Raw genomic sequence first — 53451 nt, 5'->3', positions numbered from 1 at the left:
GGGTTCACTTTAATAGTTGCTTTTCACGCATATCCGGGGTACGATTTAATGTTCTCGCGAATGCCAACGAGAGACATTGGAGGAAATTATTGTGACGACGATTCGCTTTTTAAACGGTCTCAATACCATTGGTGGCAACATTGTCGAATTTGCCACCAAAACCAGCCGGGTCATCATGGATTTTGGGGTTGCAGCTGATTTAAGCCATGAAACGGTTGCCTCGGCCATTGATAACGGCAAACTACCGCATGTCCCGGAACTTTTTTTCGATCAACCGGATTCGTTTACCAATGAAGCCATCTTCATCTCGCACCTGCATATTGATCATATGGGTGCCTTACAATATTTGCAGAAAAACATTCCGATCTATCTTTCTGAACCATCCTATCGCCTCTATCAGGTGCTCATTCGCTTAGGCATCGAAAAACCGGTTGCCAATCTCCATTCCTTAGCCTTTGAAACGCCACTGGCAATTGGCGATTTGACAGTAACCGGATTTCACAGCGATCACGATGAACCCGGGGTGATGGCGCTGTTGATTGATGATGGTGCGCGCCGCTTTGCCCATTCCGGGGACGTTCGCCTCAATGGCCCGCATGCTGATCGTGTGCACGCCTGGGCTAGCCGTTTCAATGCTGAAAAGATCAGTCTCTTCATGCTTGAAGGCACTAGCTTTTCGTTTGATACACCGACACCGGTTGAAGATCAGGATCATCCAAGTGTGCCACTGACCGAAATGAGCCTGCAAACCAAATTCCGGCAATTGCTAACTGACAGCCCACAGCTGGTCGTCATCAACCCTTACAATCGCAATTATGAGCGGATGGCAGCCTTCCAAGCTTCAGCGCATGCAAGTGGGCGTCAGTTGGTGTGGGAGCCTAACGAAGCGGCAATTTTAACTGCAATGACCAACCAGCAGCCTGATGCGATTCTTGGCAAAACAATCCAGTTAACTGACCTTGCACAGGCGCCTCAACAATATGTTCTGCAAAATAGTTACGCGCACCTTGAGCGGTTGGCAGACTTACCAATCAGCGCTTATGTACACAGTAACGGTGAACCTTTGGGGGATTACGATCCGCGGTTTGCTCAGCTGAAGGATTGGTTGGCGGACCATCAAATTCCTTTGCAGTTTATGAATGCTTCCGGCCATGCAACTCGCGAAGACTTAATCACGTTGGCTAAAGAAGTGAACCCCCGGGTGATCGTGCCGTGGCATAGCTTTCACCCGGAACGTGAAGCTGAGGCGATTGACGCGGAAACAAATGCAGATGTTGTCTTACCCGAACGTGATCTTTATTATGACTTCGATGCGCTCGGAGAAGATGATGATTGATCTATCTAAAAAGCAGGCTATTCACGTTGTTGACGTGGACAGCCTGCTTTTAACTTTGAAAGAGATGATCAACGGTTGTCTGTAACTGCCTGGCTAACGCAAATGCTAAGGACAACGTGGGATCATACTTATTGTTTTCGATGGCATTGATCGTTTGCCGCGTAACATTGACTGCATCAGCTAATTCCTGTTGCGTCAGGTGCTGCTGGGTTCTAAGGGTGCGAATCTTATTTTCCATGACGCATCAAGGCGAGCACGCCAACAGCAAGAACAATCGCCACCCCTGCGATGGTCATGTACAAAACTCGTCCCGGCTCCTTGTCAGTTGAATCAGCTCGGTGTTTGAACCACTCATAGCTGGCAATTTGAACAACCGTCACCACGTTAACCACAAAGAAATCGAAATTCCACGCTCCTGTACGAATATGCTGAAAAACCGCACTTGACCATAACATTAGAAACATCATCATGTAAGCAATTCTTATCGAGTGATCGGCAAAATTCCGCTCCATTTCATCCATTTTCTTCATGGCTCTCACCCCTTAAATGTCAAATCCTTTTGACATGATTAGTATAACGCCAGCGAAAGAAATGTCAAAATGTTTTTACTTTTCAGCACATGATTTTTGACCTATCAATATCCGTATCAACTTAGCGTGACGTTGCTGATTACCGCGCATGATACCGCTCAAACGCCGCGACAATTTGATCGTAATCAAGCTGGGCTGTATTGCTAACCAAATAATCGGCCGCCGCCAATGCCGAAGCCTCCCCGATGCCGACTGCAAACTGGCCGGCTGCTTTAATCGCCGCGATGCCAACCGGTGCGTCTTCAAAACTAATGACCTCGTCGGCTTGCAACTTCAGCAATTCCTGCGCCGCGCGATAAATTTCCGGATCCGGTTTGCCATGGTGTAGACTTTGCGGATCGACAATCGCATCGAATTGCGCGAATAATCCCAACCGCCGTAAAATCAACGGAGCATTTTTGGACGCCGAGGCAATCGCCAATTTTAACCCCTGCTGCTTGGCATTTTTCAACAGTGATGGTATTCCCGGTAAAATATCCGCAGACGTCAGTGATTGAATGAACGTTTGGTAACGCTGATTCTTTTCTGCGGCTAAGGCGGCTTTTTGTGCCTCATCGTAGTCATTTTCTTGATGACCATAACGCAGGATCAGATTCAGCGAGTCCATCCGCGAGCGGCCGCGCAACGCCGTATCGGCTGCAGCTGGCAAGTGAATGCCGAGGCGCTGCGCCAGTTCGTGCCAAGCGGCCAGATGATAAGTGGCTGTGTCGGTTAAAACCCCATCCAAATCAAAAATGAATCCCTTAAGCATGGTCATCCTCCACCTCCAAGTGCTGCGTTTCGCCATTGATATCAAGATCGATCGGCGGGCCAGCAAGTAATGTGACCGTTACTTTTTGGCCAACGTCAACTGCTAACAGCCGACCACGATAAGTCAGCTTAAATTGATACCGCTGCCAATTTTTCGGCAATTGTGGCCGAAAGCGCAAACGGTCATGGTCATAGCGCATACCGGCAAATCCTTGAACAATCGCAAGCCAACTCCCGCTCATGGATGTAATATGCAACCCATCTTGAGTATCGTGATTATAATCATCCAGATCGAGCCGGGCCGTACGCGCATACAAGGCAACGGCCGTATCCATTTTGCCAAGTTCCGCCGCCAAAATAGCGTGAATGGACGGACTAAGTGAGCTTTCATGGACGGTTAAGGGCTCATAGAAATCAAAATTCCGTTCTTTTTCCGCGTGCGAAAACCGGTCGTTTAAAAAATACAATCCTTGTAAAACATCGGCCTGCTTAATAAACGGTGAACGCAAAATTCGATCCCATGACCAATGCTGATTAATCGGGCGCTGTGTTTCCGGAATCGTACTTGCCGGCCGTATATCCTTATCTAAAAAGCCGTCTTGTTGCACAAAAATTCCCAATTTCTTGTCAGTGGGATAATACATCTGGTCAATAATCGCCTGCCAATGCCGCTTTTCCTGATCTGTTACTGCCAATGCCGCCACAATATCAGGATCGCCTTTAGGTAACTGTGCCAGCGTATACTGCAACTCCCACACAGCCATGGTATTGGTGTACCAATTGTTATTGACGTTATTTTCGTACTCATTAGGGCCAGTGACCCCGTGAATCATATACTTTTGGGCGTGCTGGCTAAAGTGCACCCGATCAGCCCAAAAGCGGGCAATGCCGACCAATACTTCGAGCCCATCGTGGTTCACATAGCTTTCGTCGCCGGTATAAGCCGTATATTGATAAATTGCAAATGCAATCGCCGCATTTCGATGAATTTCTTCAAAAGTAATCTCCCATTCGTTGTGACATTCAATCCCGTTAAACGTCACCATGGGATATAACGCGCCGGCCAAGCCTTGCTGACGCGCATTGTGATAAGCACCCGGTAACTGATCATGCCGATACTGCAGCAGCGCGCGGGTCACTTCCGGCGGGGTCACGGCTAAATACATCGGCACGATAAAAGCTTCGGTGTCCCAATAAGTCGCACCGCCATATTTTTCACCGGTAAATCCCTTTGGCCCGATATTGAGGCGTTTATCTTCACCATAGTAGGTCATAAATAATTGCGCGATGTTAAACCGAATCCCTTGCTGCGCGGCCGGATCACCATCAATGACGACATCACTTTTAGCCCAGCGCTGAGCCCAACGTTGCGTGTGAGCTGCTAAATGGGTCTTGAAATCATCCTTGACGACTCGGTTCATCAGCTGGGTAGCTTTTGTGGCTTGATCGTCAGGGGCAATATCACGACTTGTCACGACCACCACATCTTTTTCCAGCTGATAGTGCTCGCCTGTTGTTAAATGCGTTGTGACCTGCTCCTGAAGCCACCCACTAGCAGTTGTGACTTTGCCGACAATTGCCTGCCCATTCACGCGTAATTGTTGCTTAAGTAATACGGTGAACTGCGGGACAGCGTATGGATTCGGTTTTGTTTGCAGTTGAATGCTTTTAGCCGTTGCATCCTCATGCTGCGCCACCCAAAACCGCTCATCATAGTTGCTGTCTTCATTTGTCACCCGCCCATCTAAGGTAGCGTCAAAAGTGATCGTGGCGGTTCCTTTTAAAACGGTTGCATTCACGGTGATCAAAGCCGCCTCTGGTATCGTCTGGCTTAAAAAGCGGGCAAACTCAAACTGAACTTCCACATCAGCGCCGATATAAACAAACCGCCGTGTCAACAGCCCTTGATGCAGATCCAATGCCAGATAAAAGTCGCGGTAATGGCTTTTGGCTAAGTCCACCTGTTGACCATTAACCGTTATCCCAATCCCCAGAAAACTAGGTGCATTAATCACCTTGCCAAAATACTCGGGATAACCGTTCTTCCACCAACCAACGCGCGTTTTATCCGGAAACCAGACGCCGCCTAAATACGTCCCCTGCAAACCATCGCCGCTGTAGCCTTCCTCAAAATTCCCGCGCAGGCCCATATAACCATTGCCTACCGCGGTGATACTCTCTTGCAGCCGGCGATCTGTCGTCTCTAAACGATGTGTTGCCACTAACCAAGGATCGACTTCGAATAATCGCTTCACTTTTAATCCCCCCACTAAAAGAAAATAAACGCTTACTGGCGCGAGTAGAAACCTGTACCGGTAAGCGCGTTATGGCACGTAGCCCTTTGCACAGGTAGGTCTCGTTTCATACACAAACCCTGATGCTCCTCACTGGTTACCCACTTGTACCATAAATCCTTTTGGCGACAACTTGCCATTCGTAAAACCTTGCGCCAAAACAGCACTGCCATCAACGGCTGCTCCATGATCCTGCGTATTAAAGTAAGCCGTCAACATTTCATCGCCATGGCGGGTCACTTTTATCAGGCCGGCCGCAGTCACCGACATCCTCGTACTGCCTTGGCCTAATGTCTGTGCGTGTTCCCGGCGAAAGTGTACCAGCTCCACCACCTTTTTCCAAATCGGGCTGCCAAGTTTGCTCCAGTCCATCGGCTTGCGGTCATCCGGATCATCGCCACCCGACATGCCCATCTCGGTACCATAATACAAGCATGGCGCACCAGTCTGCATAAAGGTAAACGTCAACGCCTGCAGTGCCAGGGCTTCATCACCATGCGCCAGCGTCAGGATGCGCGGTGTATCATGCGAATCCAGCATGTTCAACATGACCTGATTGGTTTGATCGCGATAGTACATGAGTTGATCGGTTAACAGCGCCACCATTTCTTCAGCGGTCAATGTTCGCTTGAAAAAGTGATCCTCAATCTGCTGCGTGAAGGGATAGTTCATGACCCCGGAAAATTCATCCCCGTTTAACCATGGCTGCGCGCGATGCCAGACTTCACCTAACACATAAAAGTCCGGCTTAATCGCGGTTACCGTGGCGTAAAACCTTTTCCAGAAATGATGATCGACTTCATTGGCAACATCTAACCGCCACGCATCAATATCAAATATCTTGATCCAGTAAGTGGCAACTGTTAATAAATATTCTTGAACTTCAGGATTGGCAGTGTTCAATTTAGGCATCTTTTCTTCAAATGCAAAGGTATCATACTGCGGTTGGCCGGCATTCTTGAGAGGATTGTGAAACGGTGTGACTGGTGTTTGATAGATGTGAAACCAAGACGCAAACCGCGATGCTTCTCCGTTGCGTAAAACATCTTGCCACTGCATACTGCCAAAGCCCATATGATTGAACACCGCGTCAAGCATGACTCGCATCCCGCGTTGGTGAGCCGCCTGAATCAATTTCGCGAACAAAAGTTTATCGCCAAACGCGGGGTCCACATTCAAATAATCAATCGTATCGTACTTGTGATTGGAAGCAGCCGTGAAAATCGGGCAAAAATACAGCCCATTGATACCAAGCGCCTGTAAATCGTCAAGGTGGTCCAATACCCCTTGTAAATCACCGCCGTAATAATCCTCGCGCCCGGGATGATCCGTTGGCCGCCACGGCTTGGTTCCAATCGGATCATTATCGGGATCCCCGTTGGCAAAGCGTTCTGGAAAAATCTGGTACCAAACTGTCTGTTTAACCCAATCAGGCGTTTTAACCCGATCAATTGCATGAAAATACGGCATCCGAAAATAGTTTTCCGCCTTATGTCGTGCTGCCGCGTGATTTTCTCGAACGCCGCGATCACCATACAACCACACAGCGCCATCTTGGCCGGTAACCTCAAATAAATATTGCAGGCGGTGATAAGGAGCTTCGAGTGTCACCTCCCAGTGATCCCTAGTTTGCCCGTGACCTATCAAATGCATCGACCGGCGCTGATAAATCAACTTATTAGTGCCATCTGCATCAGGCAGTTGCCAATAAGGATCGCCATACAGAACCGTCACCTTCGCAACATCGGCACGTGCCGTGTGAAATCGCACACGCATTGCCTCATCCGTATATAAAAAACAATCTTCACTTTCCGGGCGATGCAACAAAGCAGCTAAGTTCATAATCCGCCCTTCTTTCTTCATAAGTAACAAAATCCTGCCAAAAAACAGTATCTATACAGCGATCATACCGCCTTCATATCAGGCGCTCAAACAATTCGCATCAGCGTGTTTACCCTCCGCTTAACTGATCATCGTTTAATGTCATTTAGGCTACAATCACAAAAGTCTATTGGCGATTCATCATAGGGCATCATACAAGGTGTCAGGGCCCGATGACCTTGATCATTGAATGAGGCTGCCACGCTCAGGACAAAATAAATAGGCATCAGCGTCATCTCTGACCGCTAATGCCTATTTGTGTTACACCAACACTCATCTGCCAAACAGGCTTCATGCTGGCGCAAATTTTATTAATACCGAGCTTTTAATGCCCGCTGAACCTCACGCTCTTGATCCTTACGCTTCAAGGTTTCGCGCTTATCATAGTTGTGCTTACCTTCCGCAACGCCGATCAACACTTTGGCATAACCGTGTTTAAGATACATCCGCAACGGAACCAAAGTAACTCCTTGGCGCGCCGTCATTTGACCGAGCTTGCGAATTTCTTTTTTATGCAGCAACAGTTTACGGTTACGCATCGGATCAACGTTAAACAAATTGCCTTCTTTGTAAGGACTGATACGCACATTTTCAAGCCAAGCCTCGTTGTTGCGAATACGGGCAAAGCCATCACGCAAATTGAGCTTGCCATCGCGCACAGATTTAATCTCGGTACCTGTCAAAGCAATACCAGCCTCATAGGTATCAAGAATGTTGTAATCATGACCGGCCTTTTTATTCTGGGCGAGCAGGTTGTCAGGTTTTTGTCGATGTTTCTTCGCCATTGAACCATCCCCTCGTATATTTAAAAGTTGCCAGCGTTACTTAGTCCCGCGCTTGGCGTTATAATGTTTACCTTGATGAGGCGCACCTGCTGGCTTATGTGGTCGTTGATTATTGGGCTGATTACGATTGCCACCACGACCATTGTTACCGAAGCTCGGGCGACTGCCATTTGAGCGTCGATCACGGCGATCATCTTTTTTAACCAACTTGCCTAAATCGCTGGTTGGCGTTTTTTCGTCTGGAATCAGTGAAAAGTCAACTTGCCGCTGATCGATGTCCACATTGTCTAATTTCACCCGCAACGATTGCCCGATTCGATAAGTCCGCTTGGTACGTTCACCGACTAAGGCCATTTGACTTTCGACAAACGAATAGTAATCATCGCTCATTCGTGTGATGTGAACCAAGCCTTCAACAGTATTTGGCAGTGCCACAAACATACCGAAGCTCGTGACGCCACTGACAACGGCATCAAATTCTTCGCCAACCTTATCAGCCATGTATTCAGCTTTCTTCAGGTCATCAACGGCACGCTCGGCATCAATGCTGCGACGTTCGGCCATCGATGCTTGGGTCGCAATATCAGGCAGCTTCTTATTCCAAGACGTCTTCACGTCATCGGTAGTGCCTTCCAGCGCGTAATCCCGAATCAAGCGGTGCACAACCAAGTCAGGGTAACGCCGGATCGGGCTTGTGAAGTGACAATAGTATTTTGCCGCTAAGCCAAAATGCCCCAGCGGATCTGGTGAGTACCGGGCCTGTTTCAAGCTCCGCAATAATTTAACATTGACCATGGCTTCTTCTGGCGTGCCAGTTACATCGGTCACAACATCTTGCAGTTGTTTAGGAGTGATCTCTTTACCCTTTTTCATCGGTACCGTGATCCCGAAACTGGCAATGAACTCCATGAATTCCTTGACGCGATCTGCATCCGGGGTTTCATGTACTCGATAGAGAAATGGTAAATGCTGCTTGTTGTAGTGCTCAGCCACGGTTTCATTTGCTGCCAACATGAAGGATTCAATCATGCGTTCTGAAACGCCGCGTTCGCGCAACACAATGTCAGTTGGATGACCCATATCATCCACAATGATTTTGGCTTCGTTTTCTTCAAAATCAATGGCACCGCGAGCATGACGCATTTTATACAAGATCTGATGCAATTCAACCATGTCTTCAAACATGGGTACCAGTTCTTGATATTCGGCCATGACTTCCGGGTCGTAATCGGTCACGATTTTATTCACATTGTTGTAGGTCATCCGGGCATGACTCTTGATCACACTTTGATAAATCTCGTGGTTTACGACATGACCATCATGATCGATTTCCATATCACACGACATTGCCAATCGATCCACGCCTGGATTTAACGAACAAATGCCATTGGATAGTCGAAATGGCAGCATTGGAATGACGCGATCAACCAAGTACGTACTGGTACCACGATCAAATGCTTCTTGATCCAACGCAGAGCCTTCCGTCACATAATGCGAAACATCGGCAATGTGAACCCCAAGATGGAAGTTTCCATTTGGTAATTTCCAAACCACCACGGCATCGTCAAAGTCTTTACTGTCATCCCCGTCAATCGTGACAACAGCCTGATCGGTAATATCTTTGCGACCAACTCGTTCTTCTGGCGTAACATGATCGGGAATGGCATTGGTCTGATCCATCACTTCATCCGGAAATTCCGTTTTGATATGGTTTTGCATGACCAGTGACATAATATCAACGCCAGGATCATTCTTGTTGCCTAACGTCTCGACAACGATCCCATACATCAACTTGGGATGATATTCGGTTGGAAATTCAGTAATCTCCGTCACCGTCATATCGCCGAGTTGCGGAATATTACCGGTATCTTTAACATAAACCGGAAAATTCTTCAGTTTCTTTTCATGACTAACCACCATTCCGATAAATCCAGACTTAGCCCGATCTTTATCGGAAAATGGTTTGAATTCACCAACCAGTGTGGTTAAACTGCGCTGCACAATCTTAGTGATTTCGCCTTCAGGTCCGCGACTATCATTGGGACGGGCTTCACGAACGATCCGCACTTCAACGGTATCGCCATCAAGCGCAAAATCGGTGTTCATCGCCGGTACATAAACATCATTGTCCAAGCCCTCAACTGCCACGAAGCCAAAGCCTTTTTCGTTGCCGCGGAAAGTGCCGGTCAAGACTTTAGGCGCGCCGCCCAATGCATAACGTCCTTCGTGATTGGCGTGAATCAGGTTATCATTTTCCATACCGTTTAACGCCTGGACGAGTACTTTAAAATCGCCGCCTTCACTTAACTTAAGTGCGCGACTGAGTGTTTGAACCGAATAATCAATGTTCGGATTCTTACGAAATGTTGCTAATAGTTCATTACGAATATGGCCAACTGTGGTCATGCTATCCCTCGTTTTCTTGTTGCATAAATGCGATTACGTCTTCTTCTAATGCGTGATGGGCCGAGTTAACGGTAATGACATGCTTGGCATCATCATACCAATGAAAATCAACGCGTGCAGCATTGATTAAGGCATCGCGTAATTGATACGCTAATCGACCATCAACTAATTCATCCTGACCGGCTTGTCCAATAAAAGTCGGCTGTTTGACTAAATTTAAATCAGCAGCAACCGTCGTGGCAAACTGATCGATTGCGGCCAACTGTCCCGGCAAATATGCCAGAATCTGTGTGCTTTCATCTGATTTGCCTGCTAACCGATTCATATACTTGGCATACTTTAAAAAACCCGGTACTAAGTGATGTTTGCCCGGCAAAATCGGGGATGAAAAAACACCGCCTGCTGTAATCCCTGGCAAGGTTTCTAGCGCCTTCATCGCGAAAATACCTCCCAGTGATAAGCCAAAAACATACACCTTGGCGTATTTTGCGGTCATATGCGCAACCGCGGCACTACTTTCTGCCCACCAAATATCCGGGTTGCCTTTTGTCAAAATATCTAACGGCTCCACTGTCCCATGCCCGGAAAAAAGCGGAACATAAACCCCATAACCGGCTCGCTGCAAGGCCCGCGCCATAAAATTCATATCATTGGGGCTACCCGTGTATGCATGTAACAATACCACGCCAGTATCGGTACCTTCATATTCGAATGGTTGTGGTTTGCGGAAAATCATGATCAATCATCCTTCGTGACAATCGATTAGTAAGCAATCCTAAAAGACCGCCAACCGATAACTGCCTGTTGCCCTGCCCGACATAAAGAGCTTAAATTAAATGGTTATGTCAGCATACTGCAGATTTTATGTACTCTGCAAAAAAAGTCTCCTGAATGTTCCAGGAGACTTTGTTTTAGTGGGCTTCCAGATAAACCAGCGCGATGGCAAGCCCAAAGAAAATGACACCCAGTACGACGGTGACTTTCTCCATAAACGCTTCAAAACCGCGCGATTTCGTCTTCCCAAAAAGATCTGTTGCTCCACCGGACAATGCGCTTAACGCGTCCTGTTGTTTGCTTGGTTGCATTAAAGTTGCGATCACGATCAAAACCGAATCGATCACTAATAATGTGGTCAATAAACTTTGCAAGTTGCTGCCTCCCTTGCGAAAAATCTCACTTTAGTAGTTTAGCATAAAAGCAAGGCAAAGGCGAATTTTACCCGATTTTGTTCTTATAGCCGTCAGCCGGATATTTTAACCGCCATTTACACTTCAAACCTGACAAAATCATGTACACTGACGAAAGATTTAAGCGGCATCAGGACGTTGCTTAACCGTTCGATACAACATATATCCGCCAATAATCGCAACAAGAAAAGGAGCCAAATAACTCGCCTGATCAGCAAGCTGCAACGGTAATATCAGGTTCAGGCCAATGTTAATTCCCATCAAAGCCGGATACCCCAGATACCACCAGCGCATCTGCTTATCAACAATTAATCCTGCAATGACCAACGCAATCATGCCCCAATTAGCAACAAAGCCCAACAAAAATGGCACCAGAAAGCTCGCAACGCCACTACCAGATGACGTAAGCAAACCTAGTTCTCCGCCGATTGAATAAAACAGGCCTAAGAAAATACTGACAATTGCATATACAATGCGAAGTTTTTTCATACTAATCAAAACCTTTCTATTGCAAGTCGGTACGTCTTTGCTAGGTACAAGTATACGCCTGAAATGACTAAACCAACTTGAAAAAGCTCCGCCCTAATTGACTATGGTTCAGACTTATGCGCGGTTGCCAAGGCTGCTGAAAAAGCATCTATTCGGCGCTTTACTCGTGCTCGTTGTGCCTCATCCGTCAACAATACCAATGTATCGCCTTCACGGATCAACGTGTCCCCATGAGGAATAACTTCACGCTCGCCACGCCGAATGCCGATGAGCAAGGCTTCTTTTGGCCAAGGCATGTCACGAACCAGTTTGCCATTTAACGAACTACCAACGAATACCGGAATTTCCAAACGATCAGGCCGGTGCAGTTGAGCGACGGTTTTAGGAATCGTCATCTGTTCCAGCAAGGCTTCATAAATCGGTGCCCCACCAAGCAGATCAACCACCAGATACGCAGTCAGTGATAAAACAGCAAGGGGCATGAGATGCGTTAAGTTGCCCACCATCTCGGTTACTAACAAGATTGCCGTAAACGGCGCCTTCCCGATACCGGCAAAGTACCCGGCCATCGAGAAAATAATCAAATTCATGATATAAACATGCGGCAATAACCCTAGCTGATTCATCACCACGCCATAAACCGCGCCAATCACCGCCCCCAGTGACAAAATAGGTAGAAAAATACCGCCGGGTAACCCTGAACCGTAAGAAATCATGGAAAAGATAAAGCGAATCACAAAAATACCCAATAACACCAGAAGTGATGGCACATATTGGCCAAAACCAACAATCAAACTATTACCACCACCAAGAAGATTCGGTGTGAAGTAACCGACCGCCATTAAGAGCACAAATGGGACAACACCTTGGATTGCACGCGGCAAGTGTGTCAATCGCTGATACCAACGGGGCATGGCTAGTAACACTCGCTGATACAAATAACCCAGCAAACCTAACAAAATCCCTAATAAAATCAAATGCCAGTAACTCGTAACCGGTAAACTGCGCGAATAACTCAAATGCAAGACCGGCACTAGTCCAAACACATTTAACGAAATAAAGTCCGAACCAATCGCCCCGGCCAAGGCAGTCAGCCAAACCAGTGGCGAGAAGTTATGATAAACCTCTTCTAGCACAAACAAGGTACCGGCAATCGGTGCATTAAACGCCGCCGCCAAACCAGCAGCCGATCCAGATGCAATCAGCAACCGTCGATCAGTGCCGCGCAGTTTAAACCCGCCTGCCAAGCCTTGCCCGACTGATGCACCTAACTGAATCGAAGGCCCTTCACGTCCAAGAAACAAACCGGGAGCAAGCGCCAAAACCCCGCCGACAAACTTGCGCCAAAGAATCGACCACCAATTCATTTCCAACTCACCGGCAAGTTGTCCTTCTACCTGTGGGATCCCTGAGCCAGAAATATACGGTTCCTTTTTAAGCAGCCACGCAACAATACCAGCAAGCACTAGGTTAAAGCCGATTAACAACGCCCAATGCCACCAAACAAACGGTGTTACGCGCAAATAACCGTACACCTGACGACTGGCGCGTAAGCCAACTTCAATACAATAACGAAACGCACTGACAACTGTTCCGGTCATTAAACCTACAAGCAATCCCAGCAAGACAAACCGCAGCCGGGTGATATCAAATTTTTCTTTTTCTTTTACCGTTCGTGCCAAAATGCTTCCCTCCATGCCAACATTTATTTAGTATAACCCTTTGAGGGAAACGTGAAAAACATCATTTTTAGAGCGTGAGCAGGAGCGCTTAGCAATCGGAGTGTAAGTGGCCTCAAGCCTCAATGGCTGGGCTTTGGCCATTGAGGCTTGAGGTCCTTACACGTAGATTGCTGCGACTGCGAACGCGTTTTGGAAAGCCTGAACCAGCGCGCCTAGGGATCGGAGTGTAAGCGGCCTTGGGCGTGATGGCCGGGCTTTGGCCAATTGCGTTCGAGACCCTTACACGCAAGACTACTGCGCCGGTGAACGCGTTTTGGAAAGCGTGAACCAGCCCGGTTTCTACACCGACTTGTGCGTTACGCTCTGCTCACGCCAAGCAATCCACGCCATCAAACAACCGAGTATCAGCGTCAACATCGGAAAAGGATACGTAGCCCAGCGTTGCACCATGATTTTAGGGAAAGACCACGCTAACACGTTATAGATCAAGGTAACGACTAGTGTTACCACATACCACGGCCAATGTTGCCGATCAATAAACCACCCGACAAGCGCATAGATCAATAAGCCATATAGCAATACGATGCCAATTAAGACGATTAAGGCGCCGAAAAAAGGTCCTGTAGCTCGCAATCCAACATCAAAGGTCATCCACAGCATGGCTAGGCCTAAAATAATCTCAAGCCAAGCAAAAATTGCAAAAAACTTTCTCATCATTGCCTCCATTCGTTTTAGTAATGCTCAGACATAGGTACTTGCACCGGCACCACACAGTTCTCAGTCACAACGCGTGAGCAAGTTCATCTTTTGCTTAAGCTAAGAATAGAAAAAACACGCCACCATTTGAAGTGACGTGCTTTTCATGTTAACGTCAAGCGTTAATTAGTCAATTGCTTTAACGTTGTAGAAGGACTTGCGACCCTTGTATTGTGATTGAGCACCTAATTGATCTTCGATGCGCATCAACTGATTGTACTTGGCAATCCGGTCAGTCCGGCTCATTGAACCAGTCTTGATTTCACCGGCGTTAGTTGCAACAACCAAGTCAGCAATCGTGGTATCTTCGGTTTCACCGGAACGATGTGAAACAACAGCCGTGTAACCAGCTTCTTTGGCCATTTCGATTGCTTCGAAGGTTTCTGTCAATGTACCGATTTGGTTCAACTTGATCAGGATGGAGTTAGCAACACCCATGTCAATACCCTTCTTCAGGTAATCGGTGTTGGTAACAAACAGGTCATCACCAACGATTTGGACTTTGTCGCCCATCTTCTCGGTGAATGTCTGCCAACCTTCCCAGTCGTTTTCATCGATTGGATCTTCAACAGAAACGATCGGATACTTGTTAATGTAGCCGTCAATCATGTTGGTCCATTCTTCGGTTGTGTACTTCTTGTCTGGGTTGGACCACTTGGTTGTGTACGTCTTGGTATCAGCATCGTACATTTCTGAAGCAGCAACGTCGAAGGCTAAAGCAATGTCATCACCCGGCTTGTAGCCAGCTTTCTTGATCGCTTCAACAAGCAATTCGAAAGCTTCTTCGTTATCCTTCAAGTTAGGTGCAAAGCCGCCTTCATCACCAACAGCAGTGATGTCACCCTTGCTCTTGAGCAGTGCCTGCAATGCGTGGAAGGTTTCTGAACCCATCCGAACGGCTTCACGAACACTCTTGGCACCAACAGGCATGATCATGAATTCCTGGAAGTCAACGGTGTTAGTTGAATGTGCACCACCATTAAGAACGTTCATCATTGGCGTTGGCAAAACATGAGCATTCGGGCCGCCAAGATATTGATACAATGGCAGACCAACTTCATCAGCCGCAGCACGGGCAGCAGCCAAGGAAACACCCAAGATCGCATTGGCACCGAGCTTGCCTTTATTAGGCGTGCCATCAAGATCGATCATGGTTTGGTCAATCAAGCGTTGTTCGGTGACGTCAAGGCCAATCACAGCCTTAGCAATTTCATTGTTTACGTGGTCAACGGCCTTCAAAACACCCTTGCCGCCAAAACGATCCTTATCGCCATCACGCAATTCAACGGCTTCATGTTCACCGGTTGAAGCACCTGATGGAACTAATGCGCGGCCGAAACCGCCATCTTCGGTATACAATTCAACTTCAACAGTAGGGTTGCCACGTGAGTCTAAAACTTCGCGTGCCAATACATCAGTAATGATAGACATATATTCTTCTCCTTTTTGCCAGAAGGCTGTTTAATATTGAAACCAGATTAATCTTGGTAGTTAGCCAAGGCGATGAAACTGTCAGGATCCATCGAAGCGCCACCAACTAAGCCACCATCAATATCAGGCTTAGCCATTAATTCCTTGACGTTCGCTGGTTTAACAGAGCCGCCGTAAAGAATCCGAACAGCATCTGCCGTATCTTTATTATACAACTTCTCAACGGTTGCACGGATGTGAGCAACAACTTCTTGTGCTTGATCTGCAGTTGCTGTTTTACCAGTGCCGATAGCCCAGATTGGTTCGTAAGCCAAAACCGAAACCTTAACTTGGTCGGCACTTAAGCCTGCCAAAGCTGCTTCGATTTGAGAAGCAACCCAATCTTCGGTTTGACCGGCTTCACGCTGAGCCAAACTTTCACCACAGCAGATAATCGGCAAAAGATTGTTCTTAAAGATGGCCTTAGCCTTCTTGTTGATATCTTCGTCGGTTTCGTGGAAATAACCGCGACGTTCACTGTGACCGATAATGACGTAATCAACGCCCATTTCTTTTAAGGCTTTCGGGCTGGTTTCGCCGGTAAAAGCACCTTCGTCTTCAAAGTAGCAGTTTTCCGCCGCTGTCTTCAAAGGAGTACCTTCTGCACCGGCAACCAGCGTCGTTAGATCAATGGCAGGTGCGCCAATGACTGTTTCAACTTTGCTTGCATCAGGTAACTTACCCTTAACAGCATCTAAGAAGGCTTGCGTCTCCTTAGGATTCTTATTCATTTTCCAGTTACCAGCAATGAATGGTGTCCGCATGACATAGCTTCCTTTCATTATGTACCGACATGCATCTTGCATGTCGATAACGACTGTTAGATCAGCATCACTAACAATTACTTGTCAGAAATGGCTGCAATACCTGGTAAGGTCTTGCCTTCAAGGTATTCAAGGCTAGCACCGCCACCAGTGGAGATGTGGGTAATCTTAGGTGCAATGCCAAGTTGCTTAGCTGCAGCTGTTGAGTCGCCGCCACCGATGATCGTAGTTGCATCCTTCAAATCACCAAGAGCACGACCAACTTCAAGTGTACCTTCAGCATAGTTACTCATTTCAAAGACACCCATTGGGCCGTTCCAGACAACCGTCTTGGCACCCTTAAGTGCATCCTTGAATTCCTGAATCGTCTTAGGGCCAATATCCAACGCCATGTAGCCATCCGGAATGTCGCCTTCAACAACCTTATGCGGTGCATCGTTAGAAAATTCTGGGGCAACCACAGAATCAACAGGCAAAAGCAGCTTGTCACCGGCTTGGTCCATGATCTTCTTAGCTAAGTCGATCTTGTCCTTTTCAACCAGTGAATTACCGATGCTCATACCCTTGGCAGCATAGAAGGTATAAGTCATGCCGCCGCCGATGAGAATCTTGTCAGCTTTAGGAACCAGGTTTTCAATCACACCGATCTTATCGGAAACCTTAGCACCGCCCAAAATTGCGATGAATGGATGCTTTGGATTGTCCACAGCGTCACCCAAGAACTTGATTTCTTTTTCCATCAAGAAGCCGGCAGCAGTTTGTTTCATGTTGGAGGCAATACCAACGTTAGAAGCATGCTTACGGTGAGCGGTACCAAAGGCATCATTGACAAACAAGTCGCCTAAGCTTGCCCAGTACTTGCCGAGTTCAGGATCGTTGCCGGATTCTTTTTTACCGTCAAGATCTTCAAACCGCGTATTTTCCATCAAAAGTACGTCGCCGTCATTTAACTTTGCGATCGCGTCTTCCAATTCTTTACCACGGGTAGCTGGTACAAATGTCACTGGCTTCTTCAGCAATTCACTAAGGCGTTCTGCAACAGGCTTCAAGGTCAGCTTTGCCTTATCTTCTTCGGTCTTAACCCGGCCAAGGTGAGACAGCAGAATTGCCTTGCCGCCGTGATCAATGACATATTGGATGGTTGGCAATGCTGCCACGATCCGATTGTCATCACCGATAACGCCGTCTTTGATCGGCACGTTGAAGTCAACGCGAATCAAGACTTTTTTGTCTTTAACGTCTAAATCTGAAACGATTAATTTAGCCAAAAGATATGACCTCCTTCATTTTCCTAAAGATGATGCTTCAATTAAGCTTACAATCAACATCTCGTTTACAAAGGCCAAAGCGACACTGATAAAAGCACCTTTTAATGGTCTTTCCAAAAAAAGCGGAGGGAGTAAAGCTCCCTCCGCTTCGGATGTTGCGGTTAGAAAAGCGTTACTCCGGATTAGAGAGTAGCAAATTTCAGCAAGGTACGGATCATCTGGCAAGTAAAGCCATATTCGTTATCGTACCAAGCAACCGTCTTAACTAATTGATAGTCACCGGCAGTTGTAACTTCGGTCTGAGTAGGATCGAAGATTGAACCGTATGTCGTACCGATAACATCGGAAGATACGATTTCGTCTTCGTTCCAGCCAAAGCTAGGGTTGTTTTCGGTGTGCTTCTTGATAGCTTCGTTGACTTGGTCAGCCGTAACGTTCTTGGTCTTCAAGATGGAAACCAATTCGGTCAAGGAACCGTCAACAACAGAAACACGCTGTGCATGACCCTGTAACTTGCCGTTCAATTCTGGGATAACCAAACCGATAGCCTTAGCAGCACCAGTGCTGTGAGGAATCGTGTTAGCAGCTGCTGAACGTGCAGCACGCAGGTTGCCGCCACGAACTGGGCCGTCAAGCAACATCTGAGTTGAGGTGTAGGCATGAACGGTGGTCATGGTACCAACTTCAATGCCGAATTCCTGGTTCAGGAAGTAAGCCATTGGTGCCAAGCAGTTGGTCGTGCAAGAACCTGCAGAAACGATCTTGTCGTCTGCATTCAAGGTGTCATCATTAACGTTATAAACGATAGTCTTAATCTTGCCAGCTGGGGCAGAAATCAGAACACGCTTTGCGCCTGCATCCAAGTGAGCTTGTGACTTTTCAGCAGAAGTATAGAAGCCTGTGCATTCAAGAACGTAGTCAACGCCGTCGTTCTTAACCCAAGGAATGTTCTGGGCTTGCGGTTCTGCGTAGACACGGTATTCTTTACCGTCAACGACAATACCGTTATCGGTTGCACTAACTTCACCAGGGAAAGTACCGTGGGTTGAATCATACTTCAGCAAGTGAGCCAGCATGGTTGGGCTGGTCAAATCGTTGATCGCAACAACCTGGATGTCATTGCTCTTTGCACCCAATTCGTAAATACGACGGAATGCCAAACGACCGATACGGCCAAAACCATTAATACCAATCTTAACAGTCATGCTAAAATTTCCTCCTTTAGGAAATAAGGTTTTATTCTAACGGGTTGCCCCAGTTAAAATCGAGTTTGTGGCACCGACATCTGTTAACAGCCACGTCCGACTCGGTGCATGTTGCATGTACGCCGCAATTGCCTTGGCTTTACTTTTACCAGCCGCAACTGCGAAGACATACGGAATATGATCAAGATCCGCAAGTTGTAATCCGATTTGCGGTATCTTGTAAACGACCTTGCCCTCTGCATCATAGAAAACACCAAATGCTTCGGCAACGGCATGTTTGGCTTTCAACATGCGGATCGTATCAGGTGACATGCCACGGCGTTTCGCCATAACAAGTGCATCACCTACGCTATGAATCACGACTTGGGCTTTATCGATAAGTGTTAAAACCTCTTTTACCGATGGCTCTTTAATCAATGACTCGTAGGATTCCGAGCTGAGGTTTTCAGGAACATATAACGCTCGGTATTTGCTATCGGTTGCTTCTGCCATTGCAGCCGCAATCGAGTTGGCTTGAATCGTGACAGCCTCACCGAGACCGCCACGTGCGGGAACAAATGATAGTTCACGGCCGGCAGATAATTGAAACGTCAACTGCGAAGCCAAATGAGCCATCGTTGTACCGCCCATCACCGCAATTGTCAGGTGACCGGGCGGCAACAGCAATTGTAAGGTTGAATTCAGCGTTTTACCAAGTTCGTCTAAAACTCGGCTGCTTTGATCCGCATCTCCGGAAACGACCAGACAATGGTCAATCTCCAAATGAGTTGCGAGTCGTTTTTCATCATCCTTGATGCCCAGTAGTTGGTTCATCAGATGATCGAGACCATGAAAAGTTTCCAACCCCTTAGCTGTTAACACCATCCCGGACTTAGAGCTTTCCAAAAGCCCTTGTCCGCGTAAAAAATCCGTTTCCGTACGCAAAGCACGTTCCGAAATCTTCATCTGTTCGGCTAAAGTTCGTCGACCAACTGGTGCCATCCAGTTAATAAATTGAAGGACCTGATAGCGTTTAGTGACAACGCCCATCAGATCAGGCGCGATCGCTTTGAGCCACGCAAGTTCAGTATGCATAAGGCACGTCCTTCTTTAATGGGTCATTCCACGTCCCTCCGAGTCGTTTTCCGACCCAGCAAGCTGAAAAAAATTAGGAATCCAACATTTGCTGTTTTCCCTTACCAACAGAACCAATTGTAGCAGGGGTTCCGCTTTATCGCAAGTCTGATGCCTAAATCGACTTAAAGTAATCACAAAACCCGCTAAGTTTGAACATCTAATTCGAAAATTCTTCAAGTGTTCGGTTTTTAGCTTTCCCGATGACCCTGAATCGGCCTTTTGATAACGCAGGTTTCGGGTGGGTTCTAATGAAATTTTCATGCAGTTTCTGTGTGACTGTTTCAGGCTCCCGAATATACCTAACACGCGCTTCTTTCACCGAGACATGTTCTGTTTTGAGCAATTTTCACTTGTAAATTAAGTATTTGTTGGTCGGCTTTCATGAAGAACTATCTTGTTACTGACAAAGCCCGCTAAGCCTGTTTGTAATCGCATAACGGGTGCCACCAGATATTTCACTAAATTAAGGAGTCTTCCAGTCTTCCCACTCCATGTTTAATTCCAGCTCAAATTATTGAGTCAGCCGCAACCCATACGCTACCAATTAGGTTTTTAAATCACTGTGTCCGCCGTATTGCTTGTACCATAGTCGATTCAGCTATGTGTGTGCAATCATGTGCAATAACCAATTTTTTAGACGCTTTTTTAGGTCCATTGCACATAAAATTGCACATAAATTCGTTTTCCCTACTTTTCCGGCAAACAAAAAGCCCACCGTAGCGGGCTTTTACTGTTCCTAGCTTTTCCCATTTGACTGGGTTTCTGCGCAGCCCGGGAGTCGAACCCGGATTTCGAGAACCGGAATCTCACGTGCGATCCATTACACTAACCGCGCAAGTACTTAATTATATTACTCAATCAATCAGAACTTTGCAAGTCTTTTTTGGAATGAACGACTTTGGAGGCGATGCCAAGACTTAGGCCATTAGCATTCATACCTTTACATAGGTTGCTGCCTATAAACAAAGGAGTTGGCCTGAAAGCAATTCTGAACATGTCACAATTATACATAGAAACCCGACATCTCAATCTTACACCGTTAATGTACGTGCTCAACGTCCAAAAAGGCCCCTGCTGTCAAACCTACAAACGCTTTTATGCCAAACAAAAACCCACCGCCTAATGAAGGTCGGTGGGTTTAAACGCTTTAAACTTACTTTTGGTTGTTCTTATTGACCAAAATATCATCAATCAAGCCATAATCTTTGGCTTCCTGCGCGCTCATATAGTGATCACGTTCGGTGTCCTTCTTGATTTGCTCAACCGTTTGACCAGTTGCATCGGCCAAAATCTGGTTCATCTTCTTGCGAGTCTTCAAAATTTCTTCGGCCGCAATTTCAATTTCGGTTTGCTGACCTTGCGCACCACCTGAAGGCTGATGAATCAGAATGGTCGAGTTCGGTAATGCAAACCGCTTGCCTTTAGTGCCACCAGCCAATAAGACGGAGGCCATGGATGCCGCCATCCCAATTGCAATGGTCTGCACATCGGACTTGATGAAGTTCATCGTATCTAGCATTGCCAGACCGCTGGTGATCACGCCACCAGGACTATTGATGTATAGGTAGATATCCTTTTCAGAATCCTGAGCATCCAGAAAAAGCAGCTGTGCAATGACAGAGTTGGCCATTTGATCGTTCACTTCACCGGACAACATGATAATCCGGTCTTTTAATAGACGTGAGTAAATGTCGTAAGCGCGTTCGCCACGACTAGTTTGTTCAACGACGGTAGGTACTAGCATGTCCTAACCTCCTGAAAAAATCGTTTTTTAGCACTCTTTAAAGTACAGTGCTAAGTATACTGCTAAAGTCAAATAAGGTCAAAGATTTTCATCACAATCTTTGACCTTATTGGGAAGATTTATGCTTCGGGATAGGCATTATCAGCGATAGCACTCAAATGTTCGTCCACCCGCGCTACTTCGGATTTAATATGATCATATTCGGACTGCGGCAGATTCATTAGTTTCATGCACGAGCCAACATGTTCAAAAATCTGATCGCGGGCATCCAAAGCCTTTTTCGTCAGGCTCACATCAACTCGGCGCTCGTCTTCAGTTGAGCGTTTGCGATTGATCCAACCGTCTTTCTCCAGCCGTTTCATCAATGGCGTTAAGGTACCACTGTCCAGTTCAAGCGTTTGTCCGACTTGTTTAACCGACATCGTACCGTGTTCATATAAAGACAACAGGGTGATATATTGCGGATAAGTCAGCTTAAACGGTGCCAATGCCTGCGCGTAAAAATGGTTATATTGTTTTTGTGCCTTGTAAATTGCAAAACACAGTTGTTCATCTAATGTAATCGGTTTGACCATGATGTTTCCTCCTAAAAATTGAAGCAAAAACTATCAAACTTTGTCGCATCCAACATTCCGGATATCGTCGAAAATAATCGGCAATCGCTGCCATGCGTGAGTAAAGTTGCTTTGACAAAATGTGTGGCGTTATGTCCGTGAATTTAAACTAAACCGGCACATATTTTGCCTACAAAAACACACACCATAACGCTTGGTGTCGGTTACATTGTACACGATTATCTTGAGGAAACAAAGGTATTATTTTACCGGTCAATCGGGCATTAACGGTTTTATATGATCGATTCGGCTTAAGCATCTTCTGGTTGTTGATATCCCTCAGCAATTTGGTTCAACTTGCGCAACCGATGATTGACCCCCGACTTCGAAATCGTACCTCCAGGAACCATTGCCCCTAATTCTTGTAAGGACACATCCGGATGCGCCAACCGCAACACTGCAATTTCGCGTAATTTAGTTGGCAAATTATCTAAACCGACATGATCTTTAAGATAATTAATGTTCTCGATCTGTTTTTGAGCAGCATCAATGGTTTTGTTCATATTAGCCGTTTCGCAATTCACCAGCCGATTAACGGAATTCCGCATATCGCGCACGATGCGAATATCTTCAAATTTAAGCATCGCATTGGTAGCGCCAATGACCTGCAAAAAATCGGCAATCTTTTCCGCTTCTTTTAGATAAACGATATAGCCGCTGCGACGTTCAACGGTCCGCGCATTCAGATGAAAATGATTCATCATTTTTAAAATACCTGCGTTGTGATCGGCATATAATGAATAGATTTCCAGATGATAGCGCGATGTTTCCGGGTTATTCACCGAGCCACTTGCCAAAAAGGCGCCGCGCAAATACGAGCGCATGCGTTGTGGTTCCTTTAAAACGCTGGCTGGCACAGTCGTTGAAATGGCCATCGTGGTTGAATCCAAAATAGCCAGGTCAGACAGAATATCATTGACGCCTTCTGTCAATCGAACAATATATTGGTAATTCTTCTTAAGCTTCATTTTTCGATGAACGACCAAGTTGGCTTCGTGATGGTACACTTGGCGAATCAGACTATAAATACGCCGCGCAATGGCGGGATTCTCCGTTTGAATGTTCAACACAAACCGATGTGCCATCAACGTTAGACTGCCGTTCATTCGAATCAATGCCGACAGCTCCGCCTTAGCATGCTCAGGATGAACTTCCAGTTGCGTCAGTTCTTTTTTCACAATACTGGCAAAGCTTGCCATGCGCTCACCTCCGCGTTTTGGCACTTACTTGAAAGGCTAAGTTCAAAATCTCCTTGGCCACCTTATCACCATCATGGAAAACGCCACGATCGCGCAGTTTCAAAAAATCTTCTGAAATGACGCGACAGCCCATATCCCGTAGTCCCTGATAATTATGCTTCACCGGCGTCAAAATTTCGTTATATTTTTGGTGATCCAAATAATTATCCGGTACCGGCTCAATATTGACCAACACCGTATCAACAAAATTCTCCCCCATTTGCTCGTTTAAGACGCGAACATGATCGGCATCGGTAAAGTTTTGGGTTTCGCCTTTTTGCGTCATGATATTAACAATGTAGATCACTTCTGCCTTGGTCTTTTTCACCGCATCCCCAAGGTTACCAATCATCAAGTTGGGCAAGATACTGGTAAACAGACTGCCTGGTCCCAGCACGACCACATCCGCATCCATGATCGCATCAATCACTTCTTGGACGGCTTTGGGTTCACCATTAGCCGGATCAGTCTCGGACACGGAAATATGCTTAATGTTCTTCCCGGCTGCGGTTATTTCCGCCTCGCCGGACAACCTTGTACCGTCAGTAAACTCGGCATTCAAGGTCAGCGGCGTATTGCTGGCGGGATAGACATGCCCATCAACCTGCATCATCTCGCTTAACTGCTGCACAGCCGGAAAAATGCCGCCTTTCATCTCTGACAAAGCCGCAATAATCAAATTTCCAATCGCATGACCGGCAAAAAAAGCATCAGTCGTATTAAAGCGATATTGAAAAATGTCCAGATACAAACTCGGCAATTCCGATAAGGCAACCAAAACGTTGCGAATATCACCAGGCGGCACCACATTAATATAATTGCGAATCTTCCCTGACGAACCGCCATCATCGGCAACCGTCACAATCGCTGTCACATCGGCATCTTGCTCATGTAAACTATGCAAAATCACCGGTAAGCCAGTTCCTCCGCCAATCACGACAACTTTAGGACGCCGACCGCGAATAACCCGAATAAATTTAGTTTCACGACTCATGAACGATTCACCGTCTCCTTATGCTTCTTAATGTCCCGATGTGTGATGTCAACCGCATAAGCATCGGAAAAGGCTTTGCCAATACGTTCTGCAAACGCTACGCTGCGATGTTGTCCCCCGGTGCAGCCAATAGCAATGGTCACGCTGGTTTTCCCTTCAGCCTTATACTTAGGCATGATTTCGGCCAACAAAGCGTAAAACTTATTGTAAAAACTTTCCGCGTCTTCGTTGTCCATCACATAATCATAAACGTCCGGATCCAAGCCGGTTTTCGGGCGATAGGCCTTGATATAAAACGGATTAGGCAAGAACCGGACATCCATCACAATATCGGCATCAATCGGTAAGCCGTACTTAAAACCAAAGGACATGACTTCAATATGAAACGCCGGTTGGCTATTATTTTCTTTGAAGTTCAGGAAGATTTTTTCGCGTAACTGTCGCGGGCTTAAAGTGGTCGTATCAATGACCACTTGCGCACGATTACGCAGCTCGGTTAATAACACCCGTTCCTTTTTAATGCCATCCATCAACCGGCCTTCCATTGCCAGGGGATGGGAACGGCGGGTTTCTTTATAACGGGATACCAATTCTTCATCGGTAGCATCCAAAAATAAAATTCGGGAATGAACATATGCATTGTTATCTAAATTTGCCAGCATATCGATGATTTGATCGTAAAAAGCCCGACTGCGCAGATCCACGACAAGTGCAACTTTTGAGATCTTGCCAGATTCTTTCACCAATTCCCAAAACTTAGGCAATAGTGCAGGTGGCATATTATCAACGCAAAAGTACCCCAAATCCTCAAATGCTTGCATGGCGACAGTCTTACCTGCGCCAGACATTCCGGTAATAATAACAAGATCCAAACTTTCAGTCATAAACGGCTCCTTTGTGATCATATTCTATACAGTATAACATTCCGGGCGTGTCATTCATACTGCTTCATACTTTTCTCTTGCAGCGGTGCGATCCGTGAGTCGGTGGCTTTCACGCTCCATAACGCGCTCCCCGGCGCAGAAGTCTGCGTGTAAGGACCTTGGGCGCAATGGTCAAAGACCGGCCATCACACTTGAGGCCACTTATATTCTAGCTTACGCCCATAACGCGCTCCCCGGCGCAGGGATCTGCGTGTAAGGACCTCAGGCGCAATGGCCAAAGACTGGCCATCACGCCTGAGGCCGCTTATATTCTAGCTTACGCCCATAACGCGTTCGCCAGCCCAGAAACCTACGTGTAAGGACCTTGGACGCAATGGTCAAAGCCCGACCATCACGTCCAAGGCCGCTTACACTCCGGTTTCTAACCGGGCTGGCTCACGCTTACTAAAAAACCCAATGCCACGGTTTGATCACCACGTCATCAGGTTCTAATGAAACATTAAATATTCCGCCGGGCGAACGCAATCACGATACATTCGATTCCGAATAAGACGAAGAACATTGCCAACAGTGTGACTAAGGTGACTGCTGCAACAACCGGCTGCATGAATAACATCAGTGAAACAATCACTGCCAGAATGTCCAAGATCAAATATAAAATGAACCAGCCGGTACCGGCAATGCGCAGATGGCCGACGTTAAATAATGACCCGACAGAATCAACCAAGAACCAAATTGCAAACATCATGGTAATCGTTACCATTCCAAAGCCGGCATTTAACAGGAAAACCAACCCGATAACGAGATCAAAAATCCCCATCAGTAAGGAAATCCACGCTAACTTACCTGTAAACTGGCGCAAGGTGGAATAACCGGCAAGAATCGCAATGCCACGAATAATCGCCACGACCGCAAAAATAAAGGTAACGGTTTTTAAAGTGGCTAACGGATAGCGTAAAACCACAAAAGCAGCGATCAGGAATAAAATACCAGTGATAAACTGTCCCCAGTCAAAACCAAAACTCTTTCGATTTAACATTTAATTCCCTACTTTCTTAATCGTTTCAATCATACCATTTCAAAAAGCAATTTAAAAAGTGTCTAAGGTGGCTGTTTACTGACTTCCACCCCAAAGTTCCGGCTTGAAGTCGCGGTGGATAATTTTTCGTCAAACTCAAAGAAAGCCAAACGTTTGTTATGTACATAAATAGTCGCGCTTTTCACGCGACTATTTATGATGCTATTTCGTCGATGTTTTAGCCGCTTTTGCCTGCTTAGACGAACCGGCCGCGGCTTCTTTTGTCCGTTTGGTATCACGAATTAAAACCGGTTTAAGGTACTGGCCGGTGTAACTGTCAGCCACCTCGGCAACTTCTTCAGGTGTACCGGTAGCAATCACTTGACCACCGCCATCTCCGCCTTCCGGTCCTAGGTCAATGACCCAATCAGCCGTTTTAACGACATCCAGATTATGCTCGATCACCAAGACTGTGTTACCTTCATCCACCAGCCGTTCGAGGATCTCCAACAACCGCTTAATATCATCGGTGTGCAACCCCGTTGTTGGTTCATCGAGAATGTAGAAATTTTTACCCGTTGATAGTTTTTGCAATTCACTTGCCAACTTCATCCGCTGTGCTTCCCCGCCGGATAAAGTGGTGGCGCTCTGACCAAGCTTCACATAACCCAATCCGACGTCGACAATCGTCTGTAACTTACGGCGAATCTTAGGAATGTTTTTAAAGAATGCGGTTGCTTCTTCAACGGTCATATCCAGAACTTCAGCAATATTCTTGCCCTTGTAAGTGACTTCCAGGGTTTCGGAATTATATCGTTTGCCATGACAGACTTCACACGGAACATAAACATCAGGCAGGAAGTTCATTTCAATCTTGATGATGCCGTCGCCTTTACAATTCTCGCAGCGTCCGCCTTTAATATTGAAGCTGAACCGTCCCTTTTTATAACCCCGCAACTTGGCTTCATTGGTTTCCGCAAACAAACCGCGAATGTCATCAAAAACACTGGTATACGTTGCCGGATTACTCCGCGGTGTACGCCCAATCGGACTCTGGTCAATGTTGATGAGTTTCTCGATATTTTTATAGCCGAGAATCTTATCATATGGCCCGGGTTTTTCGGAATTGTGGTTTAACTTTTGCGCCAGTGCCCGCCGCAAAATCGAATTAACCAGCGTCGATTTACCTGATCCGGAGACGCCGGAAACAACAATGAACTTACCTAAAGGAAAATCGACATTGATATGCTTCAAGTTGTGATCAGACGCACCTTCCAGCCGAATCACTTTGCCATTGCCCGGCCGTCGTTTTAAGGGTACCGGGATAAACTTGCGACCCGATAAATATTGGCCGGTAATTGATTTACGCACGCGGGCGACTTGCTTGGGGGTTCCTGATGCCATGATTCGGCCACCATGCTCACCAGCGCCAGGACCTACATCAATTAGATAATCGGCTGCACGCATCGTGTCTTCATCGTGCTCCACAACGATTAGCGTGTTGCCTAAATCACGCATTTTTTTCAGCGAGGCAATTAAACGGTCGTTGTCGCGCTGATGCAACCCAATAGATGGCTCGTCAAGCACATACATCACACCACTTAGATTAGAACCGATTTGTGTGGCCAATCGAATTCGTTGCGCTTCACCGCCTGACAGCGTCCCCGCGCTTCGACTTAAGGTCAAATAGCCGAGGCCCACGTTGACAAGAAAAGTTAACCGATCCACCACTTCTTTGACAATTGGCTGAGCAATCACGGTCTCGGCTTCGCTCAAATGTATTTGCTTGAAAAACGGCAGCGCATCCTTAATGGCCAAGTCAGATACTTCAGCGATGTCACGTCCAGAGATCTTGACCGCGAGTGCCTGTCGATTGAGCCGTTTCCCATGACAAACCGGACAAGGCAAGGCCGTCATATAACTGCGCATCTGTTGCCGGGTGAAGTCACTATTTGTCTCGGCATAACGCCGGGAAATGTTGGTCAAAACGCCTTCAAACGGTACATCAACATCACGAACACCGCCGAAGTCATTTTCATAATGAAAGTGGAATGGCTTGCCATCGCTGCCATTGAGAACAACATTCCGTTCGCGCTTGGTTAGTTTTTTAAACGGTACATCCATTCGCACCTTAAAGGCAGTTGCCGCTTGTGCCAACAGTTCCGGGTAATATTGCGAACTAATCGGATTCCATGGGGCAATGGCACCTTGAGCTAAAGTCATACTTGGATCCGGTACAACCAGATCCATGTCAACAGTCAACTTCACACCCAGCCCGTCACATTCCGGGCACGCTCCAAATGGCGCATTAAACGAAAATAACCGCGGCTCCATTTCACCAATCGTAAACCCGCAAATCGGGCAGGCAAAATGTTCCGAAAAACGCAGTGTATCGCCACCAATGACGTCAACATTAGCGTATCCTTCCGAAAGCCGCAACGCCGCTTCAAAAGAGTCAAATAACCGACTGCGGGCTTCTGGCTTCACCACAATCCGATCAATCACGATATCAATATCATGGGCTTTGTTTTTGTCTAGTTCATAGTCCGCTGTGGCATCCATGACTTCACCGTCAACGCGCATCCGGACATACCCTTCACGCATAATTTTGGCAAAGACTTTCTTATGGCTGCCTTTTTTCCGCCGCACAATCGGTGACAGAATCTGAATGCGGCTCTTTTCCGGCAAAGCCAAGACGCGGTCCACCATTTGTTCAACACTTTGACTGGTAATCGGCGTCCCATCGTTAGGACAAATCGGATGACCGACCCGCGCCCACAACAGTCGCAAGTAGTCATTGATTTCAGTGACCGTTCCAACTGTCGAGCGTGGATTCTTGGAAGTCGTCTTTTGATCAATCGAAATTGCCGGACTGAGACCATCAATCGAATCAACATCCGGTTTCTCCATTTGACCAAGAAACTGGCGTGCATAAGCAGATAAGCTTTCGACATAACGGCGCTGGCCTTCTGCATATAACGTATCAAACGCCAGACTCGACTTACCGGAACCTGAAAGGCCCGTCATGACCACAAGCTTATTGCGCGGAATCGTCACATCAATATTCTTTAAGTTATGGGCCCGAGCCCCGTGGATTACAATTTTATCATTTGCCATTCACAAAAGATCTCCTCAATTAAAACATGCCGACAACTGGTAGCACTGGCGGATACAAACTAGAAATGCCTCAGCACTTATGCCTAATTCGAAAGCAAGAAAACAGCCATGATCGCCGGATCTGCTCATAGCAATCATGGCTGAGTTGGTGCCATCATGCAAGTCCTGTCCACCTCATTCTCAAGACATATCCGCTTGCAATTCCAAAATCGTATCGCGCAAAGAAGCTGCCTGCTCAAAGTCCAACTTTTTGGCCGCCGCCTGCATCTGTGAACGGAGGTTGGCAACCAGTTCTTTCTTATCTGCTTTACTCATATCTTCGTAATCAACTTCTGCAAAAGTCTTCTTGGCATCGGCTTTTTCGTCATCCGATTGCTCATAGGTTGAAATAGCCGCCCGGATCGGTTTAATAATCGTCTTGGGTTGGATGTGATGCTCTTCGTTAAACTTCTCTTGAATTGCCCGTCGCCGCCGAGTTTCATCAATCGCGGCTTTCATCGAATCCGTGACCTTGTCAGCGTACATAATGACTTTACCATGTTCATTACGCGATGCCCGGCCAATCGTCTGAATCAGCGAACGCTCTGCCCGCAAGAAGCCTTCCTTATCGGCATCCAGAATCGCAATTAATGATACTTCCGGTACATCAATCCCTTCACGCAAAAGGTTAATCCCGATCAATACATCAAACTTACCTAGCCGCAAATCACGAATAATCTGGGTTCGTTCAAGCGTCTTAATGTCACTATGCAAATAACGGACTTTAATTCCCATATCCTTAAGATAGTCGGTTAAATCTTCCGCCATTTTCTTGGTTAACGTTGTGATGAAGACTCGTTCATGCGCATCAATCCGCTTGTTGATCTCGCCAACCAGATCATCAATCTGGCCCATCACCGGACGCACTTCGATTTTAGGATCCAACAACCCGGTCGGCCGAATAATCTGTTCAGCAATATCTTCTTTAGGAACGCGACTCAGTTCATAAGGTCCTGGCGTTGCGCTCACATAAAGAATCCGTTTGACATGTTTTTCAAACTCATCAATCTTCAAAGGTCGATTGTCCAAGGCACTTGGCAGACGGAACCCATAATTAATCAACATCTGTTTCCGGGCCCGATCGCCATTATACATGCCTTTAACCTGTGGCATCGTAACGTGACTTTCATCAACCATAATCGTAAAGTCTTTCGGGAAAAAGTCGAGCAACGTATACGGCGGTTCTCCGGGTTTCCGACCATCCATGTGGCGCGAGTAATTTTCAATCCCACTGGTGAAGCCCATTTCGCGCATCATTTCAATATCATAATTAGTACGCTGCTCTAATCGTTGGGCTTCTAGAAGCTTATTTTCACCGCGCAAGACTTTTAAGCGATCCTCGAGTTCTGCAGAAATACTCTTAATTGCGCGTTCCATCTGTTCATCGCTCGTCATGAAATGAGTGGCCGGGAAAATGGCAACATGATCTCGCGTACCAATCACTTCACCCGTCAAAGCATCGACTTCGGTAATCCGATCAATTTCATCACCGAAAAATTCAACGCGGATGGCGTGATCATCACGACTGGCTGGGAAAATTTCCACCACATCTCCCCGTACCCGAAAACGACCGCGTTGAAAATCAATATCGTTACGATCAAACTGAATATCTACTAATTGCCGCAACAACGTATTTCGGTCAATGGTCATCCCAGTCCGCAACGATAACACATGGTTCTTATATTCATGCGGATCACCCAAACCAAAGATAGAAGATACCGAAGCAACGACAATCACGTCATTACGCTCAAGCAACGCACTGGTAGCGCTATGCCGCAATTTATCAATCTCATCATTAATGGCACTGTCTTTTTCAATATAAGTGTCCGTGCTAGGCACATAGGCTTCAGGTTGGTAATAATCGTAATAAGACACGAAGTACTCAACCGCGTTATGTGGGAAAAACTCCTTAAACTCACCATACAGCTGACCAGCCAACGTTTTATTATGCGATAAAATCAAAGTCGGTTTGTTCAAGTTGGCGATGATATTGCTCATCGTAAACGTCTTCCCGGTCCCGGTTGCACCTAACAGAATTTGCGCCTTTTTACCTTCTTCAAACCCCTTAGTCAGCTTAGCAATCGCCTGGGGCTGGTCCCCGGCTGGCTTATAAGGCGAAACCAAATCAAATTTACGATCAGCAATTCGTTCAATCATCGATGTACCTCCAAAGAAAAGTGAGCGTGAGCCAGCCCGGTTAGAAACCGGAGCATAAGCGGCCTTGGGCGTAATGACCGGTGTTTGGTCATTGCGACCAAGGTCCTTATGTGCAGGTTTCTGGCCCGGTGAACGCGTTATGGCGAGCGCTAACCGGCCAACGCAAAGCTCACAACCACACTAAAACCTTCTCATTAAAAAAGTTGGAACCGATAAGAAACGCATCCCAACTTTCATCCTGCATATTATAACATAGCGAACATACTTTCGCTACTTGCCAGTCTCATGTTCTGCCATGGTTTCTTTAGTCAATTTAGCCAGTTGATCCCGACTGGCGAACTTCTCATCCAGCATATCCGGTAATACTTCATCAAGAAAGTAGCGAACACTCGGACGATTCTTGAACTGCAAAATAGTACTTAAACTTTCCGAATAGATATCGAGAAAAACCTGCTCCGGATTGCCTTTTTCGATTTCCCCAAAACCTTCATACAGTAAATCAATCTTATCCGCAACGCTCAGGATCTGACCTTCGAGCGTTTCGTCTTTGCCTTCAGATAACCGCCGACGATAACGATCCTGAAAGTCGCGTGGAATTTCATTTTTGATGAAGTTTTCCGTCATGGTAGCCTCAACGTCAGCCAACATTTGCCGTAACGTTGGGGTTGCATATTTCACTGGCGTCTTAATATCACCGATGAAGCGCTCGGTATAATCATGATTGAGTGACTTCTCATAGAGCATCTGCCAATTAACCTTGTTTCCAGCTAACTCCTCAACATCGCCCAACATCTGCGCGATCTCCGCCACCTTGAAACTGTGAGCCGCCACCGAATGCTCCTGATACTTGAAAAAGCCCGGTGCCCGCCGCAGTGTTTCCAGATTGCTCAGTCCTTGGATAAATTGGTGCATGCCCATTTCGAAATGACCTCCTGATAGTTGTCGTGTCTGATCGTGAAATTTACTTAAATTGTTAAAAGACTACCACCATCAAGAAGCCATTGCAAGAAAATTCACAAAAAGAGAGCGTGAACCGGCGCTGTTAGAACCAATTAGAGCCCTGAAACATTTTCCACTCCAGGGTATCAGCCAATATCCCAAAAATGAATGCGAAGAACATTGATCAAAGCGCTAGACCAGCCACAACGACCCCCCCAGAAAAAGAAATCAGCAACGGAAACCGGAAACGCTCACTTTCCCGTATACTTCTAGCCCTGGCGCTATCTTTATTGTCACGGCTACTGCATTTAAGACAAATCAAAAATAGACCCCAAAGGCTTCCCTTTAGGATCGATCGGTTAAAATACACTTTTATCCGCGATTATCACATTGCATTCACTAGCACAACAGCAACCGCTGACCACGCGAATCGTTCATCTAAGCTTCCTTACGAAAAGCATCCAAAGCTTTCTCAAAGGCATCAAGCTTTTCTTGCGCCTTTGCATCCGTATCGGCTTTGGTGCCAACGTAGAACTTCACTTTCGGCTCTGTACCAGATGGCCGAATTGCAATCCAGGTACCATCAGCCAAAATATACTTCAGCACATTGCTGGATGGCATCGTCAGCTTTTCAACTGTGCCATCTGCAGACTTAGCTTCTTGGCTCAGGAAATCTTCAACTTTCGCGATCTTAACGCCAGCAAAATCATCTGGCTGTTCTTCACGGAATTTAGTCATCAGATTAGCCATCTGCTTAGGCCCATCAACGCCTTCAAAATCAACGCCAACGGTCTTTTCAGCGTAGTAGCCATACTTCTTGTACAGTTCCTGAACGCCATCCCAAAGTGTCTTTCCTTGTGACTGGTAGTAAGCAGCTACTTCGGCTAGCAAAACAGTTGACTGAATGGCATCCTTATCACGCACAAACGGTTTGATCAGGTAGCCATAGCTTTCTTCAAAGCCAAACAGGAATTCATGTTCGCCAGTCGCCTGGAAATGTTTGATCTGATCACCGATAAACTTGAAGCCGGTGAGCACATTGATCATGTCCACGCCATAATCTTTGGCAATAGCCGTTGCCAACTCAGTGGAAACAATCGACTTAACGACCGCACCGTTCTTTGGCAAGGTTCCGGCTTGTTTACGTGCTTCAAGAATATAATGCAATAGCACAGACGCAATTTGATTACCGGTCAACAACTGATAGTGATCGCCAACTTTAACCGCAGTTCCCAGCCGATCAGCATCGGGATCAGTGGCAATCAGGACATCGGCACCAATTTTCTTGCCGAGTTCAATTGGCAAATCAAAGACTTGGGCAAACTCAGGATTTGGGAATGGGGTTGTGGCAAATTCCGGATCAGCAACACTTTGTTTCGCAACCAACCGGAAGTTTTCAAATCCGGCATTACGCAAGACCATTTGTGCCGGAATCCGACCGGTACCATGTAACGGGCTATAAACCAGCGACATGTTCTTGCCAACCTTGTTGATCAAATCATGATTAATCGTAACCGTTGCGACTTCAGCATAATACGCTTCATCGACATCTTCACCAATTGGCTGCATCAAATCCTTAGCCCGCAACTCATGAACATTCAAGGCCTTGATGGCAAAAAGATCATCAGCCGACCGGGCATACTTGGTAATCTTGTCAGACTCTTCCGGTGGCATTTGACCGCCATCAGGGCCATAAATCTTATAGCCATTGTATTGTTTCGGGTTATGACTAGCCGTGATCATAATTCCGGCATATGTCTTCAGGTGACGGACAGCAAAACTCAGCTCCGGTGTTGGCCGCAGTTGATCAAAGACGTAACTCTTAATGCCATGAGCGCCGAGAACGCCTGCGCTTTGGTAGGCAAATTCCTGACTCATGTACCGAGAATCGTAACTAATAGCAACACCCCGAGCCTTAGTTTCGTCAGTCAAGGTATCCATAAACCGTGCCAAGCCTTCAGTCGCCTGCCGGACGGTATAAATATTCATGCGGCCGATCCCGGCACCAAGCACACCGCGCATGCCGGCAGTCCCAAATGCCATTGGTTCCGCAAACGCTTCTTCTTTGGTTGTTTCATCGTCTGCCATTTTCTTAAGGTCAGCTTTTAGCTCTGGATCAAGCGTTGGTTCATCTACCCATTGTTGATACGTATCACGATAACTCACGTGATCAGCTCCTATCTGTCTAAATTGATAATTTCGGGTACTACCCTTCCCTGTCCAATCATACTATAAGTGACCAACGCTGGGTTGAAAACGCGCTCAAATAAGAAAATTCTTTTACGATTTTTGCCATCATATTCGCAATAGCGTGGTATTTTTAAAAGCAAAAACGGTCCTAACAGATTTTCGTGTCTGCCAGAACCGTTCCTTGATCAAATTCAATTGGTGAATGGTCTTAAAAGACTCGTCAAAACTTAGGCTTTTACTTCAACACTGGTATCATTCAAACTCTGAATATAATTGAAGACGCCTTGGCCAGCGGTGCCGCCTTCTCCGACAGCAGTGGTAATCTGCCGTAAATCTTTGGCGCGAACATCGCCGATCGCAAAGATGCCAGGCACCTTGGTTCGCATGTGTTCATCCGTTGGAATCCAGCCATGATCGTCCAGAATTCCCAGATCCTGGAATGGCTCGGTCATTGGCATGATGCCGACGTAAATGAAGACACCGGCAACTGGCAAAACATGTTCCTCACCGGTTTCTTTATCACGATATTTGACGCCGGTAACTTTCATATCGTCGCCTTGGATTTCCTGAACCTGGGCATTCCAGACAAAATGCATCTTGTCGTTTGCAAAGGCTCGCTTTTGAATGATTTGTTGTGCCCGTAATTGGTCACGACGATGAATGACGGTGACCTTTTTGGCCATCTGCGTCAAATAAAGTCCTTCTTCAATGGCCGAGTCGCCGCCGCCAATGACTGCAAGTTCACGATCCTTAAAGAACGCACCATCGCAGACCGCGCAGTACGATACCCCTCGGCCACTGAAGGCTTCTTCGCCGGGTACACCGAGTTTTTTGTGTTCAGCGCCAGTCGCAATGACAATCGCTTTAGCTTCAAACTCGTCTTCATCGGTTTTGACCAACTTGGTAGCGCCGTGATTTTGGACACTGATCACGTTGCCGTACGCATATTCGGCACCAAATTGAGTTGCACCATCGTACATCTTCTGGCCAAGATCAGGCCCAAGGATAGACTTGTAACCCGGATAGTTTTCTACTTCGGCGGTATTGTTCATCTGACCGCCATAGACGCCGCGATCAAGCATTAACACTGATAAGTTGGCTCGGGAAGCATAAAGTGCTGCTGTCATGCCCCCTGGTCCGGCACCGATCACGATTACATCATATTTTTTTGCCATGGGCTGTCTCTCCTTTTGCCTTATTGCTTACAAATAGTAAGCTACATGTTCTAATATACAGGGTTTTATGGTTTTTGTAAACTGGCATTATCAAAATCAAATTCAGGTTTGCCGGTTCGCTTCATGAGATCGGTAATCACCGTTCGAATCGGCGCGTCTTCATACAAAACCTGATAAATCGCATCGGTGATCGGCATATCGACACCCAACTCACTTGCCATGTGGTGGGCAACTTTGGTGGTTGAAACACCTTCAACCACCATGCCCATATTTTTCAACACATCGGGAAGTTTCTCACCTTGGCCAAGGGCATTACCGGCACGCCAATTACGACTGTGAACCGATGTACAGGTGACGATCAAATCACCGACGCCGGATAAACCGATGAACGTCAACGGGTCTGCGCCTAACTTGACCCCAACCCGACTGATCTCTGCCAGGCCGCGAGTCATTAAAGCAGCTTTCGTATTATCGCCATATCCGAGACCATGCAACGCGCCAGCCCCGATTGCGATAACGTTTTTTAAAGCGGCTCCGATTTCAACTCCGATCACGTCAGTATTGGTGTACAACCGAAAATAGTCATTCATGAATAACCGCTGGACTTTTTTTGCCAGTGATAAGTCTGCCGATGCTGCTGTCAGCGTTGTGATATCATGAGTCGCTACATCTTCGGCATGACTTGGACCCGAAATCACCACGATGCCTTGAATGAGTTCTTTAGGAAGGACATCAGCTAAGACTTGTGAAATCCGCAGCTCACTGCCGCGTTCCAATCCCTTGGCTGCATGAACAATAATCGGCTGTTCACCACGACCACGATGAGCCTGCAGAATGGGTCTAATCTGTTCGGCAACACTGCGAATCGCATTGGTAGGCACAACGAAAAGAATCACATTGGCTTGATCTAATGCTTGGCCTAAATCAGCCGTGACATGCAGCGCATCATGTAAGGTAAATTCTGCACCTAAATAATGTTCATTTTTGCGGGTTTCTCGCATGGTCGCAACCTGTTTAGGATTATGACTCCATAAATCGACTTCGTGGCCATTTTCCGTTAACAAATTGGCTAACACGGTTCCCCATGAGCCCGCTCCTAAAACCGCTATTTTTGTCGGCACAAAATCACTCCTATTCAACCGCCTGCAGTGGATTACCGTCTAAGTACCACGCGACATCGCCACGCCGCCGTCGATACCAGATGAGCCCGGCCGCCACCACGAATAAAACAATCGACAAAAGCTGGGAAACACGCAAGCCTGGTATGACATATAACGAATCCGTCCGCATGCCTTCAACAAAGAACCGTCCAAAACTATACCACATGACATAACCCAAGACGATTTCCCCTTGCTTAAACCAGTGTTGGTGATGGCGAACCGTCATAATTAAAGCAAAACCAACGAGATTCCACATGCTTTCGTATAAGAAGGTTGGCTGGCGATAAGCACCACCGATATTCATTTGTTGAATAATGAATTCTGGCAGGTGCAAGCCACGCAAGTAAGCCAAACTGGTGATGGCACCATGGGCTTCTTGATTCATGAAATTACCCCACCGGCCAATTGCCTGGGCTAACATCACGGTTGGCGCCGCAATATCCAACACCAGCCAAACCGGCAGCCATTTGACGCGACAATAAATCGCAAAAACAATCACACTGGCAATCAAAGCGCCGTATATGGCAATCCCGCCATGCCAAATTGCGATGATTTCACTTGGATGAGCCGCGTAATAAGACCATTCAAAAGCAACGTAATAAAGGCGTGCACCGATTAACGCAAATGGCAACGCCCATAAAATCAGATTTAAAATATGATCTTCTTTAATACCGCGTTTTGGTGCTTCCTTCATTGCCAGATAAACCGCCAGTAAAACGGCACTGGCGATAATAATCCCGTACCAGTGAACTTCCAGCCCACCCAACTGAAAAGCAATTGGATTGAGTGTTAATAACAAGTTATTTTTCCTCCGAACTCTTCTGGTCGTTCGCTTCGTTATGTTCGATCAGATGATTTAAATTCTTTTCAAATGTTTTAGTGGCATCATAGCCCATCGATTTGGCGCGGAAATTCATCGCGGCCACTTCGATGATAATGGCTAAGTTACGACCAACCTTGACCGGAATCGTAATTTTGGGAACCGGCACGTCAAAGATCATTTGCGTCTGTTCGCCAGAGCCCAGGCGATCGAAGGTTTTGTCTGGTGTCCAATTCTCCAAGTGCACAATCAGCGAAATGGTGGTGTCTTCACGAACCGCACCGGCACCAAAGAGATTCATGACATCAATGATACCCAATCCGCGAATCTCCAACAAGTGGGATAAAATCGGCGGTGCAGCTCCGACAACCGTTTGTTCATCTTGCTGATAAACATCCACCCGATCATCAGCAATGAGCCGATGACCACGCTGAACCAATTCCAAGGCTGTTTCGGATTTTCCCACCCCGGAATCGCCAGTAATGAGCACGCCCAGACCGTAAATATCAACCAAGACGCCATGCATGCTGCGACGTTCAGCTAGTTGGCTGTCTAAGTATTCGGTGATCAAGCTTGACAGCCTGGTGGTCGGCAACCGTGATCCTAATACCGGAATATGTGCGGCAGTGGCTGCCGTGATCATTTCTGCCGGTGGCTGCAATCCTCGCGAAACCAGAAAAGCCGGTGTATCTTCTGTTGCCATCCGTTTCAGAATTAATAAACGCTCTTCTGAAGACATATTACGAGCAAATGAAATCTCCGTCCGCCCGAAAAGTTGAATCCGTTCATGTGGATAATAATTAAAGTAACCCGTTAACTCAAGGCCGGGACGCGAAATATCACTCAAAACGACTTGCCGGGCATCAAGATATTCCGAGCCGCTGTATACCTCAAGCTTTGTCGCTTTGACAAGTTGCCGTACTGTCACGCTGTCTGCCATGAAGTCCACCTTTCTTTCGCCGTATTTGCTTTATTTTACCATAACTCGCCAGCCCTCATAGCAGCTCGCCCCAAAACATTCGCCTAATTCTGAAACGATGGCGTTTAATATGTCAATGGTGAAAATGGGCATTTTCCACGCACTTATCCACTACCCAATCTTTTAGACAAAATAAAATCGACCTTAAAGACAGGAAACATCTTTAAGACCGATTTATTTTTACATAACGCTAATCTCGTGACGTACTCTTTTATCGTTAAACTGACTTAATGCTTGCCGACAAAGATCATATTCAAAACGGATATGATGATGGCAAGTACCATCGTTGACCCGAAACTGCTGAAAACAATTCCGGGAACGAACCATGTCATCATACTTAACATCAGCCCATTGAGCACAATCAGAAACAACCCTAGTGTCAAAATCGTAATCGGAATGGACAAAACGACCAGAATCGGCCGCAACAAGCCATTGAGAACCCCTAAAACGAGTGCCCCGACAACGGCAACACCAAAGCTCGCAACGAACAACTGACCAGGAAACACCTGCGCATAAATCAGGAAGACAGCTGTCGTTATAACTGCGCGTTTGATGAAGTTCATGATTAGAAATCGCTCCAATCATCATCACGTGATTCGGTCACATGCGTTGCGTTTTTTCGCGGACGAGACGTGCTCTGATCACGATAAGGGTGGCGCGGACCTTGCCGTTTCTCATGATCATGGCGTGAGAACAGCCAAACCGCTAACACCACTAACAAGGCGGGAACGATTAACAGTTTTAGCAAGAAAATACCGATTGCAAACACGGCCACCAGTACCAGGCCAACGATGAAGAACATAATTGGAATTATTAGAAAAGGCATAAGCGATCCCCTCAGTCATTTGAATCTTTTAATTGAATGTTGCCACTTGTTGTATTGAGTTTCAACTCGCTGTTGCCGGTTCCGGGCCGGTCTAACTCAAAACGCTTGAGTCCTTTGGCTGGCTCCGCAACGTTGCTAAGTCGGCTCTTAATGCTGCCAAAATGGGTACGGGCTTCACCTTTCAGTGCAATAGATGCCGGAACCGCCACTTTCACATTGCCATTCATGGAAGTCCCTTCAATTTTGGTAAAGTCCGTGTGATAAGTGGCTCGAACCGTCCCATTGACCGTCTTTAATGCTGCTGTTGCCGGATCGGCATCGACTGAAACATCACCGTTAACAGTCGTCAACAATAAGTCATGGGTATGGCTGCCTTGAACCTTAATCGATCCATTGACGCCTTCGCTTTCAATCATCACACCGTCCACATTGGTAAAATTCATTTGCCCATTGGTGCTCTTAACATAAAAGTCTTTACCATTCACACCGGTTAAATCCGCACTGCCATTCAACAAACGAACTGACACGTGGTCGTAAGTGCGCTTTGGCAACGAAATGACCAGATCAGCCTGGACGCGCTTATTTGGCACCTGGAAGCTAAAATGATCGTCGGTAACATCAATGCGGCTACGATCTTTAAAAGCTTCAAACGGTGAATCGGCATCCATCTTTCCGTATAACTTAATCGCTGCTTCGACTTGAATTCCCGGCTGATCCCAAGTCTTAAACTTCACATCACCGTTGGCCACTTTGACATCCAGAATCGTCGCCTGACTGTCTGGAAACTTGAAAACATGTTCAAATTTTTCAGTCGCCAACCCGGGAACCGTTACAGTAACATTCTTCCAGTCAACATTATCCAGGACATTGTTGACAGTGTCCTTAACGAAACCGCCTAGTTGTGACGTGGCATCCCCGATATTCTTGCCAAACTCCGAAAAGACATCACGAGCATCTTTTTGCCAGTCATCGTTGAAGATTTTGTCACTGATCTTTTGGCGTTCAAGATCATGCTTTTGACGCCGCAACGTTGCCAGGTTGGCCTTCATGGTTTCAACCTGTCCCTTTAGCTCGGCTAACTGATCGTTAAGTTTCTGATTCTCTTGCTTCAATTCCCCGCGCTTTTGATATTTTTCCGGGGAAAGTGCTTCGAGATCTTCCATTGTGTCTAAAACAATAATTTGTTCGTTATTCGCTTCAATTTGCTTACCGATGCTTGTCACTTGCGCCGTCGCAGCATCCAAGGCACCAGCGGCTTCGGCAATTTCGGTGTTAAGCTCTGTCAATGCAGCATCCGTATCTTTATTAGCTTCTTGTTGTTCCTGCGTTGATTGATCATCGGTTTCGGTCTGTTCCGAATGAGCTTCGGGAGCAGTATCATCGGCCGGGCTGCCGGCTTGCGTACCTTGCTGTTTTGCGAGGTTTTCCAAAAGCACCAGCGCCTCTTCGCTTGAAATGACGCCTTTTTTAACGAGGTCTAAAATTCTTTCGCGTTCATTCATGGGTTATCCCTCCAGGATTTGATTACATGATTAGTATGCACGGAATTTGGCCAAGGCGCATAGGTCCAAAGGTTGATTTTTAAACAGGTCGTAAGGCGGACACGCGCAACTTAGTGATCATCTCGACACCTCACTGCTTTCTAAAAAGGTGGAATGAACGAGGGTGTGACATCACTCCATTTCAGAATTCGCTACTCACCAAATTCGAATATCATCGCTAGAAAATAAGTCAAATAGTCCCGTGTCGCGCCAAACGCCGCAATCGTCAAGGCTCATTTGTACTCATATGAATAAGCCAAGGGACTGAGGCATAATTCTATCTCAGGATGTGATGCGCACTAAAATCCGAATACTATGACTGAGAAAGTAACTCAAGTAATTCCGGGCCGTGCCAAACTACGCAATCTCCGGCCAGATGGGGTGGCGACGCGAAGCTAGAGCGGAGACGGCGCTTGGAGCCTGCAAGCCCCGGCAGTCTCCAAGTCGCCTAACAACATCAGCGGGGTATACTCCTTCTAAGGTAGACAGGTAAATAATTAAAACCCGTTTACTTGGAAGGAGTTTTCTTATGGGCCGAAAAGGTTCACGTTACACATTGAAGGAGAAGCTCTTTTACATTGGTCTTGTTGCAGGAGGGATGACTGCTGGAGCAGTCCAAAAGAAGTATGGCATCGACCATGCTCAGATCACCCAATGGGTTGACAGATATGAAGCGGAGGGGGAAGCGGGCCTAAAGCCCAGAGATTCTCATACGCGCTACACGGAAGAGTTCAAGCTAGAAGTGATTAAGGCTTTTCTCGAAAGAAAAGCTTCATCCCCTGCTCTTGCACGACAGTACGGTATTCCTAACCATGGTGTGATTTATCAATGGGTTTCCCTGTATACTAGTGGTAAATCTTTAGCCACCACTAACAGGAGGGGTACACCCGTGAAAGACGGTCGGGACACAAGCCAAGCTGAACGCATTGAGATAGCCGAATGGACGATTGCCAACAATAAAAATTACATTGAAGCCACCAAACGCTTCAAGGTCTCTTATGGTCAGGTTTATTCGTGGGTCAAGAAATATGTACAGGGCGGACCAGACGCGTTGCTTGATCGCCGTGGTAAAGACAAGGAAGACAACGGACAGCTGACTGAAATGGAAAAGAAGGACCTAGAGATCAAACGACTCAAGGCCCGGCTTAAATACGTCTCAACGGAGGCCGCCATATTAAAAAAACTCCAGGAAATCGAAAGGATGGATGCCCAACAGAAGAAAAATATCGTACCGTGGAGGCGCTCGCCAAAGAAATAAATCTCGATACTAAGCAGCCTTATGGCATCAGCTTTGCCTGTCAATTTTTAGAGATTTCAAGAGCTGCTTTCTATAAATGGCGCAACCGTAAGCCATCGGTCCACGCCCAGGAAAACAAAGAAATTGCTCAGTATATCAAGTCTTTGGAAGAAGATAATCACTACATCTTTGGCGTCCGTCGATTAGTAATTTATATCAACCGCGAGACACGATTCCATGTCGGTGCGACCCGGGTCAGAAACATCATGCATAAAAATCATATCGTGGCCGCCATTCGTGTTGCTAAACGGGATCGAAAAGCCGAGAAAAAAGAATACTGCTTTGCCAATAAGTTACTGACTAACGATGCTGGTCATGACTTCTCTCCAGAGCGTCCGAACATGGTTTGGGTGACAGACTGTAGTGAGTTGACCTATGGTGATCGAATGCAGTATAGACTGCGTCTAAGTGCCGTTAAGGACTTGTTCGATCACAGTATCGTGGCTTGGCGCGTATCACCAACAGAAACGACTCTATTGGTCACCAATACGGTTGAGGCCGCACTGAAGAATACTGGTAGACTCAAACCCGATATACTGCACAGTGATCAAGGCTCTGCCTATACGTCACGGGGCTACAATATGAAATTGGTCGGGCTGGGGATCACCCACAGTATGTCTCGACCAGGCACCCCAGGTGACAATAGTCCAATGGAAAGCTTCTGGAGCCACATGAAGACAGAATTCTTCAGGTTCGAACATGCTCTGTCAGAGTTAGAGATGGTGCAATTGATTCAGCGCTGCGTTGATTGGTACAACAATAAACGACGTCAGGAAACACTAAACGGCATGACTCCGCTGGAATATCGGAATCATGCCGTGAAAGAAATCGCATAGCAATTTTAATTATTTGACTTGTCTACTTGACGCGAAGCAGCCCCGCGACAAAAACCGGTCGCTGTGTTGTTCCACGGCTGAGCCCCATCTAGCCTACGATTGCTCCGCTTTGGCACTGGAATCGTTAAAGCTCATTTATACTAATATGAAGAAGCCAAAAAGCGTACCATTTCTTAAAAAATCGAGAAATGGTACGCTTATATTTTGAAACAATGAATGATGCCCCAGCCTCGTTCAAAAAAGTCTCCAGGATCTAGAACTTGTCTTCAATTGCGTTTGAGTTTAATTCGGTAATCTTACCGGTCTTTAAGTAGACAATCCATTCACAAATGTTGGTTACATAGTCGCCGATTCGTTCAAGATAGGACGAAACCAGCATATAGTCCATTGATCCGACAACGGTTTCGGGGTTTTCCTGCATCTGGCGGATACACTCTTTGTAAATCCGCGATGAAAAGTCATTGATACCGTGATCTTCCAAGGCAATTTTACGTGCACGGGCTGAATCTTCCTTCACATAGGCATCCAGCACCTGTTCAACCATCTCTTTTACCGCGTCTGCCATCCCGGCAATATCAGCTTCGATTTGCGGTACCCGGGTTTCACCTTTAACTCGAATAGTAGACTTAGCAATTGAAACGGCATGATCCCCCATCCGCTCCAGATCGGAACTTGCCTTCATCACCGTGACAATCACCCGAAGATCGGTCGTCACCGGCTGCTGCAAGGCAATCAATTCGAAGCTGCGTTTTTCCAAATCAACTTCACGCTCGTTAATGTGTTTGTCTTCGTGGATCACTTCGCGGGCTAAAGCCTTGTCATGATTGATGAAGGCTTTCACGGACTTATAGATGGCCTCATTAACCATCATTCCCATTTCCGAAAAACGTACATGAAGATCGTTCAATTCGTCAACAAAAAGTCGTCGCATACTACCCCTCCTAGCCGAAGCGTCCAGTGATATAGTCTTCGGTTTCCTTTTCTTTTGGATTTAAAAACATTTGTTTCGTGTCAGCGAATTCGATCAGGTTGCCTGTCAGGAAAAAGGCGGTTTTATCGGAAATTCGGGATGCTTGATGCATGCTATGCGTCACCAGAATGATCGTGTATTGATCACGCAACTCGAGTAACATGTTTTCGATTTGCGTGCTGGAAATCGGATCCAAGGCACTCGTCGGCTCGTCTAACAAAACAACATCAGGTTTGACTGCCAATACCCGCGCGATGCAAACCCGCTGCTGTTGGCCACCTGAAAGCGATAATGCACTGTCATGCAGATGATCCTTCACTTCATCCCAGATGGCGGCCTGCTTGAGACTGGTTTCCACCGCTTCATCCAAAATGCTTTTATCTTTAACCCCTGCCAAACGCAATCCATAAATCACGTTTTCGTAAATGGAGAAAGGAAACGGATTGGGTTGTTGGAAGACCATGCCCACTTGCTTACGTAATTGAACCACATCTTCACTAGGCGCATAGATATTCTGACCGCGTAAACTGATGGTTCCTGTAATCGTCACTCCCGGAATCAGATCATTCATCCGATTCAACGTTCGTAAATACGTAGACTTACCACAGCCAGAAGGTCCGATTAAAGCTGTGATCTCATGTTCGTTAAAATCCAGATTAATCCCTTTTAGCGCTTCAAACTTACCATAAAAAAGATGAACATCTGAACTTGTAATGATTTTTTGTGCTTCAGCCATGGGAACCTCCTAGCCGAAATGTCCGGAAACATAATCGTTGGTTGCTTTAATCTTGGGACGCGTGAAGATTTTACGGGTTTCATCATACTCAAGCGCTGCTCCACTATAAAAGAACGCCGTGTAGTCACTAATCCGGGCCGCCTGTTGCATGTTATGCGTCACGATGATAATCGTATACTTATCTTTTAATGACAACAAGGTATCTTCAACTGCCGATGTCGAAATCGGATCCAAGGCACTGGCCGGCTCATCCAAAAGTAAAATATCCGGTTTCATGGCAATCGCCCGTGCAATGCATAACCGTTGTGCCTGGCCACCGGAAAGCGACATACCGCTTTGATTAAGATCGTCTTTAACTTGATCCCACAAGGCAGCCTGTTTCAAACTGGTTTCAACAATTTCGTCCAGTTTCTTTTTGTCCTTGATACCAAACCGACGCAGTGCAAAAGCAATATTGTCGTAAATCGACTTGGCAAATGGATTAGGCCGTTGAAATACCATTCCAATGTGTTTGCGCATCTCATAAACATCGACCGCATCACTATTGATGTCAATATTCCGGTACATGATTTTACCGGTGACTCGCGCACTTTCAATATTATCGTTCATTCGATTGAGTGAGCGCAAGTATGTCGACTTCCCGGAGCCACTTGAACCGATCAATGCAGTGATTTTATAGCGTTCAAACGGCAGCGAAACGCCATGAATGGCTTCATTATCACCATAAAAGACATGCAGATCTTCCGTTTCAAGCGCAATTTCCTGCTTTTCGCGATCAAATGGTCGAATATAAGTGTCATCTAATGAATACTTTTCCAGTTCTTGCATCCTCTGCCTCCACGTATTATCGCGATTATCATACCGGGTAAGCCTCATTGATACTAGAAGCCTAACCCGTTTAAGCCGCCGTCATCTTTTTAAATAGTCGATTGCCTAAATAGCGGGCGCCAACGTTGAAGACCAAAACGGCGATCACAAGTACGGCACTAGCTCCGGCAGAAACAGCAACGGCATCAGGTTGAATGCCTTCAGAGTTGATTTTCCAAATATGCACCGCCAACGTTTCGGCCGGTCGAAATGGATTTAAGGGACTCGCAATGTTAGCCGGATTCCAGTTGGTGAAATCCAGCGCCGGGGCACTTTGACCAGCAGTGTAAATTAGCGCCGCCGCCTCGCCAAAAACCCGTCCGGCACCTAGAATCATCCCGGTAATAATCCCCGGCAATGCCTCAGGGATGACAACATGTAAAACCGTCTCCCAGCGCGATAGGCCAAGCGCTAAGCCGGCCTCACGCTGTTCAAAGCCAACGCCGCGTAATGAATCTTCAACATTTCGCGTCAGCAACGGGAGGTTGAAGACGGTCAATGCCAAGGCCCCGGATAAAATCGAGAACCCGAATTTGAATTGTAAAACGAAAATCAGAAAACCGAACAGTCCAACAACCACAGACGGTAAGGAACTTAGAATTTCAATCGAAGTCCGAATAACATCCGTCAACCAATTCTTTTTGGCATACTCGCTGAGGTAAATGCCTGCCCCTAACGAAATCGGTGTTGAAATCAGCATCGCAAGGACTAAAAGATAAAACGAATTGAACAATTGAATACCAATGCCGCCTCCAGCTTCAAAGCTTTGTGCTGGACTCGTGAGAAAATGCCAGGAAATATGCGGTACCCCTTTAAAAAGAATGTACCCGAGGAGACTGGCCAAAATAACAATGATAATCCCTGAAACAATGTACAGAACCGTTGTGGCAATTTTATCAACAACTTTTGGATTCATTTGTTCAGCTCCCCTTTCTTCCCGATCCAACGAATCAACAGGTTAAAGGCTAATGACATCAGCAACAGCAGCAATGCCAAAGACCATAAAGCGTTATTTTCCAGCGAACCCATGACTGTATTACCAATCCCGCTCGTCAAAACAGAAGTCAACGTCGAAGCTGGCGAAACAAGGTTCTTTGGCAACAAAGCCGCATTCCCAATGACCATTTGAACCGCCAACGCTTCACCAAAAGCGCGCGCCATCCCAAAAACAATACCGGTCAAAATGCCGGGAATTGCCGCACGCAGCACCACGCGATAAGTCGTCTGCCACCGAGTAGCACCTAGCGCCAACGAAGCCTCGCGATAATGGCGCGGGACAGCTTTTAACGCATCGACGGTCATGGATGTTACAGTCGGCAGGATCATGACAAACAAAACAAAAGTCCCGGCTAAGATCCCAAAGCCAGTACCGCCAAAGATATGGCGAATGAAAGGTACAATGACGGACAAGCCGATGAAGCCATAAACCACAGATGGAATCCCGACGAGCAGCTCAATAACCGGCTGTAGCACTTTTTGCCCCCACTTGTGGGAAATCTCGGTCATGAAAATGCCTGCGCCAACTGCAAATGGCGTTGCAACGATTGCCGATAAAAAAGTCACGCCGAAAGACCCGACAATCATCGGTAAAGCGCCAACTTCCGGATTTCCATGGGCATCTTTAATTGATGGGTTCCACACACTCTTACTCAAAAACGACCATAAATTAATCTTATTTTGAAAGAATGTTGCTAATCCTTTTGAGGCGACAAAGAAAAATATTGCCACCACTACAAGTACAATCAGACTGATACAAATCAGACTGATCGTTTTGCCGCGTCGCTCTAACTTTGATGAGCGCGATTTTTTTAGCATCGCTTCTCGAATTGGATCCATCATAACCTCCTAAAACCTCACCGCAACTAGCCATCGTCCTGGCCGCATCTGCCTTCATTGATCTGCTAGGTTGCCTGAACCTAACTGCCCACACTGACTTGCTTCATCAATTCGTAAGCCGAAAAAGCTTTTAGACGCTGGACTCGTTTACGGACGACTAATCTGGCCACTGGCATTACGCACCACTTTCATTTTAGTCATCGGAATGTAGCCCATTTTTTGGACCAGTTTCTTCTGAATGGCCGGTGACATCATGTAAGTCAAAAATCGTTTGGTCAAACCACTTGGCCGACCTTTTGTATACATATGTTCGTACGACCAGATATGCCAGCGATTCGTTGCCACGTTACTATCAGTTGGTGCAACGCCGTCTACAGACAAGCTGCGGACGGTTTTATCAACGTAAGAAAAGGCAACGTAAGAAATTGCCCCTGGCGTACTGCCAACGATTTGTCGCACCATCCCGGTGGAATCCTGTTCCTGAGCGGCAATCGGTTGCTTGCCTTCAAGCGCCCATTTTTCAAAAGTCGCGCGGGTCCCCGAACCTTGTGCGCGGTTGACAAGGACAATCGGCACATTCTTGCCACCTAACTGTTTCCAGTTGGTGATCTGACCCAGAAAGATCTGTTGCAACTGCGTCATCGACACATTTTTCACACCGACTTTGGGATTAACAATCGGCGCAATCCCGACAACAGCCACTTTATGGTCCACCAAGGCGTTGGCTTTAATGCCCGGTTTTTCTTCAGCAAAAAGATCCGAATTACCGATATCAACCGCCCCTTGCTGGATCTGGCTTAATCCGGTACCGCTCCCGCCACCTTGGACGTTGATAAACACGCCGAGATGTTCCGTCTGATATTGTTCGCCCGCCGCTTCAACCAAAGGCTGCAAGGCACTTGATCCAACTGCGGTGATTGATTCACCCGACTGTTTCGAACTATGACTGCTGCCACATGCACTTGCTAACAGCGCCAAAAATACGATCGAAAACAGGGTCACAATTTTTTTCACACGAAATCCTCCATTTCAAGCTCCAATCATCTTAACAGTTGCGTGTAAATGTTCATGTCGTTGAATGTAAAGGTTCTGTAAATATCTCATCAATCTTGCTGCTGGCGCTTGCTGACCGGCAATGTCACGGTAAAGGTCGATCCAACCCCGACTTGACTCGAAACGGCAACCTGACCATCCATACTTTTCACCAGCTCACTAACGATTGCAAGACCCAAACCAGTACCGCCATTGTGACGACTGCGCGCTTTATCAACCCGATAGAAGCGTTCAAAAATCCGTGCCTGCTCTGTCTCGGGAATCCCAATACCGGTATCAGCGACCGCCAATGACAAGTGCCCTTCGACTACTTGGGCCGTGATCGTCACATGTCCGGCTAATCGATTATAAAACACGGCATTGTTCAAAAGATTCCGCACAATCTGAGTTAACTTGCGCTCATCGGTCACAACCTGTAAGTCTGGTGCAATTGCCACCTCCACCCGAATCTGCTTGTCTTTAATCACTTTAGCTAAATTACGCAATGCATCGTCGACTAACTTCTTAAGTGGTACTTGTGCCTGCACCGTTTGATTCGATTCGGGCCGGCTCAACGTTAGAATATCATTGATGAGCTGGGTCAGTCGCTTACTTTCATCGAAAATAATCTTCAAAAACTTATCTAGCGTCGCCGGATCATTTTTAGCCCCGCTTAATAGTGTCTCGGCAAACCCGGAAATAGCAGTCACCGGCGTCTTTAGCTCATGACTCACATTGCCAACAAAATCGAGCTGCATTTTCTCGACTTGGCGCAAATACGTGACATCGTACAAAATAACCAACACCTGGAGACGACTAGTTCCTTGGTTTAAAGGAATGACACTGGCATCAACCGACTTTTGGGTTGCCAGGACGGTCAACTCCTGATGATGAGTCTTTTCATGGCGAAAAGTGTGCTCAATCATCCGGGCCAACGCATAAGTCTTAACATCGTCCAGATAATTGTGCCGCGGCTGCGGAATCTGATGGCCCAAAAGCTGGGACATGGCATGATTATGCAAAATGACATCCTTATTGGTATCAATCAACATGACGCCTAGTGGCAAATTATCAATCAGACGATCAAAACTGGACTGCCGTACTGCGACTTTCTCACGTAAATGGGTTTGTTCCGCAGCTAAGGCATTAATTCGCCGTGCCACAGGCGTAAACGGCGACTGTGGCGGCAGAATCACAGGCTCGGGCTCTTTTTTCTGGCGAATCCGATCCAAGTTGTGGCTCATGACCCGAATGGCTTCTTGATACTGATGCTCCGAGCGAAAAAGCCAAGCCAGAATTAAAGCAATCAGGACCGCAAATGTCAGCGTCAAAATCCAAAATTGCTCAGGCGCCGTTGTCCAAACGCTGGACTTATAGCGACTAACGGCAACCCAGTGTCCCCGGTGACGAAACAGATATGCCTGTTCAGCTCGCCCAAGAACATTAACCGTTGTCACAAATGGTTCGCGATGATTGCCACGTAAGGCATCGGCCATCACTTTTTGTCGGGTGGTTTTGGGATTATCCGGAACAACCGTAATAAAAGCGGCTTCGGACTTTGCCAGCGCTTGCGGATCAACGCCATCCTTAGCAGAGGCTGCATAGGTTCTGGCTACGCGCCTCAAATCGCGTGCCTGCTGATGTACGATTTGTTGATTGACCGTCGTGACGAGTACAAAAAAGCCTGCTAACGAGAGCAGACTAATAACCAGTACACGGCGTAAAATCCGTTTATTCATGTGGCGCCTCCATTTGATAACCGAATCCCCGCACCGTCTTTAAGTAATCCGGATGTTTAGGATCTGTTTCGATTTTATCCCGCAAATGACTGACCTGAATATCGACCATCCGTGTTTCCGCCGGGTAATCGAAGCCCCAAACCCCATTGAGCAAAGCATCGCGTGATAGCGTTTTGCCAACTCGTTGAGCAAAATAAACCAATAGTTCAAATTCCTTAGGGGTCAATTGGAGTCGGTGTCCGGCTTTGCTAGCTTTATAATTTTCAGGATCAATCGTAATTTGACCGACCGTAATTTGATTGGCATTACCAGGAAGTGGCGCTTGTGGTTGACTTTGACTACGCCGTTCGATGGCTTTAATTCGGGCAATAATTTCCCGCGGCGAAAACGGTTTGGTCACATAATCATCCGCACCAAGTTCAAGTCCGACGATCTTATCGGTTTCGTTGTCTTTGGCCGTCAGAATCATGATTGGCGTTTGAATCTTTTCTTCACGAATCTTACGGGTGACATCCAGTCCACTCAAACTCGGCAACATGAGATCGAGAATAATAAAGTCAAACGGCTCGCTACGTACTTTGTCTAAAGCCTCCTGACCATCCGTTGCCGTTTCAACCTGATAGTGTTCAGCCTCTAAATTGTATTGCAGCAAGGTTAAGATGGCTGGTTCATCATCAACAATCAAGATCTTCTTCATGCTGTCTCCTCCGGGAATAAAATCATACCAAGTTCATGGGGTGCACCGGCAAAAATTGCGGTTTCGGCTAGCCGTATCTCGCCATCTGCCTGTTGAAGCCGTAAGCGGCAATAAGTGGGTTCCTTTTGAATTGCGTTATAAAGTTCAGCGGCATTGTTGACGGCAATATGATTGCAGGTCAAGACCCGATCACCCGGCTGCAAATCCATTTGTGCGGCTGGTGTCTGTGGGACAACCCCGATGACAACCACCCCGTGATTGGTTTGTGTCACGTTTAAATGTACTTGATGTGCTTGCCAAACTAAGCCGGCACCGAGTATCAAACTCACCAACACAGGTACTAAGGCAATTGTCATCGCAGGCATGGTAAGGATCCGACCCACCAGTCCAAAGACGATCAAACCGCCACCGGCAACTGCAAACCATGGCCAACTTCGGCGCAAATACGGTTGAACACGATCACGCTGCGTGGTAAATGCCGCGCCTAAGACCAGTGGAAGTCCAACCGCAACAAAAGTATCCGTTGCGATTGATAAGAGCGGCAATCCCGCAACTTGATCAACACTCACCGGTAAGAACAAAGGCACCCAGTAAAACTGTCGCAATCGAAACGCAACCTGTTGACGTTGACGTCGATCCTGCAAAATAACCGGGGACTCAATTTGAGCGCCCCGATTTAACCGCGCGATCAAAGCTTGTGCTAACCACAGCACACCAACTAAAACGGCTAAATCAGCACTCATTTGGCTCGTTGTCGGCCGCAGCAATTCAACTAAGCCCGCTAATCCTAGCCACCATGGACTGAACCGCCAGCCAGAAAAGATTAGCCCGACCAGCGTTGAGCCACTTAATGCTAATAATGCGGGCAAACTAACTTGTAAGCGCGCAACCAACATCAGTGCCGAGATAACGATGCCTAGCAAAATACCGACCCAAAAGAATGGGGCAATTTCGCTATGTTGGGGATGAATCGCCCGCAAGTACTGATGGCGTTCGCGGCTTGTCCGGCTAACCGCATACAAAATCGTCAACCCTAAAGCAAGCCAGAATACGGCACCAATCGGGCTGATAAGTAAGGCAATGATCACTGCCATCGGTAACCCTCCAATATTCACTGTGACCAGTATAGCAGAAATTAACGACCGCTTCCTACAAGGTTTTGGGCTCATCAACCAGAAAATGCCGAAAAACGGCCATTTTTGTCCCATCAATTAACATGTATGAGTTATTTTCGACATAAGCTTGCGTATTCAAAACATCGTACTGCCATTCATTAAAACCACCCACCAAAAAAGGACTGCCCGGAAAAGAGCAATCCTTTCACATTGAGTCGATAGCAGCAACTCAAATGTTCAATTTTGAAATTAAAACTTAAGAAAACGCCGCATGGAGATAACTGATCCCAGCGCCCCGATGACAATGCCGATCCCGGCTAACATCAAGTCAAGCCAGAACAAGAACGGCATATTGGCATAAAGCGTATAACCACTGGCTCCGTTTGCATAAGTGAAGCTCCGATAGACAATCGCATAACCGACATCCACAATAATAATCGGTAATACCGCCCCAAACAAACCGGTCCAGGCACCTTCAAGCAAGAAAGGCCACCGAATGTAAGAATTGGTTGCCCCCACCAATCGCATAATCCGAATTTCGTCGGAACGTGACAAAATGGTAATTCGAATCGTGTTATTAATCAGGAACACGGCAACAAACAGAAGCAGAATCGTGAAAGCAAGTCCCCATTTCTGGGCTACATCCACAGAATTAAAGAGTTTCTTTGCCGTTCGCCCGCCATAGCTTGCATCAACCACATGATCCAGTTTCTGTGCTTCTTTTGACACGCTGATGGTGGCCTTAGGACTATTCGTCTTAACCATGAACACGTCGCTTAATGGGTTTTGATCCCCGGAGAACATCCGCCACTGCGAACCATAACCCCCGATGATTGTATCTAATTCTTGTTGACGTGAGCGGTAAGTGACCTTGTTGACGTGATCCAGCTTTTTAAGTTTGTCTTTAAGGTC

At 46.7% G+C, this 53451-nt stretch carries 48 protein-coding genes and 1 tRNA gene (1 of these 49 cut by a window edge); 3 read left to right on the top strand and 46 right to left on the bottom strand.

Annotation, left to right across the window (positions count from 1 at the left end):
* The first annotated feature begins 91 nt into the window (after positions 1-91).
* A complete protein-coding gene (locus ACWP87_RS05975) occupies positions 92-1336 on the top strand; it encodes an MBL fold metallo-hydrolase (RefSeq protein ID WP_014569380.1) in 1245 nt (414 codons plus the stop codon).
* A 49-nt stretch (positions 1337-1385) separates the two neighbouring features.
* On the opposite strand, the gene ACWP87_RS05970 is transcribed toward ACWP87_RS05975, so the two are convergent.
* The 35 genes from ACWP87_RS05970 to liaX form a co-directional block, all read right to left on the bottom strand.
* On the bottom strand, positions 1386-1574 hold the full coding sequence (locus tag ACWP87_RS05970) for a helix-turn-helix transcriptional regulator (RefSeq protein ID WP_005684546.1): 189 nt from the start codon (positions 1572-1574) through the stop codon (positions 1386-1388).
* Complete coding sequence (locus ACWP87_RS05965) at positions 1564-1866, bottom strand: hypothetical protein (protein ID WP_005684545.1); 303 nt, start codon at positions 1864-1866, stop codon at positions 1564-1566. The genes ACWP87_RS05970 and ACWP87_RS05965 overlap by 11 nt, the downstream gene beginning before the upstream one ends.
* Before the next feature lie 139 nt (positions 1867-2005).
* On the bottom strand, positions 2006-2677 hold the full coding sequence (gene pgmB, locus ACWP87_RS05960; protein WP_014569379.1) for a beta-phosphoglucomutase: 672 nt from the start codon (positions 2675-2677) through the stop codon (positions 2006-2008).
* A complete protein-coding gene (locus tag ACWP87_RS05955; RefSeq protein WP_014569378.1) occupies positions 2670-4931 on the bottom strand; it encodes a glycoside hydrolase family 65 protein in 2262 nt (753 codons plus the stop codon). Before ACWP87_RS05955 ends, pgmB begins: the two co-directional genes overlap by 8 nt.
* Before the next feature lie 129 nt (positions 4932-5060).
* Positions 5061-6812 carry a glycoside hydrolase family 13 protein gene (locus ACWP87_RS05950; RefSeq protein WP_015764892.1) on the bottom strand — a complete coding sequence of 584 codons (1752 nt, stop codon included), beginning with the start codon at positions 6810-6812 and terminating at the stop codon, positions 5061-5063.
* Between the two features lie 350 nt (positions 6813-7162).
* Positions 7163-7636 (bottom strand): SsrA-binding protein SmpB, encoded by a 474-nt coding sequence (smpB, locus tag ACWP87_RS05945; RefSeq protein ID WP_014569376.1) that lies wholly within the window; start codon positions 7634-7636, stop codon positions 7163-7165.
* Positions 7637-7672: 36 nt separating this feature from the next.
* The gene (gene rnr, locus ACWP87_RS05940) at positions 7673-10042 is read right to left on the bottom strand and encodes a ribonuclease R (protein ID WP_014569375.1); all 2370 of its coding nucleotides are present in this window, start codon (positions 10040-10042) and stop codon (positions 7673-7675) included.
* A 1-nt stretch (position 10043) separates the two neighbouring features.
* Positions 10044-10778: an alpha/beta hydrolase gene (locus ACWP87_RS05935; protein ID WP_014569374.1), complete on the bottom strand. Its 735-nt coding sequence runs from the start codon at positions 10776-10778 to the stop codon at positions 10044-10046.
* A 175-nt stretch (positions 10779-10953) separates the two neighbouring features.
* Positions 10954-11190, bottom strand: a complete 237-nt coding sequence (gene secG / locus ACWP87_RS05930) for a preprotein translocase subunit SecG (protein ID WP_005684536.1) — start codon at positions 11188-11190, stop codon at positions 10954-10956.
* 159 nt (positions 11191-11349) lie between these two features.
* Positions 11350-11718 (bottom strand): hypothetical protein, encoded by a 369-nt coding sequence (locus tag ACWP87_RS05925; RefSeq protein ID WP_005684535.1) that lies wholly within the window; start codon positions 11716-11718, stop codon positions 11350-11352.
* A 101-nt stretch (positions 11719-11819) separates the two neighbouring features.
* Positions 11820-13400, bottom strand: a complete 1581-nt coding sequence (locus tag ACWP87_RS05920) for a ClC family H(+)/Cl(-) exchange transporter (RefSeq protein ID WP_005713679.1) — start codon at positions 13398-13400, stop codon at positions 11820-11822.
* Between the two features lie 339 nt (positions 13401-13739).
* The gene (locus ACWP87_RS05915) at positions 13740-14114 is read right to left on the bottom strand and encodes a hypothetical protein (RefSeq protein ID WP_005715969.1); all 375 of its coding nucleotides are present in this window, start codon (positions 14112-14114) and stop codon (positions 13740-13742) included.
* A 168-nt stretch (positions 14115-14282) separates the two neighbouring features.
* Entirely contained in the window at positions 14283-15587 is a 1305-nt protein-coding gene (eno, locus tag ACWP87_RS05910) for a phosphopyruvate hydratase (protein ID WP_005684531.1), read from the bottom strand.
* 47 nt (positions 15588-15634) lie between these two features.
* Positions 15635-16390 carry a triose-phosphate isomerase gene (gene tpiA, locus ACWP87_RS05905; RefSeq protein ID WP_005684530.1) on the bottom strand — a complete coding sequence of 252 codons (756 nt, stop codon included), beginning with the start codon at positions 16388-16390 and terminating at the stop codon, positions 15635-15637.
* Between the two features lie 77 nt (positions 16391-16467).
* Entirely contained in the window at positions 16468-17658 is a 1191-nt protein-coding gene (locus tag ACWP87_RS05900; RefSeq protein ID WP_005684529.1) for a phosphoglycerate kinase, read from the bottom strand.
* A gap of 182 nt (positions 17659-17840) precedes the next feature.
* Positions 17841-18863 carry a type I glyceraldehyde-3-phosphate dehydrogenase gene (gene gap, locus ACWP87_RS05895; protein ID WP_005684528.1) on the bottom strand — a complete coding sequence of 341 codons (1023 nt, stop codon included), beginning with the start codon at positions 18861-18863 and terminating at the stop codon, positions 17841-17843.
* Between the two features lie 36 nt (positions 18864-18899).
* Positions 18900-19937: a sugar-binding transcriptional regulator gene (locus tag ACWP87_RS05890; protein ID WP_005684527.1), complete on the bottom strand. Its 1038-nt coding sequence runs from the start codon at positions 19935-19937 to the stop codon at positions 18900-18902.
* 805 nt (positions 19938-20742) lie between these two features.
* Positions 20743-20814: transfer RNA gene (locus tag ACWP87_RS05885), tRNA-Arg, on the bottom strand.
* A gap of 318 nt (positions 20815-21132) precedes the next feature.
* Entirely contained in the window at positions 21133-21723 is a 591-nt protein-coding gene (gene clpP / locus ACWP87_RS05880) for an ATP-dependent Clp endopeptidase proteolytic subunit ClpP (RefSeq protein WP_005684526.1), read from the bottom strand.
* A gap of 119 nt (positions 21724-21842) precedes the next feature.
* Positions 21843-22298, bottom strand: coding sequence for a MarR family winged helix-turn-helix transcriptional regulator (locus ACWP87_RS05875; RefSeq protein WP_005684525.1), 456 nt, complete (start codon positions 22296-22298; stop codon positions 21843-21845).
* Between the two features lie 290 nt (positions 22299-22588).
* A complete protein-coding gene (whiA, locus tag ACWP87_RS05870; RefSeq protein WP_014569373.1) occupies positions 22589-23536 on the bottom strand; it encodes a DNA-binding protein WhiA in 948 nt (315 codons plus the stop codon).
* Between the two features lie 4 nt (positions 23537-23540).
* Positions 23541-24569 (bottom strand): gluconeogenesis factor YvcK family protein, encoded by a 1029-nt coding sequence (locus tag ACWP87_RS05865; RefSeq protein WP_014569372.1) that lies wholly within the window; start codon positions 24567-24569, stop codon positions 23541-23543.
* Positions 24566-25453, bottom strand: coding sequence for an RNase adapter RapZ (rapZ, locus tag ACWP87_RS05860; protein WP_005684522.1), 888 nt, complete (start codon positions 25451-25453; stop codon positions 24566-24568). The genes ACWP87_RS05865 and rapZ overlap by 4 nt, the downstream gene beginning before the upstream one ends.
* 499 nt (positions 25454-25952) lie before the next feature.
* Positions 25953-26492 carry an HdeD family acid-resistance protein gene (locus ACWP87_RS05855; RefSeq protein ID WP_014569370.1) on the bottom strand — a complete coding sequence of 180 codons (540 nt, stop codon included), beginning with the start codon at positions 26490-26492 and terminating at the stop codon, positions 25953-25955.
* A 201-nt stretch (positions 26493-26693) separates the two neighbouring features.
* Entirely contained in the window at positions 26694-29588 is a 2895-nt protein-coding gene (gene uvrA, locus ACWP87_RS05850; RefSeq protein ID WP_014569369.1) for an excinuclease ABC subunit UvrA, read from the bottom strand.
* A 180-nt stretch (positions 29589-29768) separates the two neighbouring features.
* Positions 29769-31784 carry an excinuclease ABC subunit UvrB gene (gene uvrB, locus ACWP87_RS05845; protein WP_005688715.1) on the bottom strand — a complete coding sequence of 672 codons (2016 nt, stop codon included), beginning with the start codon at positions 31782-31784 and terminating at the stop codon, positions 29769-29771.
* Positions 31785-32054: 270 nt separating this feature from the next.
* Positions 32055-32702, bottom strand: coding sequence for a YfbR-like 5'-deoxynucleotidase (locus ACWP87_RS05840; protein ID WP_014569368.1), 648 nt, complete (start codon positions 32700-32702; stop codon positions 32055-32057).
* 459 nt (positions 32703-33161) lie between these two features.
* On the bottom strand, positions 33162-34889 hold the full coding sequence (locus ACWP87_RS05835; RefSeq protein ID WP_014569367.1) for a phospho-sugar mutase: 1728 nt from the start codon (positions 34887-34889) through the stop codon (positions 33162-33164).
* A gap of 251 nt (positions 34890-35140) precedes the next feature.
* Positions 35141-36088, bottom strand: coding sequence for a thioredoxin-disulfide reductase (gene trxB, locus ACWP87_RS05830; protein WP_005684511.1), 948 nt, complete (start codon positions 36086-36088; stop codon positions 35141-35143).
* Between the two features lie 65 nt (positions 36089-36153).
* Positions 36154-37209 carry an NAD(P)H-dependent glycerol-3-phosphate dehydrogenase gene (locus ACWP87_RS05825; RefSeq protein ID WP_014569366.1) on the bottom strand — a complete coding sequence of 352 codons (1056 nt, stop codon included), beginning with the start codon at positions 37207-37209 and terminating at the stop codon, positions 36154-36156.
* A gap of 10 nt (positions 37210-37219) precedes the next feature.
* On the bottom strand, positions 37220-38047 hold the full coding sequence (lgt, locus tag ACWP87_RS05820) for a prolipoprotein diacylglyceryl transferase (RefSeq protein ID WP_014569365.1): 828 nt from the start codon (positions 38045-38047) through the stop codon (positions 37220-37222).
* A gap of 1 nt (position 38048) precedes the next feature.
* Positions 38049-39008, bottom strand: coding sequence for an HPr(Ser) kinase/phosphatase (gene hprK / locus ACWP87_RS05815; protein WP_005684508.1), 960 nt, complete (start codon positions 39006-39008; stop codon positions 38049-38051).
* Between the two features lie 266 nt (positions 39009-39274).
* Positions 39275-39610 (bottom strand): phage holin family protein, encoded by a 336-nt coding sequence (locus ACWP87_RS05810; RefSeq protein ID WP_005684507.1) that lies wholly within the window; start codon positions 39608-39610, stop codon positions 39275-39277.
* A gap of 2 nt (positions 39611-39612) precedes the next feature.
* Positions 39613-39873, bottom strand: a complete 261-nt coding sequence (locus ACWP87_RS05805) for a hypothetical protein (protein WP_005688700.1) — start codon at positions 39871-39873, stop codon at positions 39613-39615.
* An 11-nt stretch (positions 39874-39884) separates the two neighbouring features.
* Positions 39885-41375, bottom strand: a complete 1491-nt coding sequence (gene liaX / locus ACWP87_RS05800; protein WP_014569364.1) for a daptomycin-sensing surface protein LiaX — start codon at positions 41373-41375, stop codon at positions 39885-39887.
* A 568-nt stretch (positions 41376-41943) separates the two neighbouring features.
* Here liaX and ACWP87_RS05795 point away from each other — a divergent pair.
* Both ACWP87_RS05795 and ACWP87_RS05790 read left to right on the top strand, forming a co-directional pair.
* Positions 41944-42672 (top strand): helix-turn-helix domain-containing protein, encoded by a 729-nt coding sequence (locus tag ACWP87_RS05795; protein ID WP_014569363.1) that lies wholly within the window; start codon positions 41944-41946, stop codon positions 42670-42672.
* Positions 42669-43547, top strand: a complete 879-nt coding sequence (locus ACWP87_RS05790) for an IS3 family transposase (protein WP_048653158.1) — start codon at positions 42669-42671, stop codon at positions 43545-43547. The genes ACWP87_RS05795 and ACWP87_RS05790 overlap by 4 nt, the downstream gene beginning before the upstream one ends.
* A gap of 253 nt (positions 43548-43800) precedes the next feature.
* Here ACWP87_RS05790 and phoU read toward each other — a convergent pair whose 3' ends face one another.
* From phoU to ftsX, 11 genes are all read right to left on the bottom strand, one after another.
* A complete protein-coding gene (gene phoU, locus ACWP87_RS05785) occupies positions 43801-44478 on the bottom strand; it encodes a phosphate signaling complex protein PhoU (RefSeq protein ID WP_005684502.1) in 678 nt (225 codons plus the stop codon).
* A 10-nt stretch (positions 44479-44488) separates the two neighbouring features.
* The gene (gene pstB / locus ACWP87_RS05780) at positions 44489-45253 is read right to left on the bottom strand and encodes a phosphate ABC transporter ATP-binding protein PstB (RefSeq protein WP_005684501.1); all 765 of its coding nucleotides are present in this window, start codon (positions 45251-45253) and stop codon (positions 44489-44491) included.
* A 9-nt stretch (positions 45254-45262) separates the two neighbouring features.
* A complete protein-coding gene (gene pstB / locus ACWP87_RS05775) occupies positions 45263-46081 on the bottom strand; it encodes a phosphate ABC transporter ATP-binding protein PstB (protein WP_005713669.1) in 819 nt (272 codons plus the stop codon).
* A 70-nt stretch (positions 46082-46151) separates the two neighbouring features.
* Complete coding sequence (pstA, locus tag ACWP87_RS05770) at positions 46152-47036, bottom strand: phosphate ABC transporter permease PstA (RefSeq protein WP_005684499.1); 885 nt, start codon at positions 47034-47036, stop codon at positions 46152-46154.
* The gene (gene pstC / locus ACWP87_RS05765) at positions 47033-47956 is read right to left on the bottom strand and encodes a phosphate ABC transporter permease subunit PstC (RefSeq protein ID WP_005684497.1); all 924 of its coding nucleotides are present in this window, start codon (positions 47954-47956) and stop codon (positions 47033-47035) included. The genes pstA and pstC overlap by 4 nt, the downstream gene beginning before the upstream one ends.
* Before the next feature lie 147 nt (positions 47957-48103).
* Positions 48104-48970, bottom strand: a complete 867-nt coding sequence (locus tag ACWP87_RS05760) for a phosphate ABC transporter substrate-binding protein PstS family protein (protein ID WP_005684496.1) — start codon at positions 48968-48970, stop codon at positions 48104-48106.
* An 89-nt stretch (positions 48971-49059) separates the two neighbouring features.
* Positions 49060-50727: a two-component system histidine kinase PnpS gene (pnpS, locus tag ACWP87_RS05755; protein ID WP_014569361.1), complete on the bottom strand. Its 1668-nt coding sequence runs from the start codon at positions 50725-50727 to the stop codon at positions 49060-49062.
* Complete coding sequence (locus ACWP87_RS05750; RefSeq protein WP_005688690.1) at positions 50720-51424, bottom strand: response regulator transcription factor; 705 nt, start codon at positions 51422-51424, stop codon at positions 50720-50722. Before ACWP87_RS05750 ends, pnpS begins: the two co-directional genes overlap by 8 nt.
* Positions 51421-52518 (bottom strand): PDZ domain-containing protein, encoded by a 1098-nt coding sequence (locus ACWP87_RS05745; protein ID WP_014569360.1) that lies wholly within the window; start codon positions 52516-52518, stop codon positions 51421-51423. The genes ACWP87_RS05750 and ACWP87_RS05745 overlap by 4 nt, the downstream gene beginning before the upstream one ends.
* Before the next feature lie 55 nt (positions 52519-52573).
* The gene (locus ACWP87_RS05740) at positions 52574-52711 is read right to left on the bottom strand and encodes a hypothetical protein (protein ID WP_014569359.1); all 138 of its coding nucleotides are present in this window, start codon (positions 52709-52711) and stop codon (positions 52574-52576) included.
* A 77-nt stretch (positions 52712-52788) separates the two neighbouring features.
* On the bottom strand, positions 52789-53451 hold the 3' portion of the coding sequence (gene ftsX, locus ACWP87_RS05735; RefSeq protein ID WP_005684490.1) for a permease-like cell division protein FtsX. The gene runs 225 nt beyond the window's last position; the window shows 663 of its 888 coding nt (coding positions 226-888); the start codon falls outside the window, past its right edge — the gene reads right to left on this strand; it ends in the stop codon at positions 52789-52791.

It is taken from the genome of Lacticaseibacillus sp. 22 (genome assembly GCF_055413445.1).
Note: the sequence above shows the minus strand (reverse complement) of the source record. Positions and strands in the feature narration are given on the sequence as shown.

What these genes read in the sequence shown, in the direction of transcription:
- ACWP87_RS05970 (WP_005684546.1), bottom strand. Translation starts at nt 1,574, where the DNA reads ATGGAAAATAAGATTCGCACCCTTAGAACCCAGCAGCACCTGACGCAA.
- ACWP87_RS05965 (WP_005684545.1), bottom strand. Translation starts at nt 1,866, where the DNA reads ATGAAGAAAATGGATGAAATGGAGCGGAATTTTGCCGATCACTCGATA.
- pgmB (WP_014569379.1), bottom strand. Translation starts at nt 2,677, where the DNA reads ATGCTTAAGGGATTCATTTTTGATTTGGATGGGGTTTTAACCGACACA.
- ACWP87_RS05950 (WP_015764892.1), bottom strand. Translation starts at nt 6,812, where the DNA reads ATGAACTTAGCTGCTTTGTTGCATCGCCCGGAAAGTGAAGATTGTTTT.
- smpB (WP_014569376.1), bottom strand. Translation starts at nt 7,636, where the DNA reads ATGGCGAAGAAACATCGACAAAAACCTGACAACCTGCTCGCCCAGAAT.
- rnr (WP_014569375.1), bottom strand. Translation starts at nt 10,042, where the DNA reads ATGACCACAGTTGGCCATATTCGTAATGAACTATTAGCAACATTTCGT.
- ACWP87_RS05935 (WP_014569374.1), bottom strand. Translation starts at nt 10,778, where the DNA reads ATGATTTTCCGCAAACCACAACCATTCGAATATGAAGGTACCGATACT.
- ACWP87_RS05925 (WP_005684535.1), bottom strand. Translation starts at nt 11,718, where the DNA reads ATGAAAAAACTTCGCATTGTATATGCAATTGTCAGTATTTTCTTAGGC.
- ACWP87_RS05915 (WP_005715969.1), bottom strand. Translation starts at nt 14,114, where the DNA reads ATGAGAAAGTTTTTTGCAATTTTTGCTTGGCTTGAGATTATTTTAGGC.
- eno (WP_005684531.1), bottom strand. Translation starts at nt 15,587, where the DNA reads ATGTCTATCATTACTGATGTATTGGCACGCGAAGTTTTAGACTCACGT.
- tpiA (WP_005684530.1), bottom strand. Translation starts at nt 16,390, where the DNA reads ATGCGGACACCATTCATTGCTGGTAACTGGAAAATGAATAAGAATCCT.
- gap (WP_005684528.1), bottom strand. Translation starts at nt 18,863, where the DNA reads ATGACTGTTAAGATTGGTATTAATGGTTTTGGCCGTATCGGTCGTTTG.
- ACWP87_RS05890 (WP_005684527.1), bottom strand. Translation starts at nt 19,937, where the DNA reads ATGCATACTGAACTTGCGTGGCTCAAAGCGATCGCGCCTGATCTGATG.
- clpP (WP_005684526.1), bottom strand. Translation starts at nt 21,723, where the DNA reads ATGCTAGTACCTACCGTCGTTGAACAAACTAGTCGTGGCGAACGCGCT.
- ACWP87_RS05875 (WP_005684525.1), bottom strand. Translation starts at nt 22,298, where the DNA reads ATGGTCAAACCGATTACATTAGATGAACAACTGTGTTTTGCAATTTAC.
- whiA (WP_014569373.1), bottom strand. Translation starts at nt 23,536, where the DNA reads ATGGCAAGCTTTGCCAGTATTGTGAAAAAAGAACTGACGCAACTGGAA.
- ACWP87_RS05865 (WP_014569372.1), bottom strand. Translation starts at nt 24,569, where the DNA reads ATGAGTCGTGAAACTAAATTTATTCGGGTTATTCGCGGTCGGCGTCCT.
- rapZ (WP_005684522.1), bottom strand. Translation starts at nt 25,453, where the DNA reads ATGACTGAAAGTTTGGATCTTGTTATTATTACCGGAATGTCTGGCGCA.
- ACWP87_RS05855 (WP_014569370.1), bottom strand. Translation starts at nt 26,492, where the DNA reads ATGTTAAATCGAAAGAGTTTTGGTTTTGACTGGGGACAGTTTATCACT.
- uvrA (WP_014569369.1), bottom strand. Translation starts at nt 29,588, where the DNA reads ATGGCAAATGATAAAATTGTAATCCACGGGGCTCGGGCCCATAACTTA.
- uvrB (WP_005688715.1), bottom strand. Translation starts at nt 31,784, where the DNA reads ATGATTGAACGAATTGCTGATCGTAAATTTGATTTGGTTTCGCCTTAT.
- ACWP87_RS05840 (WP_014569368.1), bottom strand. Translation starts at nt 32,702, where the DNA reads ATGGGCATGCACCAATTTATCCAAGGACTGAGCAATCTGGAAACACTG.
- trxB (WP_005684511.1), bottom strand. Translation starts at nt 36,088, where the DNA reads ATGGCAAAAAAATATGATGTAATCGTGATCGGTGCCGGACCAGGGGGC.
- hprK (WP_005684508.1), bottom strand. Translation starts at nt 39,008, where the DNA reads ATGGCAGACAGCGTGACAGTACGGCAACTTGTCAAAGCGACAAAGCTT.
- ACWP87_RS05810 (WP_005684507.1), bottom strand. Translation starts at nt 39,610, where the DNA reads ATGAACTTCATCAAACGCGCAGTTATAACGACAGCTGTCTTCCTGATT.
- ACWP87_RS05805 (WP_005688700.1), bottom strand. Translation starts at nt 39,873, where the DNA reads ATGCCTTTTCTAATAATTCCAATTATGTTCTTCATCGTTGGCCTGGTA.
- liaX (WP_014569364.1), bottom strand. Translation starts at nt 41,375, where the DNA reads ATGAATGAACGCGAAAGAATTTTAGACCTCGTTAAAAAAGGCGTCATT.
- ACWP87_RS05795 (WP_014569363.1), top strand. Translation starts at nt 41,944, where the DNA reads ATGGGCCGAAAAGGTTCACGTTACACATTGAAGGAGAAGCTCTTTTAC.
- phoU (WP_005684502.1), bottom strand. Translation starts at nt 44,478, where the DNA reads ATGCGACGACTTTTTGTTGACGAATTGAACGATCTTCATGTACGTTTT.
- pstB (WP_005684501.1), bottom strand. Translation starts at nt 45,253, where the DNA reads ATGGCTGAAGCACAAAAAATCATTACAAGTTCAGATGTTCATCTTTTT.
- pstB (WP_005713669.1), bottom strand. Translation starts at nt 46,081, where the DNA reads ATGCAAGAACTGGAAAAGTATTCATTAGATGACACTTATATTCGACCA.
- pstA (WP_005684499.1), bottom strand. Translation starts at nt 47,036, where the DNA reads ATGAATCCAAAAGTTGTTGATAAAATTGCCACAACGGTTCTGTACATT.
- pstC (WP_005684497.1), bottom strand. Translation starts at nt 47,956, where the DNA reads ATGGATCCAATTCGAGAAGCGATGCTAAAAAAATCGCGCTCATCAAAG.
- pnpS (WP_014569361.1), bottom strand. Translation starts at nt 50,727, where the DNA reads ATGAATAAACGGATTTTACGCCGTGTACTGGTTATTAGTCTGCTCTCG.
- ACWP87_RS05750 (WP_005688690.1), bottom strand. Translation starts at nt 51,424, where the DNA reads ATGAAGAAGATCTTGATTGTTGATGATGAACCAGCCATCTTAACCTTG.
- ACWP87_RS05745 (WP_014569360.1), bottom strand. Translation starts at nt 52,518, where the DNA reads ATGGCAGTGATCATTGCCTTACTTATCAGCCCGATTGGTGCCGTATTC.